Source organism: Nostoc sp. FACHB-110, from assembly GCF_014697425.1.
Taxonomy (GTDB): domain Bacteria; phylum Cyanobacteriota; class Cyanobacteriia; order Cyanobacteriales; family Nostocaceae; genus Nostoc_B.
The window spans coordinates 57,672-115,342 of sequence record NZ_JACJRU010000016.1; the positions used below are offsets into that span (position 1 = coordinate 57,672).

Annotated in this window: 44 protein-coding genes (2 of these 44 cut by a window edge); 25 read left to right on the forward strand and 19 right to left on the reverse strand. The window is 37.8% G+C overall.

Annotation, left to right across the window (positions count from 1 at the left end; translation table 11 throughout):
- The 5 genes from H6G69_RS16495 to H6G69_RS16515 all read left to right on the forward strand — a co-directional run.
- On the forward strand, positions 1–735 hold the 3' portion of the coding sequence (locus H6G69_RS16495; protein WP_190689190.1) for a D-alanyl-D-alanine carboxypeptidase family protein. Its footprint begins 99 nt before the window's first position; the window shows 735 of its 834 coding nt (coding positions 100–834); its start codon lies off the left edge, out of view; the stop codon is at positions 733–735.
- A gap of 63 nt (positions 736–798) precedes the next feature.
- Entirely contained in the window at positions 799–1,992 is a 1,194-nt protein-coding gene (locus H6G69_RS16500; RefSeq protein ID WP_190689193.1) for an NYN domain-containing protein, read from the forward strand.
- 258 nt (positions 1,993–2,250) lie between these two features.
- Entirely contained in the window at positions 2,251–2,832 is a 582-nt protein-coding gene (locus H6G69_RS16505; protein ID WP_190689196.1) for a TIGR04376 family protein, read from the forward strand.
- Positions 2,833–2,934: 102 nt separating this feature from the next.
- The gene (locus tag H6G69_RS16510) at positions 2,935–4,116 is read left to right on the forward strand and encodes a hypothetical protein (protein ID WP_242072083.1); all 1,182 of its coding nucleotides are present in this window, start codon (positions 2,935–2,937) and stop codon (positions 4,114–4,116) included.
- Positions 4,117–4,272: 156 nt separating this feature from the next.
- Positions 4,273–5,709: a DUF3131 domain-containing protein gene (locus H6G69_RS16515; RefSeq protein ID WP_190689199.1), complete on the forward strand. Its 1,437-nt coding sequence runs from the start codon at positions 4,273–4,275 to the stop codon at positions 5,707–5,709.
- 56 nt (positions 5,710–5,765) lie between these two features.
- Here H6G69_RS16515 and H6G69_RS16520 read toward each other — a convergent pair whose 3' ends face one another.
- On the reverse strand, positions 5,766–6,248 hold the full coding sequence (locus H6G69_RS16520; protein ID WP_190689202.1) for a hypothetical protein: 483 nt from the start codon (positions 6,246–6,248) through the stop codon (positions 5,766–5,768).
- A gap of 401 nt (positions 6,249–6,649) precedes the next feature.
- Here H6G69_RS16520 and H6G69_RS16525 point away from each other — a divergent pair, with 401 nt between their 5' ends.
- From H6G69_RS16525 to H6G69_RS16540, 4 genes are all read left to right on the forward strand, one after another.
- Positions 6,650–9,460, forward strand: coding sequence for a DUF3131 domain-containing protein (locus H6G69_RS16525; protein WP_190689205.1), 2,811 nt, complete (start codon positions 6,650–6,652; stop codon positions 9,458–9,460).
- Positions 9,461–9,750: 290 nt separating this feature from the next.
- Positions 9,751–11,739, forward strand: coding sequence for a glycosyltransferase family 2 protein (locus H6G69_RS16530; protein WP_190689206.1), 1,989 nt, complete (start codon positions 9,751–9,753; stop codon positions 11,737–11,739).
- 154 nt (positions 11,740–11,893) lie between these two features.
- Positions 11,894–12,097 (forward strand): hypothetical protein, encoded by a 204-nt coding sequence (locus H6G69_RS16535; protein ID WP_190689209.1) that lies wholly within the window; start codon positions 11,894–11,896, stop codon positions 12,095–12,097.
- Between the two features lie 169 nt (positions 12,098–12,266).
- The gene (locus H6G69_RS16540) at positions 12,267–12,602 is read left to right on the forward strand and encodes an STAS domain-containing protein (RefSeq protein WP_190689212.1); all 336 of its coding nucleotides are present in this window, start codon (positions 12,267–12,269) and stop codon (positions 12,600–12,602) included.
- Between the two features lie 111 nt (positions 12,603–12,713).
- On the opposite strand, the gene H6G69_RS16545 is transcribed toward H6G69_RS16540, so the two are convergent.
- Positions 12,714–13,904, reverse strand: a complete 1,191-nt coding sequence (locus H6G69_RS16545) for a PP2C family protein-serine/threonine phosphatase (protein ID WP_190689215.1) — start codon at positions 13,902–13,904, stop codon at positions 12,714–12,716.
- A 149-nt stretch (positions 13,905–14,053) separates the two neighbouring features.
- Here H6G69_RS16545 and H6G69_RS16550 point away from each other — a divergent pair, with 149 nt between their 5' ends.
- A complete protein-coding gene (locus H6G69_RS16550; RefSeq protein WP_190689217.1) occupies positions 14,054–14,485 on the forward strand; it encodes an ATP-binding protein in 432 nt (143 codons plus the stop codon).
- A 22-nt stretch (positions 14,486–14,507) separates the two neighbouring features.
- On the opposite strand, the gene H6G69_RS16555 is transcribed toward H6G69_RS16550, so the two are convergent.
- Positions 14,508–18,653, reverse strand: a complete 4,146-nt coding sequence (locus H6G69_RS16555; RefSeq protein ID WP_190689220.1) for a response regulator — start codon at positions 18,651–18,653, stop codon at positions 14,508–14,510.
- Between the two features lie 803 nt (positions 18,654–19,456).
- Between H6G69_RS16555 and H6G69_RS16560 the strand changes: the two genes are divergently transcribed.
- Positions 19,457–20,029, forward strand: a complete 573-nt coding sequence (locus H6G69_RS16560) for an ABC transporter permease (protein ID WP_190689223.1) — start codon at positions 19,457–19,459, stop codon at positions 20,027–20,029.
- Positions 20,030–20,039: 10 nt separating this feature from the next.
- Here H6G69_RS16560 and H6G69_RS16565 read toward each other — a convergent pair whose 3' ends face one another.
- Positions 20,040–21,230, reverse strand: a complete 1,191-nt coding sequence (locus tag H6G69_RS16565) for a DUF4336 domain-containing protein (protein WP_190689226.1) — start codon at positions 21,228–21,230, stop codon at positions 20,040–20,042.
- Between the two features lie 460 nt (positions 21,231–21,690).
- On the opposite strand from H6G69_RS16565, the gene H6G69_RS16570 reads away from it, so the two are divergent.
- Positions 21,691–23,460, forward strand: coding sequence for a sensor histidine kinase (locus H6G69_RS16570; protein WP_190689228.1), 1,770 nt, complete (start codon positions 21,691–21,693; stop codon positions 23,458–23,460).
- Here H6G69_RS16570 and H6G69_RS16575 read toward each other — a convergent pair whose 3' ends face one another.
- Both H6G69_RS16575 and H6G69_RS16580 read right to left on the reverse strand, forming a co-directional pair.
- Positions 23,461–25,158, reverse strand: coding sequence for a serine/threonine-protein kinase (locus H6G69_RS16575; protein WP_190689231.1), 1,698 nt, complete (start codon positions 25,156–25,158; stop codon positions 23,461–23,463). It lies immediately after the preceding gene.
- Positions 25,159–25,257: 99 nt separating this feature from the next.
- Entirely contained in the window at positions 25,258–26,094 is an 837-nt protein-coding gene (locus H6G69_RS16580; protein WP_190689354.1) for an alpha/beta fold hydrolase, read from the reverse strand.
- 357 nt (positions 26,095–26,451) lie between these two features.
- On the opposite strand from H6G69_RS16580, the gene H6G69_RS16585 reads away from it, so the two are divergent.
- The 3 genes from H6G69_RS16585 to H6G69_RS16595 all read left to right on the forward strand — a co-directional run bounded on the left by H6G69_RS16585 (position 26,452) and on the right by H6G69_RS16595 (position 27,750).
- Entirely contained in the window at positions 26,452–26,751 is a 300-nt protein-coding gene (locus tag H6G69_RS16585) for an RNA-binding protein (protein ID WP_190689235.1), read from the forward strand.
- A gap of 160 nt (positions 26,752–26,911) precedes the next feature.
- The gene (locus H6G69_RS16590) at positions 26,912–27,217 is read left to right on the forward strand and encodes a P-II family nitrogen regulator (RefSeq protein ID WP_190689238.1); all 306 of its coding nucleotides are present in this window, start codon (positions 26,912–26,914) and stop codon (positions 27,215–27,217) included.
- A gap of 242 nt (positions 27,218–27,459) precedes the next feature.
- A complete protein-coding gene (locus H6G69_RS16595) occupies positions 27,460–27,750 on the forward strand; it encodes a hypothetical protein (protein ID WP_190689357.1) in 291 nt (96 codons plus the stop codon).
- A 167-nt stretch (positions 27,751–27,917) separates the two neighbouring features.
- Here H6G69_RS16595 and trxA read toward each other — a convergent pair whose 3' ends face one another.
- Both trxA and infC read right to left on the reverse strand, forming a co-directional pair.
- Positions 27,918–28,244 carry a thioredoxin gene (gene trxA / locus H6G69_RS16600; protein WP_190689240.1) on the reverse strand — a complete coding sequence of 109 codons (327 nt, stop codon included), beginning with the start codon at positions 28,242–28,244 and terminating at the stop codon, positions 27,918–27,920.
- 194 nt (positions 28,245–28,438) lie between these two features.
- Positions 28,439–28,951, reverse strand: a complete 513-nt coding sequence (infC, locus tag H6G69_RS16605; RefSeq protein WP_190689243.1) for a translation initiation factor IF-3 — start codon at positions 28,949–28,951, stop codon at positions 28,439–28,441.
- A 342-nt stretch (positions 28,952–29,293) separates the two neighbouring features.
- Between infC and H6G69_RS16610 the strand changes: the two genes are divergently transcribed.
- On the forward strand, positions 29,294–29,557 hold the full coding sequence (locus H6G69_RS16610; protein ID WP_190689247.1) for a hypothetical protein: 264 nt from the start codon (positions 29,294–29,296) through the stop codon (positions 29,555–29,557).
- 137 nt (positions 29,558–29,694) lie between these two features.
- On the opposite strand, the gene H6G69_RS16615 is transcribed toward H6G69_RS16610, so the two are convergent.
- The 3 genes from H6G69_RS16615 to H6G69_RS16625 form a co-directional block, all read right to left on the reverse strand.
- Positions 29,695–29,883, reverse strand: coding sequence for a hypothetical protein (locus H6G69_RS16615; protein ID WP_190689250.1), 189 nt, complete (start codon positions 29,881–29,883; stop codon positions 29,695–29,697).
- Positions 29,884–30,014: 131 nt separating this feature from the next.
- The gene (locus H6G69_RS16620; protein WP_190689253.1) at positions 30,015–30,434 is read right to left on the reverse strand and encodes a hypothetical protein; all 420 of its coding nucleotides are present in this window, start codon (positions 30,432–30,434) and stop codon (positions 30,015–30,017) included.
- A 288-nt stretch (positions 30,435–30,722) separates the two neighbouring features.
- The gene (locus H6G69_RS16625; protein WP_190689256.1) at positions 30,723–32,648 is read right to left on the reverse strand and encodes a serine/threonine-protein kinase; all 1,926 of its coding nucleotides are present in this window, start codon (positions 32,646–32,648) and stop codon (positions 30,723–30,725) included.
- Between the two features lie 451 nt (positions 32,649–33,099).
- Here H6G69_RS16625 and H6G69_RS16630 point away from each other — a divergent pair, with 451 nt between their 5' ends.
- A complete protein-coding gene (locus H6G69_RS16630; protein ID WP_190689259.1) occupies positions 33,100–33,387 on the forward strand; it encodes a Mo-dependent nitrogenase C-terminal domain-containing protein in 288 nt (95 codons plus the stop codon).
- A gap of 143 nt (positions 33,388–33,530) precedes the next feature.
- Positions 33,531–33,779 (forward strand): FGGY-family carbohydrate kinase, encoded by a 249-nt coding sequence (locus H6G69_RS16635; RefSeq protein ID WP_199336049.1) that lies wholly within the window; start codon positions 33,531–33,533, stop codon positions 33,777–33,779.
- On the opposite strand, the gene H6G69_RS16640 is transcribed toward H6G69_RS16635, so the two are convergent.
- Positions 33,724–35,325 carry a helix-turn-helix domain-containing protein gene (locus H6G69_RS16640; protein ID WP_190689262.1) on the reverse strand — a complete coding sequence of 534 codons (1,602 nt, stop codon included), beginning with the start codon at positions 35,323–35,325 and terminating at the stop codon, positions 33,724–33,726. The genes H6G69_RS16635 and H6G69_RS16640 overlap by 56 nt on opposite strands.
- A gap of 414 nt (positions 35,326–35,739) precedes the next feature.
- On the opposite strand from H6G69_RS16640, the gene H6G69_RS16645 reads away from it, so the two are divergent.
- Together H6G69_RS16645 and coxB are read left to right on the forward strand one after the other, a co-directional pair.
- Positions 35,740–36,087, forward strand: a complete 348-nt coding sequence (locus H6G69_RS16645) for a hypothetical protein (protein WP_190689265.1) — start codon at positions 35,740–35,742, stop codon at positions 36,085–36,087.
- Positions 36,084–36,929: a cytochrome c oxidase subunit II gene (coxB, locus tag H6G69_RS16650; RefSeq protein ID WP_190689268.1), complete on the forward strand. Its 846-nt coding sequence runs from the start codon at positions 36,084–36,086 to the stop codon at positions 36,927–36,929. Before H6G69_RS16645 ends, coxB begins: the two co-directional genes overlap by 4 nt.
- Positions 36,930–37,065: 136 nt before the next feature.
- On the opposite strand, the gene H6G69_RS16655 is transcribed toward coxB, so the two are convergent.
- The gene (locus H6G69_RS16655) at positions 37,066–37,221 is read right to left on the reverse strand and encodes a hypothetical protein (RefSeq protein ID WP_190689271.1); all 156 of its coding nucleotides are present in this window, start codon (positions 37,219–37,221) and stop codon (positions 37,066–37,068) included.
- Between the two features lie 91 nt (positions 37,222–37,312).
- Between H6G69_RS16655 and ctaD the strand changes: the two genes are divergently transcribed.
- The 4 genes from ctaD to H6G69_RS16675 all read left to right on the forward strand — a co-directional run bounded on the left by ctaD (position 37,313) and on the right by H6G69_RS16675 (position 46,826).
- Complete coding sequence (gene ctaD / locus H6G69_RS16660) at positions 37,313–38,959, forward strand: cytochrome c oxidase subunit I (protein ID WP_190689274.1); 1,647 nt, start codon at positions 37,313–37,315, stop codon at positions 38,957–38,959.
- 197 nt (positions 38,960–39,156) lie between these two features.
- Positions 39,157–39,744, forward strand: a complete 588-nt coding sequence (locus H6G69_RS16665) for a heme-copper oxidase subunit III (RefSeq protein WP_190689277.1) — start codon at positions 39,157–39,159, stop codon at positions 39,742–39,744.
- 401 nt (positions 39,745–40,145) lie between these two features.
- Positions 40,146–46,148, forward strand: coding sequence for an AAA family ATPase (locus H6G69_RS16670; RefSeq protein ID WP_190689280.1), 6,003 nt, complete (start codon positions 40,146–40,148; stop codon positions 46,146–46,148).
- A gap of 60 nt (positions 46,149–46,208) precedes the next feature.
- On the forward strand, positions 46,209–46,826 hold the full coding sequence (locus H6G69_RS16675; protein ID WP_190689284.1) for a Uma2 family endonuclease: 618 nt from the start codon (positions 46,209–46,211) through the stop codon (positions 46,824–46,826).
- An 81-nt stretch (positions 46,827–46,907) separates the two neighbouring features.
- Here H6G69_RS16675 and H6G69_RS16680 read toward each other — a convergent pair whose 3' ends face one another.
- From H6G69_RS16680 to H6G69_RS16690, 3 genes are all read right to left on the reverse strand, one after another.
- Positions 46,908–47,822, reverse strand: a complete 915-nt coding sequence (locus H6G69_RS16680; RefSeq protein ID WP_190689296.1) for a TauD/TfdA family dioxygenase — start codon at positions 47,820–47,822, stop codon at positions 46,908–46,910.
- A gap of 74 nt (positions 47,823–47,896) precedes the next feature.
- Positions 47,897–48,763: a CmcJ/NvfI family oxidoreductase gene (locus H6G69_RS16685; RefSeq protein ID WP_190689299.1), complete on the reverse strand. Its 867-nt coding sequence runs from the start codon at positions 48,761–48,763 to the stop codon at positions 47,897–47,899.
- Between the two features lie 40 nt (positions 48,764–48,803).
- On the reverse strand, positions 48,804–49,475 hold the full coding sequence (locus H6G69_RS16690) for a glutathione S-transferase family protein (RefSeq protein ID WP_190689302.1): 672 nt from the start codon (positions 49,473–49,475) through the stop codon (positions 48,804–48,806).
- 381 nt (positions 49,476–49,856) lie between these two features.
- Between H6G69_RS16690 and H6G69_RS16695 the strand changes: the two genes are divergently transcribed.
- Positions 49,857–52,604, forward strand: coding sequence for a CHAT domain-containing protein (locus H6G69_RS16695; protein ID WP_313951211.1), 2,748 nt, complete (start codon positions 49,857–49,859; stop codon positions 52,602–52,604).
- A 13-nt stretch (positions 52,605–52,617) separates the two neighbouring features.
- Here H6G69_RS16695 and H6G69_RS16700 read toward each other — a convergent pair whose 3' ends face one another.
- The 3 genes from H6G69_RS16700 to H6G69_RS16710 form a co-directional block, all read right to left on the reverse strand.
- Positions 52,618–53,436, reverse strand: a complete 819-nt coding sequence (locus H6G69_RS16700; RefSeq protein ID WP_190689305.1) for a DUF928 domain-containing protein — start codon at positions 53,434–53,436, stop codon at positions 52,618–52,620.
- 17 nt (positions 53,437–53,453) lie between these two features.
- Positions 53,454–55,772 carry a CHASE2 domain-containing protein gene (locus H6G69_RS16705; RefSeq protein WP_190689308.1) on the reverse strand — a complete coding sequence of 773 codons (2,319 nt, stop codon included), beginning with the start codon at positions 55,770–55,772 and terminating at the stop codon, positions 53,454–53,456.
- Positions 55,773–55,879: 107 nt separating this feature from the next.
- Positions 55,880–57,671: the 3' portion of a filamentous hemagglutinin N-terminal domain-containing protein gene (locus H6G69_RS16710; RefSeq protein WP_190689310.1), read on the reverse strand. It continues 1,457 nt past the right edge of the window; the window shows 1,792 of its 3,249 coding nt (coding positions 1,458–3,249); its start codon lies off the right edge, out of view; its stop codon occupies positions 55,880–55,882.

Below are 57,671 nucleotides of genomic sequence, written 5' to 3' on the forward strand. Positions count from 1 at the left end.
ATAGTTACTCATGCTCAACCAATTAATCAATGCTTAACTTCAGACTGTAATGCTCAAGCAGCAACATTACCTACCCCTTTACCCAGCCAACCTTTAACTGAACAAGAACGTTTTGTATCTGCTGTTACACCAAAATTAAAAGTATTTCCACAATTGGGTACTTATGAATATACTTTGCTCCGTTCTTATGGTGCAGCATTTGTCAATCCATCTAATGATGTGAAATTGCCACCAAATGTGCTGTTTAATAGTGAAGAAGAAACCCAAGAATTTCAAAAACAACTAACATTAGAGAAAGTGACACAAACAAATGATTGCTATTTACAAAAAGCCGCAGCAGAGGCATTAAATAAAGCCAGAACACAGCAGCATATTCCCTTAAAATCAGGATATGGCCAGAGTGATTGTACGCGCAATTTTGCTACTAATTTAAGATTTTGGCATAAGTACGCGAATAATAAAACTTTAGAAAATGTCAAACAAGGTAAAGAAACCGCCATTCTCGGTTTAGTTGCACCACCAGGCGCATCACAACATCTGTGGGGTTTAGCAATTGATTTAGGTGTATCAAATCCTCAGCAAAGACAGGTACTTAATCAAAATGGTTGGTTTCAAACTGTAGTTAAAGATGTACCTCACTGGACTTATTTAGGTATACCAGCCGAAGATTTACCCAAGTTTGGGTTTAAAAGTCAGGTTGTGCAAGGAATTAGTTATTGGTTGACACCTTTGTAAAAGTTAGATTTTATACAAATAAGGGAATACTAAAATTAGTATTGCATTTTTGAGTGTGCATTTATGCCAAATGAAGCAAGTAATCCAGGACTACCATTCCTACAAAATTTATTAAAAGCGGCATATCAAAACCAAGACGTAAACTTACTTTTACAGCAGAACTTACATCAATTGAATGATGATTTCGCTTGTTTACTAAGAAAATGGGCAATTGAGCAGTTTAAAAATCAACCTAATACAGCTATTAATCTAGCAAAACTTATTTTTAAATTTAGCAATATCATTCAACAATTTGAACAAGGTGACAAAAATATTAACTTACAAATTGCAATTTTAGGCTACGAGACATCTTTAAAGGTTTGTACTTACGAAACTTGTCCATCTGATTGGGCTAAGATACAGCAAGCATTATCTGAAACTTATCAACAACGTCAGCAAATTTTATCGAATGTCATTATTGACCTCAAATCAGAGGTTGAAAAACATCAAACTAATATAAACTCTATATCTAAAAATTTTTCTCAAGAATTGGAAAAAACACAGCAACAGGTTGAGCAGTTAACGACACAATTAACAGAATTAAAACCAGAATCAGTTAACTTGGAACAAAACGAAGATATAAAAAATTTAATAGCTGATTATAAAGACCTAAAACAGAGCCAAAGCATTATACACCAAATCCTTATTAATAAGGATTATGCTTCATTGACCAAACAAAATTTCAATACAGCAGTTTTTTACGATATTGAAAATTTAACAATGGGCAGAAGCAATTGTAATCTTAATTTTTCCCTTAAACTAATTCACGATAATATAAAAAAAATAGATATAGTTAAGAGAGTATCACTCCAATGTGCATATGCAGATTGGAGTGATACCAGGTTAAGAGTTCTTAGGAATGAAATTCAAAAACTGGGAATTGAAGCAATCCAGATTTTTGATTTTGGTCATAGAAGAAATGCAGCAGACATTCAGTTAGCAATTGATGCTATAGAACTAGTTAATCTTCGTCCTAATCTAGAGGTATTTGTAATTGTATCAGGTGATGGTGCTTTTGCTTCTCTTGCAAAAAAGTTACATGAACATAACAAAACAGTAATTGTCTGTGCATATGAAGGGCATTCCAACCGTTTCCTCATGTCGGTTTGTGATCATTTTATTCCTTTGGTTCCTGTGCAAGAATCCATAACTGATACTAATTCAAATAATGTTTGCGAAAGATCCCCCACCCACCTGACAGCACCCTTACGCCACTGAGGGAGTCTGGCTATTGAACGCAGTAGCTACCCTTGCTAAGAGAAGTAGTACTATGAAAGTTCTTAATCATTCTAATACTATTTTTAGAGATAATCAGAGCCACTAAATAGTAAAGATGTTCAATAGAGCAGATAAGTCTAATTACATATAATACATTGAATTACTAAATACAGTATAGAACTATTCTTTCCTCTTCTTTCCTCTGAAGTTGATTATTACTACAATAAAATTGTCACCCCGACTTCTGGAGTTCTGGCAGTGGGCTTATTTGATGATTTGAGTCGGTTTTTAGAAAACCGTTTAGAGGAATTCTTGCGGAATAATCCACAATTGGAGTTAGAGGCGTTGTTAGAGCAACTGCGCCAGCAAGAAGAAGACACTTTAAAGTTGATAGCAGATTTGCAAGTACAAGAAAAGCGATCGCAAGATGATATTCTCGCCACTGCCCAAGAAATTCAGCGTTGGCATATCCGCGTCCAGAAAGCCAAAGACGCAAGTAGAGAAGATTTAGCCGCAGCCGCCCAACAGCGCGAAGCCGCCCTCCTGCGTGAAGGGAACCAGAAATGGGGACATATGCAAGGCTTAAAAGAGCGCATTAACCAGTCACAAGAACTACTGCGAAAAATTCAAGTGCGCCGACAGGAAGTTCAAGCCAAAGCCGCAGAAGCCCAAACAGCACGCGCTCAAGCTCAAGCCCAACAACAACGTTTAGAAACCAATGGCTGGTGGAATTCTTCTCAGAATTCTTCTAGTAGTTTTGATGATTTAGAAGAAAAATTCCGCCGTTGGGAAACCGAAGACGAATTAGAACAGATGAAGCGTAATCTGGGAAAATCGTAGCTATAAGAATCTGAGCTTTGGGAATTAGGGCTGATTTTAATAACTTATGCCAAACTTCTGTAGTGCATAAACTTATTATTTTCGGCAGGCTATGGCATTGATATGAAACAGATTCAATGGCTGGTGGTTTGGAGTATTGGTATTTTGATATTATCACCAGCTAATTTACAAGCCGCTCAATCACTTTTAAGCGGGAAAATTTCTGCGGAATTAACAAAATCAGTAACTTCTGTTAACAATTTAGAAAATATTGAAATTGATAAACAAAAACCTGTTTTAATTGCTGCACCGGAAAACTTTAATCCTGGGCTGCAAGTACCGCCACCGTTACCAAAGCCAACACCAAAACCTAGTCCCCCAGCAAATCCTCAAGAACGAATTCAGCCATTTGCTGTTTTAGAAAATATCCAAACTGACTTTAGGAATGATACGGATAATTTCGGTCAGCATAATTTATTTATTGAACCAACATTTCAATGGCGATCGCCTAATGGCAATAAATATTTTATCAAAACAGGTTTTGATTTTTTTGAACAACGCGGTTTTGAATCAGTTACTAATATTCCTTGGCAAATTGGTTGGCAAGGAAAAATAGGGGATGTAACTTTGCAAACCGCAGCAGGAGTTGATGTTTTTGACCGTTTACCAACAGCAATTAATTTTAATGCTAAAGTTTCAGCCCCCATTGTGCAGCCACAAGTTTCGTCTTCAGGTAAATTAATTTCGGCTGTAATACTATCTGTTAACTTAGACCAAGCACCTTATAAATTTAATGCCCAAACTTTAGAAAATCAAATTACAGCTTGGCGTTTTGGACCTGATTTATATTGGCAAATTGACCGATATACTAGCTTATTCTCTTCGTTACGCTTGGGTAATTACAACGATGGCAATTCAGAAATTCAATCTTTTAGCAGACTAGAACGCAAGTTTGGTCAATTTTCACTTGCAGCTAACTTATTTAATTGGAGTTACGATCGCAATTTAGAAAGCACTAATGGCTATTTTTCTCCACCAGATTTTTTAGTTTACAACGCTGAAGTCGCTTGGCAAGGAGATATTGTTAATTTTTTACGTTGTCGGCTATCGGCAAATTTAGGACAGCAGCGACTTAAGGGGGAATGGGATAATGCCACTACTTATCAAACTCGCTGTACAGCGAAGATTTCTCCGGAAATTGAGGCTGACCTTGGCTATAACTTTAGTAATGTACGCAATCAAGATACAGGGGGAAGTGCTTACGGTGGTGACTCTTTAACTGGGCAGTTACGGGTCAAGTTTTAAGAGGGAACTGGGCAAAGAAAATTATATGAAAATTAATTGTCAGGAATTATTTATTACTATCTGTTAGTTAATTTTGAAAGTTGGGAAAAATGAAATTGTTGAAACTTGATTAAAACAGTAATTCCCAATTCAAAATTATATAAGGCTTTTTATAGCATGAGTTCTGATTTTCAACCGCCACCAAAAGGTTTATCTGTACTGGCTTCTGTGGGAGGAGTGGTAACTGCAATAATAGCGATCGCAACGTTAAATTTTTGGTCTGGTCGTATTTCTCAATCTGCAACTTCAACATCTGAGCCTATCTCTCCTGACAAAGAAGTAGAAACGCCAGCGCAAAAGATTGCCAAACTTGATGCTAAGTCTGTAGTTTTGCCCGGAACAGCAATTAATTCTGATGAACTAGTTAGCCAAACCCCATACATTGCGCCTGGAGTCGGCAAACTAGACTCAGCAAACATGGCAGCTGCACGTTTAGCTTGGTCATATTTTCAACGCAACTGGAACGAAAAAACAGGCTTGGTTAATTCTGTAGATGGCTTTGCGTCTGTAACAATGTGGGATCAAGCAGCAGCTTGCGCCGCTTTGGTGAGTGCAAAAGAATTGAATATCATCCCAGCCGCCGAGTTTGAAGCCAAAATGAGCAAAATGTTGCAGACTCTAGCATCATTACCTTTATATAAAGGTGAACTGCCGAATAAAGTCTACAACGCCAAAACTCTGATCCCTGTGAATTACGGACAGTTAGATAAACCAGAAGAAATTGGTTGGTCAGCCATTGATTTAGGAAGGATGGCCATTTGGCTGAAGATTGTTGAAGCTAAGTATCCTAAAATGCGATCGCCTGTGCAAGCTGTCTGGAAGCATTGGCGAGTTAAACGTCTGACTCAAAATGGGCAAATGTACGGTACTGCTGTTGTGCAAGGGCAAGAGCAGTATAACCAAGAAGGTCGCTTAGGCTATGAAAATTATGCTGCCTATGGTTTAAAACTCTGGGGTTTAGATGTCAAACAAGCCTTAGACTATAAATCTAATACTGCCTTTGTGAATCTTTACGACCAGGGAATTCCTTACGACCACCGCGATGCTAGCAACTCTGGTGCAAATAACTACGTCCTCAGCGAACCTTACATACTCGATGGCATTGAAACAGGGTTTCAAGCATTACCAAAAGCTTACGCAGATAGAATTTTAGCTGCTCAACAAGCGCGTTATCAAGCTACAAAAGAATTAACTGCCCTAACCGAAGACAACTTAGATTGCCCGCCTTATTTTGTTTATAATACGTTGTTTGTGAATGGCAAACCTTGGGCAACAATTACCGATACTCAAGAACAGCATAATAACCTACGCTTTCTCAGTGCTAAAGCGGCGATCGGCTGGCACGTACTTTATAACACTGATTACACGCGTTCTCTCGCTGATACAGTTTTCGGCAAATTAAAGTCCGATAAAGGTTGGTATAACGGCTTTTATGAATCTCTGCGTCAGCCAAATAAAACCCTGACAGCTAATAATAATGGTGTGATTTTAGAAAGTTTGCTCTATAAACAAGTTGGTAAGCCGTTAATTGTTTGGGCAGGCGTTAACAATTAGATGTCATAGGTACAGTATCTTTTAACCATTCATTTTACAGAAAATTTCTCTAGCGTTCACTCCTTATTAACAGATGCGTTAGGTTGCTTATCTGTAGCGGAATTTGGTGAGAAAGAATCAGGAATAGAATTTAATGGCTCTTGTGTCAATGTTTTAGTTCTTAAAACTTCAAAATCATCAACAATGTTGTCAATAGTATAATCAGTTTTGTATTCAAGAAAAGATTTTATTTTTTGTGCTTCAGCCACACTAGCTCGATAAAACCATACTCTCTTTTCTAACGGGAAAATACCGAATGCAGTTTGAACTGCGGCTGATGCGGCTCCTAATCCAGCAGCTAAATGAGCTTTACCATAAATGCCTGCTAGGGTGACACCCAGACTTAAACCTATAGAAGTCAGACTAAATAAAATCCCTAATAATCTATTGAAATTTACTTGATATTGATATTCCTTAATAAAAGGATCTATCTTATTTTTCATAAATTTTTCTGATGGTGTTTCTGTTATTTCTGGTTGATTGGTTTCTGATGTTTTCATTGTTTAAGTATTATTAATAATTAGTTGGAAAACAATAGAATTAAAATATACAAATCAATAGTCGTGTATATACCCAATTCGTTATAAATTTACATATAGCGTTTCCTAGTCTGCTGAAGTACAAATCTCTGCGTACCTCTGCGCTTAACTCTGCGACCCTCTGCGTTTCAAAATATTACCTGTACCTCACTTAACTGGGAATCGCTATATATAAGATTTACAGACTAAATCTGTATTTAGGTGAGATGCAAATTGATTTTATGTCTAGAGCCAAGATAAAGAAGCAGTAGAGAAATTTCCGTAGAATTCACCCTGATGTTTAAAATTTTTCCGTGTATCATTCACTTGCGATACTCGAATCATCCGTGTGCGCTTTTATGCTCCTAATTCCTTCTTAATCTATGCCGTACAAGCACCATCAGCAAAAGTTGTGGAGATGGATTGCATTGTTCCTTGTCGGGACATTGTTACAATTTTTGTTTTATATCCAAATACCTGCCTTATCTGAAAATGCGAGTAGCTGTAGTAATATTACGGCTCCTCTGACGGCTGAAGAACAAACCTATGCGCGTGGGGCTTGGCAATATTTTGTCAAAAATTATCAGCCAGCAACGGGATTTACTAATTCTACAGGTGGTTATCCTTCTGGGACGCTTTGGGATATGGGGAATTACCTGATGGCGTTGAATGCAGCACGTTGGTTAAATCTGACTGACCAAGCAGATTTTGACTCGCGGTTGAATAAATTTTTAACGAGTCTAGGCAATCTCAAGTTATTTGAGGATGCTTTACCAAATAAAGTTTACAACGCAGCTACCGGAAAGATGGTTGATTATGGTAATAATCCTAACGATCGCGGTATTGGCTGGTCTGCTTTGGATGTAGGACGGATATTAGCGGCGTTTGATGTGATTCGCACTTGTCACCCACAATATAATGATTGGCTCAAGGGGATTGTCGCAAAATGGCAGGTAGCGCGATCGCTTAAAGATGACCAACTTTATGGTGCTACTGTTTTACCAGATGGCAAAACACTACTAGTACAAGAAGGAAGACTCGGTTACGAAGAATATGGAGTTAGAGGTTATCAACTGTGGGGTTTTTCTGCACCAAAAGCTCTGGCCTTAGAACCATATAAAATGGTTGAAGTGAACGGAGTGCAGATTCCTGTTGATACCCGCGATTTTCAAAGCACTAACGCTAATAATTACGTTGTTAGCGAATCTTATATCCTAGATGGCATTGAATTTGGTTTGCAAGGTCAGTTAGCAGATTTTGCGGCTAGAGTTTTAGATGTCCAGAAGCGACGTTACGACTCGACAGGCCAATTAACTGCGGTGACAGAAGATAACATTGACCAAGCACCTTATTTTCTGTACAACACTGTCTACGCTAACGGGCAGAATTGGGCTACTATCACCGATGCGAATCAACCTTACCCGCAGTTTCGCAGTTTGAGTACAAAAGCAGCTTTTGGCTGGCGTTATCTTTTCCCAGATAATGCTTATGCTCAAAAACTGTTTGATGCAGTCAAGGATCTTCGCAGCCCTGATGATAGTGGTTATTATGCTGGTATTTATGAGGAGACGAAACAGCCAAACAAAGCTTTAACGGGTAACACTAACGGGCTAATATTGGAGATTTTATATTATAAAGCTAGAGGAAACCACCCTTTAATTGCGTCTGCGGCTAATAATATATCCACTAAACCGCCTAGTAATCATACTGCACCGACGACCCCGACACCGCCAGCAAATTCTCCAACTCCAACTCCCACTCCTGCTAAAGTTGAGCCAATCAAGACTACACCAACTCCAGCAACCAACACTAATAAAGTTGAAGAAATCACAGTTGCGCCTATTGCACCAGTTGATAGCCCAGAGTCATCATCAAATTTGAAATTAACTCGAGCCTTAACAGTAGTAGAAAGGCGTTATGCAGAAGCCGCATGGAGGTATTTTCAAGCCAATTATCATTCCCAGAGTGGATTAATTGACGATCGCAGCGACTTTAAAGGTGCAACTATTTGGGGATTAGGAGATTATCTGGCCGCACTACACGCCGCGCGATCGCTGAATATTATTTCGGCAAAGGAATTTGACCAACGTACCCGCCATTTGTTAGGAGCTTTAGGCAAACTGCCGTTATTTGCAGGCGAATTACCCAACCGAGGTTATGATACGCGATCGCTCCAACCAATTGATTATGGTGGTAATCCAGTTTTAGAAGGTAATGGTTGGTCAGCCCTCGATTTAGGCAGAATCTTAGCAGCTCTATATAATTTAAAAAGTTATCATCCTGAATATACTCAAGCCGTCGATCAATTAGTCTTAGATTGGTCATACTTACGAGTAGTGCGGGATGGTATTCTTTCTAGTGCGACAGTGACCAAAGATCAACAAGGGCGATATCTCACCCGTGTTAACCCGGAAACGCGCTTGGGTTATGAAGAATATGCCGCGCGAGCTTTTCAGTTATGGGGATTTGACGTAGAGGCTTCGGCGATTGGCGGTGAATATGAAACCACTGTGGTAGAGGGCGTGAAAATACCTACCCAACGCCATCGCACAGATACAAACTCCAAAGTGAATCAATATACAGTGAGCAATCCATTCCTACTTTATGGTTTGGAATTTGGCTTAGATCCGAAAATGCGATCGTTTTTTGAAGCAATTTTTCAAGCACAAACAGCACGTTATCAGCGTACCGGAACTTTAACCGCCTCAGCGACAACCTTAATAGACCGTAAACCTTATACAGTTCATAGTGCTATTACTGCCCAGGGTAAAGCGTGGGAAGCTGTAGGTGACGATGGGCAGATTATCCCCCAAGGAAGGATGGTAAGTACAGCTGTTGCTTTTGCTTATCATGCGTTACTACCAGATAACGAATACACGCAAAAGTTATTTCAAGGAACAACAGACTTATATAATCCACTCACAGGTTTTTATGAAGGCTTTTATGAAACTACAGGCAAAACAGCCGTAGGTTTTACCAGCAGCACGAACAGCATGATTTTACAATCTTTGCTCTACAAGCTGATGAATCATCAACCTTTGATTTCTGCATCTACCGCCATGAAATCACCTTGGTGGGAGGCTGTCAGACAAGGCGATTCTGGTAGAGGTTTGCCGAGAATTGCTCAACCAAAAATCAAATTAATTTCTGATAGTTATGGTAGCTACTGGACAGCAAGTGGCAAAAATAACTAGTACAACCAGGCAAAAGAAACAAGAAAGAATCGTGACCTCACTAGCAGTTATTTATCATTGCTGATTCTTTGATAGTTCCACTTACATAACGTAAATAGACTGTTAGTGATGAATTGAAGTAGGGAATACTTAATTATGAGCCTGAAGCATTGCGATCGCAATGACAAGGTGAAACAGGAGACATCTACTTAATTTCTACTCTATCAATAGTATTGAAATAAGTAACAGGAACAGGAAAGGATACAACTTTTTCCTTATGTTTTCGACTTAACTTTATTTTTGGTACTAAAATGACCTCTGTATCTGTTATTGATAGTTCAGCAAACTTTTCAGGAAATAGTCGCTCATCGCTCAAAAAAAGAACACTTCTATTTCGTTATTTAGCAGAAATAAATTTAATTTTTGGTTTCTGGTATTTACAATGGCGCATTACTCATTCCATCAACTTTGATGCACTGTGGTTATCAATTCCATTGCTTCTAGCAGAAATTTATAGTTACATCGGTGGACTGATGTTTGTCATTGGCTTGTGGCGACCTTTAGCTCGACAAATTAAGTCGCTTGACCAGTTAACGCCACCGTTACTCAAAGCTGACTGGCCCACAGTAGATATATTTATCACCTGCTACAATGAGCCACCAGAAATTGTGGAACAAACCGCTAAAGCAGCTTTAGCGATAAATTATCCACCTACAAAGTTGCGCGTTTACGTACTAGATGATGGTAATTCATCTGCGATGCGAAACATGACAGAAACTTTATGTATTGCAGATTTACAATCACCATTACTACAGCAAGAAGCAAATCGTACTGATGCTGAACTTTCTGTTTTAATAGAACGCCTACAAAAGTTAGAAGCATTTCAAAATAATACTCAAGCTACCGAACAATGGTTACAAGAATCTCAATCAGTAGAACATCAAGATAAAACTACTGCCGAAATATTGTTGCCAAATTTACAACAATTGATTCTTTGGTTACATCCGCAATATCAAAACCTCACAGAAATACTTAATAGTGAAAAAGCCACGTTAGCAACAGCAATTCAGCAAAAAGAACTGGAATTAGCTGAATTAGCAAGATTGCGTTACATTGCGCGTCCTAAACCTGTTGGAGTCCCTCATCACGCTAAAGCCGGAAATCTCAATTATGCAATTTTCTCTGGTGAAACCTCTGGAGAATTCATTCTGACTTTAGATGCTGACCATATTCCGAAACCGCAATTTTTACAGCGAGTTTTACCGTATTTCTACACCTACAATATTTTTAGTGGTAAATATGAGCAAAATCGCATTGCTTTTGTACAAACACCACAAGATTTTTATAATATTCCGCCAGGCGATCCTTTTGGGCATCGAGCTAGTTTGTTTTATGGGCCATTGCAACAAGGCAAAGATGGGATGAATGCCGCTTTTTATACAGGCACTAATGCTATTTTGCGGCGAGATGCACTAATTAATGTTGGGCTGCAATATTTTGCTGATGAGTTTAGCAAAGATGAAAAACGTCTAGATGAATTTCAATTAGTAGGTGGTGTATCTAGTAATAGTATTACAGAAGATATGAATACAGCTATGCGTTTACATAGCGCTGGCTGGCAATCAATTTATCATCATGAACTTTTGGCAGAAGGGTTAGCACCTGATGATCTCAGTTCTACTTTGAAGCAACGCTTACGTTGGGCGCAAGGAACTATCCAAGTGCTGATTAGAGAAAATCCCTTAACTAAACCAGGATTAACATTTTGGCAACGTCTACACTATTTTAAGACGATGTATAGTTACTTTTCGGGATTTGCAACCCTTGTGTTTATTGCTTGCCCAATTATTTATTTTTTTACAGGGACTGTGCCTGTCAAAACCTATGGTTATGATTTTGCTTTACACTTTTTTCCGGTATTTATTATGAACCGTTTGACATTTCTAGCAGCGGTTTGGGGAATTAATGCCGGAGAAATTTGGCGTTCTGAACAATATGCGCTTGCTTTATTTCCTTTACTTATCCAAGCTGTCTGGAGTGTTTTTACCGGACAAAAAATTAATTTTCAAGTTACACCAAAACAACGACAATCAGGGATTTATCTGCGGCTGGTTTGGCCCCAATTATTTATCTTGCTCCTCACGATTTTAGGAATGTTGTGGAGCCTTTACCGTTTTTGCACTGGTCATTTGAATAATCCTGGTGTTCACGTTATTAATAGTGTATGGGCTATTTATAACTTGTTACTATTGTCAGCTATTATCCGTGCTGCTGTTTGGCAACCAGAATCCAAGATTTAAAGGAGTGGCGTTGCATAAATGCGGGATGAATTGAGATGTTTAACAAAAATAAAATATTGATTCTTCGCGCCTTTGCGCCTTTGCGCGAAACAAAAAACATCCCACTAATCAGCAATGCCAAAGGAGTTAGTTGATTTGAGTTTTTAATTTATTTATGACAGCAGTTTTCATCTTATTGCATTCTTCTTTGCGCGCCAGTTGCTACTCTGCGGGAACGCTTTCAACAAATAAGTCTGCGGAGTCGCCCAAAGCACTAGCAAGCCAGTGCGTGATGCAAAAAAGTTGGTTTATTTACTTGAAAATAGGTGTAAGTAAAAAACAGAAAACAGAAAAAGTACTGATTTTTGCTAAAAAATAACGATGAGTAATATAACTTGCAGTTCAGTTTTTTAAATGCCAAAATATAAAAGTAAGTGACATCTATTAACATAATTTAATATGTTAAAGTAAGTTCATATTACTCCTGAATAAAAATTATTTTTTTGCTAAATTGTTGATAAATTTACTCAAACAGTAGGTGAAATTTTATGAGTCCGAAAGTAACAGTAATTGAACTAGACGGTATTTTAGATGGCATTAGAGGTAATTTATTGCGCCGTGAAGTTAGTAATGTTTTAGAGAGTGGCGCAGATATTGTATTGATTGATATGAAACATGTAAAATTTATTGATAGTTCTGGCTTAGGTTCTTTGGTATCAGCTATGCAATTAGCCAGAGGTGCTAATGCACAATTATTTATTTGCTCTATTAGCGAGCAAGTAAAAATGTTGTTTGAATTAACAAAAGTCAATAAAATATTTCAAATTTTTGCTGATATAAATGATTTTAAAAATAATATTATATCAGCCCTAAATGAAACGTAAAAAAAGTAACTTACTCAACTATTTTTACTTGATTAATTTATAAATCAAATAGGATGGCTAAATTAAAAATTTATCAAGTATAAAAGCATGAAGATGATACTTGCAATCATCCTAATTAAAATTGACTTTTAACAAAGATAAGTCATCTTCAAGTGTTGGTTGATTACTCAAATTTGTCACCTGCACTAGTATCTGCTGGAGTTTACAGTTGTGAAATTGATTGCATTTCGTTAATAACTCAATAAAAGCATCTAGCCCTAACATATTAAGATTTGCTTGATTTATTTCATAAGCTCCATCACTAAATAAGTAGAGAGTGCTGTTAACATCAACCTCAACAACAGCAATAGAAAAATTAATATCAGGCAAAAAACCAATAGGTAAATCTAGAGAGTTTAATCTTTGCACCTGGATGTTTTCGGGAGATTTTTCAGATAGTAAGATTGCGGGTGGATGTCCTGCATTAGCATAAACAAGTTGATGTTTAATGCGGTGATAAACTCCATACCAAATTGTGAAGTATTTAGAACTATGATTTTGCATTTGAAAGACATTATTTAACGCTTTCAAAACTTCATTTGGTTGAGCAAAATCAGTGTTTGGTAGAGATTGCGATCGCAAAATATTTAAAACTGACATAGATAACAAAGCAGAGCCTACACCATGTCCGGAAACATCTAACAGATAAATCACTAGATGGTCTTCATCCAGCCAGTAATAATCAAAGCAATCACCTCCTAATTGTGCTGAGGGAATAAATAATGCTTCGGTGGTGACTTTTCCTGTCAGTGGTGCAGGTAAAAGTGATTTCACATAATCAGCAGCTTCTGTCAACTGAGTTTCTAAAATTTGTTTTTGAGTTTGCAAATTTTGGTTGAGGTTTTCTAAAGCTTGCTTTTGGCTTTGTAAATCTTGATTTAATTGATATAGTCGTAGTCCTGCTCTCACCCGCGCTTTTAATTCACTCATTTCTATGGGTTTAGAGACAAACTCATCTGCGCCAGCATCTAGTCCTCTAACTCTGTCTTCTTCTTCTCCCGGAGCCGCACCTTTAGCTGTTAGTAAAATAAAAAAAGTAGTTTCTAATTCTGGATCTGCTTTAACTTGACGACACACTTCCAATCCATCTAATGGAGACATGATCCAATCACAAATAATTAGCGCAGGGCGGATCATTCTCGCTTGGATAATTCCTTCTTCACCATTACTAGCCACAGTTATTTCATAACCTTGGTTTTGTAAATTTCTCTTGAGTACGGCTCGGACTGTTGGGTCATCATCAATAACAAGAATTTTAATCATACAGTGTCAGTTAATAATTAAAATACATCTACATATTTTCTTAATCTCAAAGTACTGAAAATTTAGGGATAAATGTATAGTGAAAATACTCAAATTAAATAAACTCGATTTACTTTATGATTAAACTTAAATCTTTTAGCAAATAAAAAGTGGATAATAGAATTTATATCAAAGTTAATACAGGCATTACTGCCTTGTCTGATGTTTTAATTTGGTGTGAACAAATCAATCAACCACCAATACCAGATAAACAAGTTTGGTGGCAATGTCAAACACTATTAATAGAAGGATTTGCTAACATCGTTGAACACGCTCACAAAAATCTACCGCCCACAACACCTGTTGAGATAGAATTGTTACGCTCACCAGAATATATAGAAATTCGGATTTTATCTCAAGGAGGAGCCTTTGATTTAGAAAGACAACTGCAAATAACAGATGAGCTAGAAAATAATGAGCGAGACCGAGGGCGTGGTTTAAAAATTATGTCAGCCCTGGCAGATAAACTATCTTATGAAAAAATATCGAGTGATAATTACTGTTTATTGATGCGCAAATATTATTCACCAGTAAAAGAGTAGTTGAGAAAAAATTAATTTTTTCTTAATTTTCACTTTTTTGACGTAAAAACATTTGAATTTGATTAATCAAATATTCTAATTCGGCAATTAACTGTGTAGTACCTCGACGTTCATTTTGGCAACCTAATTTTTCTAATTTCTCGGCAACTAATTGCATGGCTTTGCCACCAATATTGGCACTAGCACCTTTAATTTGATGCGCTTCTAAAACCATTTGTTGAAAGTTGTTAGTGGCGATCGCTGCTTTGATTGCTGTTAAGCGAGATTCGGTATCTTTGACATATATTTCTAATAATGTAATTTCAAATTCAGCATCATTTTCAGTTAACTGATGCAAATGATTCCAATCAATTGGTAAACTATTTAAATTAAAATCATATTTTTGGCTTGTACTTCCTTGTTGCTGAGTTAAGATAACTTGGCTCCAATGTTCTAGCATCTTGGCTAATTGCTCTTTGATCACAGGTTTACTCAGATAGTCATCCATCCCTGCGTCTAAACACATTTGTCTATCTTGAATCATGGCATTAGCTGTCATAGCAATTACTATGGGACGACGACAGTTAGGGAAAGAACTTTCTTCCCAGCGATGGATTGCTTTTGTGGTTTCTAAACCGTCAAGAACAGGCATTTGACAATCCATAAAGATGAGATCGTAGGGGATTTTTTCTAATAGTTGTAAAACTTCTTGACCGTTAGCGGCAATATCAGCTTTATAACCAAGACTTTGAAGTTGTTTTAAGGCCACTTTTTGATTAATCACATTATCTTCAGCAATAAGAATTCGCAGTTGAGAAGCGATCGCCACAGGATAAATTTGGCGAGAATCGACATTATTAATAGCTAATTCCGGATTCGCGCCGTTAAATTGTGCTAGTTTTCTTGGCGCATGAGTTTCTAAAACATTGATGATGGTATCGAGGAGCCGGGATGGTTTAATAGGTTTGACTAAATAAGCAGCAAATCCGATTTTTAGCCCTTGTTCTATTTCATCGCGCTGATTAGTAGAAGTCAGCATAATCAAGGGAGTTTTAGTAATCCCAGAGTTAGCCTGAATTGTTTCTGCCAAAGCCATACCATCAGTTTTAGGCATCTGCATATTCACTAAAACAACATCATAGGGTTGTGTCTGTTGAGTGGCTTCTAAAAGCGCGTTCATGGCTGAATCAATACTGTCAGCTTGATTGACACTCATTCCCCAGCGAGTAGCTTGATGGTAAATCACTTGGTAATTAGTGGCGTTGTCATCTACAATCAACAGACGACGATCGCTGAGAATGGAGCGATCGCTCATAATAGCCTTAGGCTGCGGTTGCTTGACAAAAGTGATTTCAAACCAAAACTTAGATCCTGCGGCTAATTGACTTTCTACGCCAATTTCTCCTCCCATCAAAGTGACTAGCTGTTTACAGATGGCTAGTCCTAAACCTGTACCGCCATACTTACGTGTGGTGGAAGCATCTACTTGCGTAAATGGGGTAAATAGTCGGCGTTGGTCTTCTAAAGTAATCCCAAGACCAGTATCGATGACTGCAAAATGAATAGTAGCTGTAGTTGTAGTTTCTGAACACAATTGTACACCGACTAACACTTCTCCGGCACTCGTAAACTTGATGGCATTGCTAATCAAATTCATTAAGATTTGCCGCAAGCGGCTAGCATCTCCTACTAGATGAACAGGCACATTATGATCAACTATTGCTAACATTTCCAATCCTTGTTTATGGGCTTGGGGAGCTAGCAATTCCACAACTTCTTCTATACAGATGGATAAGTCAAAATCTAAGGTTTCGAGAGCCATTTCTCCAGCCTCAAGTTTAGACAAATCCAAAATTTCATTAATTAGGCTTAAAAGCGCATTACCACTAACTTGAATGGTTTCGATATAGTCTAACTGCTCTCGATTTAGGGGAGTTTCTAACATTAAGCTAGTCATGGCCAATACAGCATTCATGGGTGTGCGAATTTCATGGCTCATATTGGCTAAAAAAGCACTTTTAGCTTGAGAAGCTAATTCTGCTTGACGACGCGCTATTTCTAATTCTTGTCGCTGTCGCGTCTCGACTTCTAAAAGTTGTGCTTGCGCGATGGCGATGCCAACTTGATCGGCGATTTGGCGTAAAAGATGAGTTTCAAAACTTGACCATTGGCGAGGATTCGCACACTGATGAACAATTAACAAACCACAAAGTTCATCTTTAATCAAAATCGGGATCACTAAATTAGCTTTAACCTCAAGTTTTTGTAGTAATTCGAGGTGACTTTGCTGCATTTCTAACAAGTCGAGGCTGGTATTGAAATCAATTTGCTTGAGCCGATATTTTTGCAGAAAATGCTGTTGTTGATATTCAGTTTGTAAGTAATCCTCGGCAATTTTTTGACCTTTAATTGCCGGACAGCCAGGAATTACTGCTTCAATGAGAATATTGCCCGAATCATTTGACAATAATTGATAAATCAACACGCGATCGGTTTGCAAAATCTTCTGCACTTCTTGAACAGTGACTTGCAGAATCTCTTCAATTTGCAAAGATTGTCGAATCTTGAGGGTAATTTCCGTGAATAAATGCGATCGCAAATTTTGGCGTTGTAATTCTGACTCTGCTTGTTTGCGTTCTGTAATATCAATTCCGGTACTAATTACATATTCAACTGAGCCTTCATAGTCTCGGAGAATAGTGTTTGTCCAGGAAATTAATCTGTGTCTACCATCTTTAGTTATCCAATAGTTTTCGTAATCGGAATAACTAGCAATAGTTTCACCAGCTTGTAACTTGGTAAAAACTGCTTTTACTGGTTCGATTTCTTCAGGAATTAAAAATAAATTCCAAACATATCTACCTCTGACTTCATCAAACGAGTAACCTGTTATTTGTTCGCAGGCTTGATTAAAGCGCACAATTTTACCTTGAGAATCCAGTACTATAACTAAAGTACTGACTGTATCTAATACAGCAGCAATAAAGTTACGCTCTTCATTTAGAATATCTTCGATGGCATTGCGACCTGTTACTTCACCATAAATTAGGTAGTAAAGAATCGCTAAAATTACACAACTAAAACCAATGGCGATCGCTAAAATTAAAATTGTATTTTTCGCACTGGCTTTGGCTGCTTGTAATTGCTGCTGTAGCTGTTCTTTATCGGCTGCTTGCATTTCATGGATAATTTGGTTAATTTTATCCATGATCATTTGATTTTTATTGGGATTATCTAACTTTAACGCAGCTGCTAAACCTTGATTTTGCCGCAAATCAACAGTTTGCTGGAGTTGCTCAAGTTTAGCTAATAATAAAGGTTTGAGTTGGCTAATTTGTGTTTGTTGTGGTGACTGAGGTAGGACTAAATTTGTCAGCCTATTAAATTTTTTATTGATGTTTTTGACTGCTAATTGATAAGGTTTAAGATAAGTATCTTGTCCGGTTTGGATGTAACTATTTTGTGCTGTTTCTGCATCCTTAATCTGCGATAGTAATGATTCTAAATTATTAATTCTCTGCTGAGTTTTTTTCGCTTGATTATTCGTCTGAATTAAAACTACTATGCTTTGAGAAGAGAGTACACCAATGAGCAGCAAAATTACTGATGCTAATCCAAAACCTCCAGCCAGCATTTTAAAAAATTGTTTACGTACTTTCTGAGTTTTTTGGCGTTCCTTAGTTACTAAAACCAAACTAGTCAAATTTCGCCGCAGTTCCATTTGCTTGATTACTTGGCGACCTAAAATTCGCAACGCCTCAACTTGTTCAGGTAATAAATTGCGTGGGATACGATCAATTACACATAGTGTTCCTAAAGCATATCCTTCCGGGTTGACTAGCGGTACACCAGCGTAAAATCGAATATTGGGATCGGCAGTTACTAGTGGATTTTTAGCAAAGCGATCGTCTAGCCTAGCATCCGGTACGATTAAAACATCAGATTTGAGAATAGCATGGGCGCAAAAGGCCACATTTCTTGGCGTTTCTAGGGCATCTAACCCAAAATTTGACTTAAACCACTGACGGTTTTGATCAACTAGGGTAATTAAAGCAATTGGAGTACCACAAATATACGATGCAAGACGAGTGAGATCGTCAAAGGCATCTTCTGACGGTGTATCAAGAATTTTATATTCTAAAAGTGATTCTATTCTTTGGGTTTCGTTAGCAGGTAATGGTGCGTTCATTTTTAAGCTTTAATTTAATCAGTCAAGTTACGATCGCAAATCAACTTTAGCTAAGTTGCGTTTAAACATAAAAATCATTAGTCAGCGAACCGAAAAATCACGGTTATTCTAAGTATAGGGATGCCATATTGAGTGTAAGTACGTAAAATGCTTACACTCATTGTCCGCAATTAATTTTCGTGCTGAAGCCCTGATAAAATACCTAAAACCACATTGAGCAAACAAAATGATGTGGTTGATTACATATGTGCTAATTATTTTGGCACATGCTTGAAAAACTGCAATGTTCTCAGTCAAAAATAACACTCAAAACTTTGATAACTTTGCTAAAAGTTACTGAGTCAGATTTTCTCGACTGTAAATTGAGAATTACGGTCTTATACCAATTTTTGATAAAGCTGCATAGAATTCGATCCCCCCTAACCCCTCTTTTTTAAGGGGGAACAAGAATCAAAGTCCCCCTTTTGAAGGGGAGCCACTGCGTTGCGGAGGTTGCCTCCGTTGTAGCAAGTGGCGTGGATTTAGGGAGATCAAAATATGTACAACTTCACATTCAATTGGTATGAGTCCGGTGTTCTAGAGTTTGAATTGATGGTAATCATTGTGCCAATGGATGTCAGTTGTGTAAGCTATGGAGGCTCTCGCCACAATTGTTGAGATTTTATTTAGTTTTGAGTTCAGGCTTTTAAATTCTGTTAGCTTAGAATTTCAGGAAACTGTCACATATTGTTTTAGGTTATCTATTGACTGTTTTTTGTTGATTGCCACAGTAAAATTTAGGCGTTCCAAATAAACACTGAGGCATGGAACAGACTATATTTTTAGATTTTTTAGCCAGCTTACAAAAATTGTTTGTAGGTTACATTCCTGCTGCCATATTCGGCAGTTTTATTGGATATTTTGTGGGGATAAATGGCACAATTTACCAAATTTTAAGAAGGATATTTCAGATACCCAATAGTATTCCGCCTGTAGTATTGTTACCGATTGCTTTAATCACGTTTCAAGACAGTGAGCCTGCAACTATTGTTGTGATATTTTTAGCTACCCTATGGACAATGATTATTAATGTGGCAATTGGATTACAACATTTTCGCAGGCAAAATAATAACTTTCGAGCCGCAATTTTTCATATATTTCATGCGCTGAAAGTAGGTCTTTGGGTAGCATGGTTTACAGTGATTGCCATTGAGATGTTGATAGGCCCAAGAGGATTGGGTTTTGTGATTTGGGAAGCTTATAAAGCTGGCAATGTCAATTACATTATCCAGGCGGGAATTTACATTGGTATTATTGGCACTTTGCTCGATCAGTTTTTAGATTTTATGGGAGGGTTACTAGTCCAGATGGTTGCGGAGGGTAAAAAATCAACATGATATGGCAACATCAAACTTTTTCTTTAGGTGGAGTAGCAATCCCGCGCTTAAGTAAATAAGCTTCTAGTTCCTGGATAAATTTACAGTCTGCTTCTAACAAAGTTTGAGTGTTTCTACTAGCAGATGGTTGCTTTTCTAAGAAGCTAAATGCTTGCCGAAATTGATAGGGAGTGACAGAAATCGGTGCATCAAAATGACAGGGAATAATTTGATGAAAATCCCAATGGGCAACTTTATCTGCCCAGTCTAGGGTTTGTGTTGGCCCTTGGGGGAGAATCAAAGTTTGCAGAATTGGGGCAACAAATGGACGACCATAACCACTCAATGTAGCAAATGAATCTTGCCAGTTTTGTTGCCACCGAAATGGGTACAACCCAAAGTAAGCTTTGCGAGAGTGGTCTGGTGCTTTGAAGGCATCGCTGAAACTTTCTTTGAGTCCAGTTACTTGCAGCGTACTAGGACGAAAATAAATCGCAAATAAACAAATACGTTGCCATCCTTGACGGCGGGTTGCTTCGGTATCTGCTATGGGCTGGAGTGCATTTTCCCTGGCGTGGAATAGTAAGGGATAGGGATCTAATTGAAAGATGGGTGGTGGGTCTGGGGTTATAGATAGGATCGTATCAGTTAAGAGTAGGGTGTGCGATCGCTTGTGAAAAAATGCCACTTCCACAAAAGAACCGCGTCCCAAATTAATATCTAACACTTCATACTCAAAATCCTCAGCAAACGGCGCAAGCCGCGAATTTTCCGGCAATTCCTGAGTTCGTGCTTGCGGAAAACCTAGCCAACTCAGAGGTAAGTTAAACGGAAAACTCCATTGGTGTGGGGCGACAAACACCTGTGCTTGGGGAAAACATCTAGCAAAGGGGCCGACAAAAACCTTGTGTTCCAGACCAGAACTCGTGGGTAAGATAATATACTTTACCTCACCGTGCTGGGCGACCAACTCCTTCACCATACGGACGCATTCAGCCGTTGGCGCGACAGGTGCATAAACCAGCAAACCGCCACCTGTCAGCTTAATTACAGTCATCCGAATTGGCACGATAGTGTAGAGAATACCGTGCATTTGGTCGAATGTCCAAATCGTGTTTTTAACTATTTCTTGGCAAAGCGTCCGCCGGCTCTTGTAGGGATAAAGCGGAACAACAGGCCAGAACGGCCATGACCAATCTTGAGGATTTGTACTGGAATACATACATTGAAGGTAGTAAATCAAGTATGACCACCATAAATAATATACAACTTATATTCCAGCAGTAAGCAAAGAAATTGATGGCGTTGTTATTCATCAACACATCAGATATAAACCTCACATATCAATATGTTGATAAATTTGCTTTTTTAGCATAATTGGTAACTTTTATATCTAGCCCAATCAAGAACTGCTATAGAAGAGAAGCACTTAACAAGAGTCTTATTTCAACACAAAAGAAAACAAGATTTTTGTGTCTTGAATATCTTAATTAATTCCTCAGATAAAACAATAAAAATTACATAAGCTTTATATCTAGTATCTGTTTCAATAAGCCTTATTGAAGACCTATCCAACTAATACTTAATTTTTTTATGTCTATATTATAACAAGAATAGCTGTTTTTTCTACGGCAAAACGAGGACTAAAAATATTTACTCAATTATCTTAGGAGATATATTTCATGTACGATTTGCAGCAATTTACTCTCAGAGACATGGCAGAGTGTGGGTTAGCTTTACGTAATTTAGGAACTAAAGCTAACAGCATGGAAGATGCAGGTAATCAAATCATTCAATATCTATATCAGCATTTAATCGATCAAACAACTGGGGAAAATGCTTGCGTACTTATTCGGTTATTTAAAACCCATTCTTACGGAAATTTACCAACAGATTTACAAACATACGTACAGAGTATTTCCCAGGAGAAGATTTTATCAGCTAATCTCAAATGTTTGACCTTACTCGCCACTCTTGGAGAATTACCAGCGTGGAATTCCCGCCACCAATCTGCAAAACATCAGGCAATTCCTTTATTAGATGAAGCAGCAATTTCTCGAATTCCTATGATATCTCAACTAATTAAGCAACTAGGATTAGACATTGGGAACTTAATCAGTCCAGACCCTAATTTAATTACTGACTTAGAACAAAAAATGTATAACGTTTTTTATATTCCCGATGCTTTAAATAGTCCTTATATTCCTGACCAGAAATCATTTGTAATTCCGTTTAATGTTAAATCAGTACTTGGCTTTGGTGGCTTATTACCTTCTGGTAATATGTTTGCCATCATCATGTTTTTAAAAGTCAAAGTTTCCTACAGTATTGTTAATTTGTTGCGTCCACTGGCCTTAAATATTAAGATGTGCATCTTACCTTTTGATGATGAGAAAATCTTTAATAATGAGCAATCATCTGTATCTCATCATAAAAGTATCATCAGAATTAATGATGACAAACTTCAGCGTCTTAATTCAACCATTGCGACACTCACTCAGTTATTAGATGTATCTGAGCAATCTGCGATTATTCAATCAGACCGCCTAGAAAAAACCAATACTAATCTTTTGCAAACATTAGATACACTGCAAAAAACCCAAACTCAGCTAGTAAATACAGAAAAAATGTCTAGCTTAGGACAATTAGTTGCTGGTATTGCTCATGAAATTAATAATCCTGTAAATTTCATTTCGGGCAATTTAACTTATGTGAAAGAATACACCGAAACTTTACTGCAAATCATTCAAACTTATCAAGAAAATATTTTAAATCCGCCCCCAGCAGTGCAGGAGTTACTAGCCGAAAATGAAATAAATTTTTTGATTCAAGATTTAAATAAAATTATTGACTCTATGGCTGTGGGAACAGAACGTATTAGTAAAATTGTCCAGTCATTACGCACTTTTTCTCGCTTACATGAAGCCGAAATTAAAAAAATTGATATTCACGAAAGCCTAAATAGCACTTTACTATTACTGGATTGCTACTTACAAGCTAGACCAGAACAACCCGAAATTAAAATTATTAAAGAATATGGCGAATTACCCTTGGTCGAATGTTATCCCTGTGAATTAAATCAAGTTTTTATGAATATTTTGAATAACGCTATTGATTCTTTAAGTGAAAGTCATGCTTTATGGGCAATGACAAATCAAGGAGAAAAAAACAATTATTCATTACCGACAATTTGTATCCACACAAAATTAATAGATGACCAATGGGTGATGATTAGTATTGCTGATAATGGTGTAGGCATTAATGAACAAGCAAATTCTAAGTTATTTGATCCATTTTTTACAACCAAACCTATCGGTAAAGGCACTGGGATGGGTTTATCAATTAGCTATCAAATTATAGTTGAAAAACATAGAGGAGATATTAGTTTTAAATCTATTCCAGGTCAAGGTGCAGAATTTATGATTAAAATTCCTGTAGAAATGCAAAATTAGTCATTTTTTGATAGGTAAGATAATGGGTTCTGCGATGGTGGCGAATTTATCTGCTGAACCTAAAGAGTAATCTTCTAATCGAAAATCGGCGAATGGTTTATTGACTAACCTATCTCGTAGGGCTTCATCTAAAATTACACCCTTGGATTTTTTTCTCACGCCAATAATGAATACACTTTTTTGATAAGTCGTTAACTCTTGATTGGGTTGGCAATTCTTCCGTTGAAATTGCCCTAAATTTAATAAGCGATAACGTTTAATACTAGATGTAGTACTAAATAATTTTTTCGCTAAAGTTTGTATTTGTTTGGCACGTTCTAAACTCAGACGTTGCGTTACGGCTAGATTGCCTTCACAATTAGCAGTACCTACAGAAATAATTTCTGTAGGATATTCCATGATTTTTTGGATGCTTTGTTGTTCTAAGTTTAACTTTAAAAAATCCAGACTAACAATTTTATCTTGATATTTAATTTGAAAATTACTATTTGCTAGCCATTTATATTCAGTAGATAAGATGGCAATACTAAATTCTGCTGTTTTACCTTGATTATCTTTACCTTCTTGATAATAAAAAAAATCAATTGTTCCTTTGGTGTCGGCGGCTTGTGTATTGGTAATTAGGGAAGTGAAATGAGGCGATCGCATTCCCAATGCTAAAATCCCCAGTACACCCAATGATGCTATTAATGCCGCAAAAAAAGCCATTAACGGGATTTTCTGCCCTAATTCTGTTTTAGCAATTGTTGGTTCTGGTGGTACTATTGGAGAATTTGCTTCTATATTGGATTTAGTTTGTTGCTGTTCAATTTCCCCCAAACGCTGCAATATTTCTTGAGCATTGTTTGGACGTTTGTCTATCTCAGTTGCCATTAACCAGTCAATTAAATCTAACAAAGATGGCGAAACATGAGTGGCAAAATTGCGCCAGTACAGCAAATTATTACGAGCATCATAAACATCTAAAGGATGTCGCCCTGTCAATAAAAATACAAAGGTGCGCCCCAAGGCAAAAAAATCTGATTGCGCTACAGATTTACCTTGCATTTGTTCTAACGCACCATAGCCCGATGAAATAATTGATGTCATACCATCATGATGATTAAATTGGGCAAAATACTGCTTAGAGACTTCTTTAGATGTACCAAAATCAACTAAAACTAATTGTCCATTCGGACGCAGGATAATATTTGATGGCTTAATATCTTGATGCAAATGTTGTTTGTGATGCACCAAATTTAAAATTTCTGCTAATTGCTGCAACCAGGCGATCGCTTGTGTTGGCGAAATGGGAAGATATTGGTGTTGGTTCATCCATTTTTCTAAGTCCACCCCGACGATTTTTTCCATCACAATGCAGTGCAATATCAAACCAGTTCGCGTTTGATACTGGAAATAACCATCAACTTTAGGAATACCCGGATGATGCAGTTTGCCTAACACCGCAGCTTCTCGTCGAAAAATGACCACTGCTTCTACATCATCTGCTAAATCCTCTCGCAGCACCTTGAGGATTTTTGGTGTGTTTTGGGTATATGCTTCGTAAACTTTACCAAAACCAGTTTTGTCACTTAATAAGCGGATGACGCGGTAATGTCCTGGTAATTCTAATGAAGAACCGCAACTTTGACAGAAGCGGCTTTTATCGTTAGCTTGATTATCTGGTTTGGGACAAACTGGATTTATACAAAAGCTCATGGTCAGTTAACAGTTAACAGTTAACAGTCAACAGTCAACAGTCCAGATATTTTTGACTATGGACAAATGACCATTGACCAATGACTATTGACTCTTAACTCATTTACATTCTGCTAAAAAAGCAGCCACAGTCCGGTTAAATGTCTCAGGTTCCGTCAAAAAAGGCCAGTGGTTGCCAGGAACTTGACACAACCGTAAATTTTTCAGATTGGTTTTGTAGGGTTTAAGTTGCCACTCTTGACGGTTCAAACCTTTATCAGACTTGACAAATAAAGCAGGTGTATCGATGGGGATAGTAAACCCAGGGACGCGCATTACATCTTCAAAAATGCCATCACGGGCGGCTATCGTGAACTTGCTACCCCAACTACCATCAGGCTTTTGTTCAATTCCCGTTTTAAACACCTGCTGTTGTAGCTCACTCCATCCTTGATACTGATTTAATTGACGGGCTACTTGTTCGGCTTCTGCGTAACTAGCAAATGGCCCCATCCCTTTGAGAAAAGATAAAAAGCGGTACAAAAAGGGAAATGTCGCTTTCAAAAATTCCGGCATCTTCCAGATGAAGATGGGGTCAACTAACACCATACTCCGCACCCGTTTAGGGTTTTCTCTCGCCCAGATGACAGCTAATTTACCTGTCCACGAATGACTGACAACATGGGCAGAAGACCATCCTAATTTATCCATCAGGGCTTCGAGGTCAGTGATCGCACTTTCAAAGCTATAATCTTGATCTGGCTTGGTACTTTCACCATGACCCCGCATATCTGGCGCAACTATATGATAATCTGTTGCCAAATATTCTCCCAAGCTAGACCAAACAAGCGCATGGTCGCCTAACCCATGTAGTAACAGCAAAGGTTCTTGACCTTGATTCCACTCTAAATAAGACAGTTCAATATCAGATTTCACTAAAGTGTGACGTACAGGCATCATTGCAAATCTACCTTTGCAGCGTTAGCTTGGCGCTTATATGGTACTGCGAAAGCCTGCGCCCACCAAGAGTAAGCCTGAAGAGTTTGATATGTAGTCTGTTTAGCAGTTGTAAAAAAATTTACTCCCTACTTTCTTATGCCCTACCATACACTTAGCTATCAATTGCTCACATAACTTTATATAACGGTTTTTGCCACTTTTCGGTGATCATAGCTGGCTATGTCATACTAGTAAGTGAGAGTTAATTCGGCGACCGCGTTTGTTTTTAGTATTGACGGGCTTTTTCCTTTTGGTATTTACAGACTTTTCTCCGAAACTTAAATCTCTACACCCTTATGTTTTCGGAGACAATCTATGTCAGTTTATGTAGGCAATCTTTCTTATGAAGTTACAGAAGATAGCCTGAATGCCGTGTTTGCAGAATATGGTTCTGTAAAGCGAGTTCAGCTACCTACCGACCGTGAAACAGGCCGTTTACGCGGCTTCGGTTTTGTGGAAATGGGTACAGATGCAGAAGAAACAGCTGCAATTGAAGCACTTGATGGTGCTGAGTGGATGGGACGTGACCTCAAAGTTAATAAGGCTAAACCCAGAGAAGATAGAGGTTCCTTCGGTGGTAGCCGAGGAAACTACGGTGGACGTAACCGCTATTAAGCTTTCTCAATTTAGTTCTTGCAGCTAAATTCATTAATCCTGGACATTAATTGCATTTAGTACGGCTTAGGCAGGAATGCTTAAGCCTTTTTAATCAAAATTGGCATTAGACTGCAAAACCTAAGCTTTACCAGGCCAAATCGCATCTCTGGAGTTCTCCATGTCAGACTCAGGTACTATCCTAGAATCTGCTGTTTTAATCACAATTATTGGTGAAACAGTGCTGAAAGACCGTATCATTAAGCTTCTAAAAAGCCATAATGTTAGCGGTTACACCATTAGTCAAGTGCAGGGTGAAGGCGGTCACGGAAGACGCTTGGCAGACTTAGCCGGCTACAACACTAATATTCAAATCAAGACAATAGTTTCATTAGAAGAATCTGATGTTATCCTGAGTGCGTTAAAACAAGAGCAGGGTAAGCACGCTTTGATTGCTTTTCGACACAAAATAGAAGCTTTTTATTGATTTTGTGCTGTGTAGCAGTGCTACATGAATTACCAACAAATCTACTTCCTACTACCTACCCTGATGAATACTTGAGAAGGTAGTTTTGATAGATATGTTGTCTCAGCAAATTTCCTCATAAAATACCATGTAATTAAAAACTCTGATATGACTAGTTTTAATATTAGGTATCATCAGTGCCATACTTAGTCATATCAAACAAGAATGTTATTTCTAGTAAACCATTCCAAGGTGGATCAAGTATGGAAACTACTTCAAATATAATTCCCGAATTTGAAAAATTATTGAGGCTGAAATTACAACTAAATAATTGTAAGCTAAGAAAAAAAAGGCAAGAGAACAATTATGAAATTACTACTCCTGCTAAAGATATTTTTTTGATGTACTGGGGTGAATTTCCCGAAATTAAGTTGATATATCAGGCTGTAGGAATACGAACACAGCAAACCGCAGTTTACGAGCAAGCTATCCGTTCTCACATCAAATCTTGTGTCAGCAGTATTCAAGACATTATGATACTTACTGCTCCATAAGACTACAAGTAGCAATAATGCTAACTTTTTAGCGATAAACCAACATCAAGAAACTTTTTCTTGACTGTTAACCAACAAATCAGTCTTTAAATTTCTTATCCTGCTTTTAGTTATACATGGAAACTTGATTTTCCATGTATTGCTTTCACACTAGAAGTTATTTACCACTAAAGTAGCTTTTCAACAGCATTACTGAACTGCTCATACGCAGAAACTCCAACAATTTTTTCTGATAACTCACCATCTTTAAAAAACAAAACGGCTGGAATACTGCGAAGTCCAAATTTTTTGAATATTGGCTTGTTGTTGTCCACATCTACTTTCACAACCTTAACGCGGTCTTTGTATTCATTAGCTAATTGTTCCATTAAGGGACTCACTAAACGACAAGGTCCACACCAACTAGCCGTAAAATCTACAACAAAAACTTTTTCTTGCTTTAAAAGAGTATCAAATTCTGTTTCTTCAATGTAAGCAACTATTTCAGTAGACATTATTTTATTTTCCAGTATTAAACTTAAGCAGATAGCTATAAAAACTATACTTTAAATGCTGTGATGTTGAAAAATTAATCTTTTCAGTACAGACAGAACATCACACATTATTGATTTTTTATCTCTAATCAAATAAAAATTTAAAAAAATGAACAGCACTCTCAACGAACCAAAGAGTGCTGCCAATATTTTATTTATGCAGGCATAATTTGAACAATCAGTGCGCGTTTATCAAGCGACTGCACTTTCCCTACCTGTCCTAAATCGGACACAATGCGGTCAAGCATTTCTCCTGCTTGTTGGCGATATTGATTTTCCCGACCTCGTAAACGAATAGCAAATTTTACTGAATCGCCTTTATTCAACCACTGAAGTGCCTGATTAATACGTAAATTATAATCACCAGTGCCAACATTTGGACGAAAGCGAACTTCTTTCACAGTGGGTCTAGCACTCTGTCCCTGGCGTTTTTTCTTTTGGTATTGAAGCTTTCCGTAGTTGAGGATTTTTGCTACTGGAATATTTTCGTTTTGGGAAACTACAACTAGGTCAAGGTCTAAGCTTTCAGCTAATTGTAGAGCTTCATAGGTATCTAATAAACCACGATTATTATTCTCATGGTCAATCAAGAAGACTTGAGGTGACTTGATTTGCGAGTTAATTAGTTGTTTTTGGACTACGATAATTGTTTCCTCTTTATTATTCAACACTTTTTCTTGCAAGTACTACTAAGATAGCACAGTGCTATCTATCCTTCGTCGGTCATCTGGCAGAAAATCTTGACTGTTCCAGAAATAGCACCAGTCTGTTAATTTATTGATGATTGCTCAGGCTAAATTTCCATATAAAACCCGCCTATATCACAGTATTATCTATTGATTAACTCTTATTTTCTAATTAATTGTTTGTTTGCAAATTAAGCAAGAAATTGAGTAAGTGTAATGTCAAACATTTTGCAGTTATTTTAACTCTATCAATTAATGTTTAATTTAAGTATTTTCTGGTTGGGTAATTGTTAAAATATAGAAGACACAGTAAATAATATAATTATGCTTGAGCCAAAATTTGCTAATACATTAGCAGCTATTGAGTTAAATGTAGCCAGGAAGTTAAACTGGGATTATCAGCAATTTAAAACCTGTTTGAATTTTACAGTTAACAAGGAAGCTATTGAGATTGAATCAAATACAAAAACGCTGACAGAATCAGAAGTACAAACTTTGAAAAAAGCTCTATTAGATTATGGTTTCCAATACAAAAAAACAGTAGATGATTGTATCTTGGTTTTTGAACAAGATGTTGAATTAAGATAAATTAGATTAAATGTAGCGATATTTAAGGAGCGATCGCTGCTACATTTGGTAATTATCTTGCTGGCAATACTGTCACAATACTAGTCTGTCTACTTTTGCAGATATTGTCCCGTTACATCCAAGTTTACATAAAAAAGCTACTCATCTTCGTCACCTGGTGGTCGTTCAGTGCGGCTTTGTTGTGCGTTCCACTCCAAAACAATGCGCTCTAACATTTCAATTTGTGTACAGTTGTTAACAGCAGCATACATTTTGATAAGTTGCTTGACCTCCAGACTCATGTGACTTTGACTTAACACTAGTTCTTGTTCTTTATCGTCTGTCATCTTTATTAGCTGTTGTTATGTAATCTCTTGGTTACACATGCAAATTGAGATATTTATTCCCCCTAACTAATTACTAATTTGAAAATAGGCAATATTTAACTGATGCTACAATTTTCTGCTAAAATATCAGCTTATTGCAAGTTATCTGTGTTGCTCGTTCTAATATCCTCTACTGAACCTAAGCCATTGACATCAATCTTGAGGGCTTCTTTCGTAAAATATTTTAAAGTGGAAGCTAAAGCAAGCTGTGACGCTACTTGATAAGCAAGTTCTTTAGAAATGTCCTTTTGCTGATTTAGCAACTCAACAAAGCTTTCAAAATCACGCATGACACAATATCTGTGTAAGGCAGCTTTTTTATCTATCTGATTAAATTTCTCGTCGATTTTATCTTTGGCTTCTTGTTCTGCCTCAGAAATCGAATCAACAAACCCACTATTATGACACAATTCGCCAGAAATCTTATAAAAATAAGCTTTTCGGCTTAATGATTCCTCTTCAATAGTGATTGAATGAAACTTGTATTCAAGTTTGTACTTATTAGATTCCATAAATATATGACATCACATGCTTAACTAAGAAAATTTTTAATTTTTATAGTTGTATTTTATTTGATTATTTTTTATTCTCATCTTCTACCTTAACACGAAATTCAAATAGACTACAAAATATATTTTTTAAATCCGGTTCCTAGATTGTATAAATATCAATATTTATTTTTTGATTACTGAGATATAAACCAAAAAAATTCAATAGGCTTTTGGAGATAAATTTATGGATTGTTTTACAAATAAAAACTATATATACAATTGATTCACTCTTGATTGGCTGTAATTAGATTAACGAGAAATTTGCCAAAGCTTAATAGTTCTGTCAGAACTACCACTAACTAATTTTTGTGAATCAGGACTAAAAACTACAGAATACACAGTATTGGCGTGACCCATAAGAGTTTTTATTAAACTACCATCCTGCAAATTCCAAAGTTTGATAGTTGCATCACCATTACCACTAGCTAAAGTTTTACCATCTTGGCTGATAGCAACGGCAAAAACTTCATTGTTATTATCTGTCAATGTCCGAATTAACTTACCTGTGGCTAAATTCCAGATTTTGATAGTTTTATCATAACTACTACTAGCTAAAGTTTGACTATTGGGGCTAATAGCTAAAGAAACAATGGTATCATCATGACCTGCTAGAGTGCGAATTAATTCTCCGGTTTTGAAATTCCAGATTTTAATAGTTTTATCATTACTGCCACTCACTATTATCTGCCCATCAGGACTAATTGCCACAGCCCAAACAGAAGTTGTATGACCTGTCAAAGTGCGAATTAAATTACCAGTTACTAAATTCCAGATTTTGATAGTTTTATCGCCACTAGCACTGACTAAAGTTTGACCATCAGGACTAATAGCTACCGACCAAACAGCACCTTCATGACCTCGCAAAGTCCGAATTAATGCCCTAGTTTTTAAATTCCAGATTTTGATAGTTTGGTCATTACTACTACTCGCTAAAGTTTGACCATCGGAACTAATAGCAACAGAAATAACTCCACTACTATGACTTAAAAGTGTACCAATTAAACTGCCATTTGCTAAATTCCAAACTTTGATAGTTTGGTCACTGCTGCCACTTACTAAAGTTTGACCATCTGGTGTAATCGCCAAAGACTTAACATTATTGTTATGTCCTGTCAGAGTTTGAGTTAATTGAATTTGCTCTATTGAATTAGAGTTTAGATGTATAAATTTAGATAAATGAGATAACCCATAACCTAAACTTCCACCAACTAATAAAATTATTCCAGCTATAATTCCTAAAGACAATTTCTGCGATTCTGGAGCAGTTTTAGGTGTCAATGCTTGTTCAACTTGCGACAGTTGTTGTAATAGCATTTGAATATTTTGTGGTCTATCTGCTGATTTCCTCGCCATCAAATTATCAATAAAATCGGCAAATTTTGGAGAAATATTTGCTGATTGTCGCCAGTTTAACGCATCATTACGCACATCGTAAAATTTGAGTGGATACTGGCCAGTTAATACATAAACAAAAGTCCTACCTAAAGAAAAGAAATCTGATTGTGGTACAGCTTGACCACTGGCTTGTTCTGGTGCAGTGTAACCTGCTGAAAATACAGCAGTAATTTGGTTGCCTATGCCTAATTTAGCTAAATAAGTATGTGTTGAATCTCTTGCAGTCCCAAAATCAATTAAGACTAATTCTCCGGTGTTTTTCAGCATTATATTTGCTGGTTTAATATCTCGATGAAACCATCCATGAGAGTGTACTATATTTAAGATTTCTGCTAATTGTTTTAGCCAGGCGATCGCCTGTTTTTCTGAAATAGGTTGATTATCTTGTTGTTGTAGCCATTGTTCTAAATTAACACCATCAATTTTTTCCATTACCAAACAATGCAATATCAAACCACTATTAGTTTGATATTGAAAATAGCTATCAACTTTAGGAATTCCAGGATGATTTAATTGACTCAAAACATTTGCTTCTTTTTGAAAAAGTTCCACTGCTTTGCTGTGGTTGTTAAGATGTTCTTTCAGAACTTTGAGAATTTTTGGTGTACTCCCTGAATAGACCTCATAAATTTTGCCAAAGCTGGTTTTGTCACTTAAAAGCCGCATGATGCGGTAGCGGTTGTCTACAAGCAACTGAGAACCACAACTTTGACAAAAGCGATAATTATCATTTTGTGGGTTTTCTGGTCTGGGACAAAAGGGATTGATGCACAAGCTCATATAAAGCTACAGACAGAATGTATCCGTAGTATACGGTGTGTTGAATGAGGAGTCATACGAATTTTAGATTTTGTAGGACTTACGTAAAATTAGGAAAAAACGTAGACGCGATAGCGGCTTCCCGCAGGGTAGAACACGAAGTTATAAGAGTTCGAGAGGGTGCTTGCGTAAGTCCTATAGATTTTGGATTAAAACCTTTAGAGACAATGACTTACCTTTTGCGTGTTTACCGAGGTAAGAAAAGCTTTTGATATTCGACATCGTAGATGTACTCACTGATTTTTCAACAGTTCTTAGTCTTAACTAACTAGCAATTTTTGTCCCTCAGCAATCTTACTGGATTGAAAATTGATTTTTAAAAAGGAAAAAAATAGTTTGGTAATTATACGATGTTTATCTTGATAAATAGTTGGCATTTTATAGAAGTCACAAATTAGCTTAAGGGTATTTTATGCATTTATCAAATCAAGCTCCACTGTATAACAGTCTATTAAATCAGTTAAGAAATCAGCTTGAGTGTGTAGAAATACATGATGATAAAATTGCCAGACTCTTGTGTAAGCTAATCCCCTCTAATTGCCCATTTGAAAGAACTGTGTCAATTTTAGGAAGGAAGCTGTTTCACATCCCACCTTTGTGCAAGCTCAACCCTTTTTATGAACAAATAGTTGGTCTGCGTTTTAAGTGCTTGATGTATTTAGCAGATGAATGTGGTGAAGATGTCACCAAATACTGTTAGATAGATTTTATTGAGATATAAATCTACTTTGATGATTGAAATTAATTGCCTAGGGAGGAAACAGGCAACAGGGAACTGAGTTTTTTCCCCAATCAAATATGAGTTCTACAGAAGAATATTTTTAGGCAAAAGAAAAAGGTGTGATGCTGGCGGCTGGTGGTTCTTTGCGTTGGTATCGAGATACATTTGCACCGCAGATATCATACGCTGATTTGATGGAGATGGCAGAGCGATCGCAACCAGGGGCGCGTGGTATGTTATTTCTGCCCCACCTTGCTGGAGAATGCAGCCCCCACCTAGACCCAGATACACGGGGTGCATTCGTGAATTTGTCATTTAGCCCATACCCAATCCCAGTGCTTTTCGTAATAGGATTTGGTCTTCTAACTTAGCTTGAAAACGCCCATTTTCAATATCACGAATCCAACTTTGACTTTTACCTGTTAACTGTGCCAAGTCTCTTTGGCTCAAACCTAGTCTTTTTCTCGCCTCAAGAATGTATTCAGTAGAGAGAGTTAGTTGTGGTTTTAACTTGGCTTTGCGGTTATTTGTTTGCTGCTTTTTCTTAGACTTTGTAATTTGTTTTTTCCACTCTGGTGGCATATCAAAATATAAAATGCGGGCATTCATTAAGCGATTCCATTTACCACGAGGAGCCGCATCGGTTAAGCGAGTACTATGACTACCGTCATCAATCCAAAATTCTAGTGCTGCTTCTGCATCTTCGGGAATATCCACTAATTTAGTCCATAAAGGTTGAATTTCTAAGGGATAGGTAACTGGATCGAATACAGGCTTAAGTCCATATTGATTGAGTACTTCTAAATCACTTTCAAATATTCTTAATAGGCGTTGGCGATTTTCTGGTTGCAAAATGACTTGGCTAAGTTTTCGCTCGCCATAAGCAACTCTCATTAAGGTAGGGATGGTAATACGCTGTTCTCTACCCATTTTGGTTTTAAATAATAACCACAACATCATCCGGGCTGCGCCTTCGTGTTGCTGCCAAATGCTCATCACTGCACTGAGTAAAGCTTTGGGTAAACTACCATATTGATATAAAGCAGTACGTTCTTGACAACCTTGCTGATTTAAAAAATACTGCGCCCATTCACCTGCTTTAATTTTGAAAGTTAAACCCACCAGATGTTTGCATCCTAATTCATCTGCTTGAAAGTGGTGTTGAGTCTCTAATAAATGCCACAAACGGCTTTTTTCTAAAGATACCCCTTGCATCTTTCTTTGGGCAGGTAAGTTAATAGATACTATAAGTTTGCAAGGTTGTTGAACTAGTTCTTTAATTAAAGCTAGTTTGGCAGATTTGCTTAAGTCTTTGCGTTTTTCTAGCCCTAAATATTCTTCAATTTGTCTGTCATTGATGATAAATTCTTCTTCCCAAGGTTGATTAAGATTTGTGACATGAGCCGCATAGATTAAGTGCATACAAGCTGCTCTAATATCAAAGGTAGCGATCGCAGATAAAGCCTCTTTACTTTTGAGTGGAATTGGTATATTGGACTCTAAGCTGTCTGTTATTTGAAAAGCGATCGCACCTTTACCACCATTAATTTGACGTTGATAATATAATTCTCCGGCTGCATTACTCTCCCAGATGAGAGAATGTCGCTGGGCTAAAACGTTACATAATTCCCAAATAATTATCGATGAGGCAAATGGATGACTTTTCCCATTCAAAAATAGTTTTGGGCTGGGAGTGGTTCTCACATCAGTTTTGCATCTACCTTTTTTTGCTTGATAAGGTATAGGAGAAGCCACAGGGCAATAAACTAGACACTGCGGTGCTGAATAATCTTGACAGTCATTACACAAAATCGGATCAATCCAATACTCTCCTTCCATAACTTTGATCGCACCTTGAGGACATTGAGGAAGGCAATTGTCACACTGAATACAGCGATTAGTAATGGCGTAGGGCATAGGCTTGTAAGCGTGATTTTAACGTAGAGATGCTAAAGTTTTTAGGGGATAATAATGAGCGATCGCCACAAAACTTAGATCAACAGCATTCAACAATTTTATTCACTACCACACTCCTCAAAGCTAATATTAGGATTTTTTAACTAAATAAATACAATATTTAACAGGAGTGGGAGATTCTCTGCTGTCAGTATTGTGTCAACCCTTGATTGAATAGAGAAACACCCGTAATCCTGTATGTAAATCTTCGTAACTAGGATAAAAATACTAGCACCCGACACTAAAAAAAAAATTGAGGACTGAGTTTGTAAGGATTCCAGCATTTGAGTACAAGCTTAATAAGTGCTGCTAGATGATGAGGTAGCTGATATAACACTGTTTATCTCTAAGGTACTAAAGCTAATTAATGCCCAGATGAAACTTCAACTCTTGAATTTCCTTAAAGTCTGTTTATTAACATTAGTAGTGCTTTCTCCAGCTTTGGGAGTCATTAGCGTGGTTTGGCAACAACATCTTGATTTTATGAGTGCCAAACATTTACTTTTGGCTGTAAAAGATAACCAACAATTAATTACAAATGCTAACAATCAAACTATCGATATTGTACTATGGTTGATGTTTTTTTCGCCCGTTAGTTTTTGTTTAGCAATGGCTGTGTATGACAGATACATGACTTATCGGGCGGCTGCGCTGCAAAGACAAGTAGAAATGTTGGAAAGAATTTGGCAGCGTCATATTTATTTAGAAGGAATAATTTTATGAAACAAATTCCGCAGGGAATTATCACTTTAATTGCAGGTATATTAATTACTCTAATTAGTTTGTGGGTAGGACAGAATAATCATCTTTTGCCAGAACAAGCTTCTGCACAAGCTCCTTTAGTAGATAATTTTTTTAATGTGATGGTAGGCATTGGTACTGCTTTATTTTTGGTAGTACAAGGGGCGATCGCATTTTCTGTATTTAAATTTCGCCGTCGTCGTGGCGATAATGGCGATGGCGCATTTATCGAAGGCAGCTTTCCCCTAGAGATTTTGTGGACTATCATTCCTGGAATCATTGTGGTGGGACTAGGAATTTATAGCGTAGATGTTTACACCGAAATGGGGGGAATGGATGAGATTGGCCATCATGGCATGACTCACCAAGCAATGATGGCAGAAGCAAAATCTGACCCGATAGGCATTGGTTCGACCCCTATAAACGAAGGTAAACCACCATCTTTAGTCGTCAACGTCACCGGGATGCAGTATGCTTGGCTATTCAACTATCCTGATAGCAATGTCAACACTGGCGAACTACACGTTCCCATCGGTCAAGATGTATTACTCAACATCTCTGCAAATGATGTGATTCACTCATTTTGGGTTCCTCAGTTCCGCTTGAAACAAGATGCAATCCCTGGACAAGCCACACAATTACGATTCACGGCGACGAAGATAGGAACCTACCCAATAGTTTGCGCCGAACTTTGTGGTGGCTATCACGGTAGTATGCGTACTTCTGTAGTTGTCCACACCCAAGAAGATTACAATCGCTGGCTGGCAGAAAACCAAATTGCCCAACAGCCAGAAATTGATCAAACCGTTGCTGTAAATCCTTAGTTTTGAAGTCAATGGTTAATAGTAGACCTCTTGCATAAATATTTTTTTGTCTCACGCAAAGACGCAAAGAAAAGCTCGCAAATAGCGACTTTTGCAAGAAGTCAAAATAGCCAGAAGGTAAGAGGCGAGAAAAAATTTAGGCATTGCTGATTAGTGGGATGTTTTTTGTTTCGCGCAAAGGCAAGGCAGCGCGTTGGGCGGCTCTGCCGACTTGTTCGCTGAAAGCGTTCCCGCAGGGTAGCGACTGCCGCGCAAAGGCGCGAAGAATCAATATTTTATTTTTGTTAAACATCTCAATTCATCCCGCATTTATGCAACGCCAAAATTTAATTACCTCTATCTTTCCCTAGCCTCTAATCCCTAGTCCCTAGCCCCTAGCCCCTATGACACAACTAGAAACTCCTCAAACCAAAGTAGAAGTGACCCATCACCCAAAAGCTTGGAAATGGTACGACTACTTCACCTTTAATATTGATCACAAAGTCATTGGCATTCAATATATAGTCACAGCCTTTGTGTTTTATCTAATTGGCGGATTGATGGCAATGGCTATCCGCATCGAATTAAATACACCCGATGCAGATTTCCTCGACCCCAATTTATATAACGCCTTTATGACCAACCACGGCACATTGATGATTTTTATGTGGATTGTGCCAGCGGCCATTGGTGGATTTGGAAATTTCTTGATTCCCTTGATGGTTGGCGCGCGAGATATGGCATTTCCTAAGTTAAATGCGATCGCTTTTTGGTTGAATCCACCCGCAGGCGCATTACTTTTAGGTAGTTTCTTTTTTGGTGGTTCCCAAAGTGGTTGGACTGCTTACCCACCCTTGAGTTTAATTACTGCCAATACTGCCCAGACAATGTGGATTTTAGCGATTGTCTTGGTGGGAACTTCCTCAATTTTGGGGGCGTTAAACTTTGTCGTCACCATCTTAAAGATGAAAGTCCCTAGTATGGGATGGACGCAAATGCCGTTATTCTGCTGGGCAATTTTAGCAACTTCTGTTTTAGCTTTGCTGTCTACCCCAGTGTTAGCGGCGGGATTGGTGCTGTTATTATTTGATATTAACTTTGGCACTTCGTTCTTTAAACCCGATGCTGGCGGCAATGTCGTACTTTATCAGCATTTATTTTGGTTTTATTCTCACCCCGCAGTATATTTAATGATTCTGCCCATCTTCGGCATTATGTCCGAAGTGATTCCCGTTCATGCTCGTAAACCGATATTTGGTTATAAAGCAATAGCTTATTCTAGCTTGGCAATCTGCATTATCGGGTTATTTGTTTGGGTACACCATATGTTTACCAGTGGTACACCTCCTTGGATGCGGATGTTTTTCACCATCTCTACCCTAATTGTTGCCGTTCCCACTGGCGTGAAGATTTTTGGTTGGGTGGCGACACTGTGGGGTGGCAAAATTCGCTTTACCAGTGCCATGCTATTTGCCATTGGCTTGCTGTCGATGTTTGTTGTTGGCGGACTGGGCGGCGTAACCTTGGGTACAGCACCTTTTGATATCCACGTCCACGATACATATTATGTTGTGGGTCACTTCCACTACGTTTTATTTGGCGGTTCTGTATTTGGCATCTATGCGGGAATTTATCATTGGTTTCCCAAAATGACAGGCAGGATGATGAATGAAACTTGGGGCAGAGTTCACTTTGCCCTCACCTTTGTCGGTACTCACCTCACCTTTTTACCAATGCACCAACTAGGGTTACAAGGAATGCCGCGCCGAGTCGCCATGTATGACCCTCAGTTTGCCGGAATAAATCATATTTGTACCATTGGCGCGATGATTCTCGGCATATCTGTACTACCATTCTTCTTCAACGCCATTTGGAGTTGGCTGCATGGAACAAAAGCCACCGATAACCCTTGGGATGCGCTGACTTTAGAATGGACAACCACTTCGCCACCAGCCATTGAAAATTGGGAAGTTTTACCTGTAGTGACTCACGGCCCCTATGATTACGGGCGTAGTGAAGAGGTTAACTCCAATCTTGCACCTGTGGCTTGAAATTGCATAACCACTTATAAAAGTCGTCCTTTGTCAATATAAATTAGGGCTTACGCAAAATATCTCTCAAACTCTTATTTCTCTGTGATCTCTGCGCCTCTGTGGTGCGTTATTTCGTAACTCGTGCGTAAGTCTAACAAATAAATAATGACAAAGGACAACGGATAAATAACAACACTGAACACAATTAAAAATTTATGCAAACTGTGAACACACCAGAAATCTCCCATGAAGCACATCCAGACTTGCGAGTGTTTGGACTGCTGACATTTTTAATTTCCGAGTCATTGATGTTTGGTGGTTTTTTTGCCACTTACCTTTATCTACGCGGTGCTAACGCAGTTTGGCCGCCAGAAGGTACAGAAGTTGAATTACTTGTACCAAGCATTAACACTATCATCCTAGTTTCTAGTAGTTTTGTGATTCATTTAGGTGATACAGCCATTAAGAAAAACAACGTTGTCGGAATGCGATTGTGGTATGGTATCACTGCACTAATGGGGGCTATTTTTTTGGGAGGTCAGGTATATGAATATTTGACTTTAGGATATGGCTTAACTACCAACGTGTTTGCTAACTGTTTTTATTTAATGACAGGCTTTCACGGGTTGCACGTATTTATTGGGTTGTTGTTAATTCTAGGTGTAATGTGGCGATCGCGCCGTGCCGGTCATTACTCTGCTACTAAACATACTGGTATTGAAATGGCTGAAATCTATTGGCATTTTGTCGACATTATTTGGATTATTCTCTTTTCACTGTTGTACATTCTGACCGAATTTTAGATTTTAAATTTTGGATTCGCTTAGGGGCGGTTTTATTGATATTTTGGTTAATAAATAATCATATTAGTAAATCCGTCCTGACAAGATTTAAAATATATAGCAATTATCGCACTATTTTAACTTAATAAAATAGTTTTTAAAAGCACGGAGAATTGAAAAAAATATTGATAGAAAATATAGTTTTACTGAGATAATTAGTGTAGATAAAAATTGATAAATTATTTGCCAATTTGTATAAATATATAGTTTGTCACTCATCAAATATTTATATAATCAAGCTAATAGCAGGTTATTTATTATTTATAAAATAGCTATTAGTTACTAAGCGTCAAGAATACGATTGATTGTTAATTGCCATATCTGGGAACACTAATATTTGAACCTAGTCAGAGTTTAGTGGTATGTTGAGCATTCCCGGATATCAATTTGGCGAAGAAGTTTATAACGGCTTGAGAACACTTGTTTATCGTGGGTGTCGAGAACGGGACAGTCAACCCGTAGTGATTAAACTGCTGAAGAACCCTTATCCCAGTTTTAGTGAATTGGTGCAGTTTCGTAATCAATATACCATTGCCAAAAATCTTCATTATCCCGGAATCATCGAAACTTATAGCTTAGAAACTTATCAAAATGGCTATGCAATAGTAATGGAAGATTTTGGGGGAATTTCCCTCAAAGATTATTTCACTGCTGTAGAACCGACATTTTTTTGGTCTTTACAGGAGTTTTTGCAGATAGCGATCGCACTTTGCAATATATTAGATACACTTTACCGCAATGGCATCATTCATAAAGATATTAAGCCTAGCAATATTCTCATTAATCCTAAAACAAAGCAAATCAAGCTTATAGATTTTAGTATTGCATCGTTGTTACCACGGGAAAATCAAACACTCATTAATCCTCAGGTTTTGGAAGGGACACTGGCTTATATTTCCCCAGAACAAACAGGAAGAATGAATCGCTTAATTGATTACCGAAGTGATTTTTATTCTTTGGGTGTGACTTTTTATGAATTACTCACCGGAGAATTACCGTTTAAAGCCAAAGATGCGATGGAATTGCTACATTGTCATATGGCGAAAATACCTACAGCATTACGAAAAAGAGTTGGGAGAACAAGTTTGGGGGAAGAAATTCCCCAAGTAATTTCCGATATTGTGATGAAATTGATGTCCAAAAATGCAGAAGACCGCTATCAAAGTGCGCTGGGACTGAAGCATGATTTGGAAAATTGTTTAACTCAATTCCAACAAAGAGGGAAAATTAAAAATTTCTTAATCGCGCAGCGAGATGTGTGCGATCGTTTTAATATTCCCGAAAAACTCTACGGACGTGAACAGGAAGTTCAAACTCTACTAGAAGCATTTGAGCGCGTTGCTAACAGTGCAACAGAAATCATGTTAGTGGCTGGTTTTTCTGGTATTGGTAAAACAGCAGTTGTGAATGAAGTTCACAAACCAATTGTTAAACAGCGTGGTTATTTTATTAAAGGCAAATTTGACCAATTTAATCGGAATATTCCTTTCTCGGCTTTTGTACAAGCTTTCCGCGATTTAATGGGTCAATTACTAACCGAAAGTGACCAAAAAATCAAACAATTGCAAGCTAAAATTACAGAAGCATTAGGAGATAATGCCCAAGTAATTATTGAAGTCATACCGGAATTAGAACTAATTATTGGTAAACAACTACCAGCACCAGAATTATCAGCAAATGCAGCACAAAATCGCTTCAATTTACTATTACAAAAATTTATCAAATTATTTTGCAGTCAAGAGCATCCATTAGTCATATTCTTAGATGACTTACAATGGATTGATTCTACTTCTTTAAAACTTATCCAATCATTAATCAGTGAGGCAAATTCTGGTTACTTATTACTGATTGGTGCGTATCGAGATAATGAAGTATCTGCGGCCCATAGTTTAATGCTGACGTTAGACGAAATCAAAAAAAATGGCATCAAAATTAATAAAATTACTCTTAAAACGTTAAATGAATTCAAATTAAATCAATTAGTAGCAGATACACTTAACTGCAAAGAAATCTTAGCTAAACCACTATCAAAATTAATTTATCAAAAAACTCAAGGCAATCCATTTTTTGCAACCCAGTTTATTAAAGCTTTACATCAAGATGGTTTAATTAATTTTAATTATGAGCAAGGACATTGGCAATGTGATATATCAAAAATTAGCCAGCGATCGCTCACAAATAATGTCGTTGAATTTATGGCATTACAACTCCAAAAACTGCCAAAATCCACTCAAGAGGTTTTAAAATTAGCTGCTTGTATAGGGAATCAATTTGATTTAGAAACCTTAGCAATTGTTTCGCAACAATCAACAGCCGAAACAGCTGCTTGTTTATGGAGTTCTTTACAAGCAGGTTTAATTTTACCTCAAAGCGAAGTTTATAAGTTTTTTATTGACTTAGATAATCAAGAAATTCCTCAAGCAAATTCTGAAACTTTTGTTTATAAGTTTCTGCACGATCGCATTCAACAAGCCGCCTATTTATTAATCCCTGAATCAGACAAGCAATTAACTCATTTTAATATTGGGCAATTGTTATTAACTAACACGCCAATCTCACAACATGAAGAAAAAATATTTGCCATTGTTAATCAACTCAATTGTGGGATTAGGCTAGTAAATACAGAGGCACAAAAGCAGGAACTAGCAAATTTAAATTTAAATGCAGCCCAAAAAGCGAAAACCTCAACTGCGTATAGTGCAGCTTGGGATTACTGCACAACAGCACTACAACTTTTAAACACAAACAGTTGGCAAAATCAATATGATTTGACTTTAAAAATATATGAAACAGCTACAGAAGCAGCTTATTTAAGTGGCAACTTTGTCGAAATGGAAAGGCTAGCAACATCTGTAATTCAGCAAGCTAAAACCATTCTTGACACCATCAAAATTTACGAAATTCAAAGTCAAGCTTTAGTTGTTCAAAATCAATCATTGGCTGCTATTAAGGCAGGATTAGAAATTCTTAAATTATTGGGGATAGAATTTCCCGAAAACCCAACTCCCAATGATATTGGTGCAGCATTTCAAGAAATGCAATTAACTTATCAAGGTCAAGAAATCCCCGATTTAATCAATCTACCATTGATGACTGACCCCAATCAATTAGCAATTATGCGCCTCATATCGAGTATCTTACCAGCTGCATTTCTTTCATCTCCTATACTATATGTATTGCTAACTTTTAAAGAAGTCAGTTTATCAATTAAATATGGTAATACTGCTATTGCTAGCCATAGTTACGCCTGTTGTGCAGCAATTATTTGTGGCGGGATGGGAGATATTGAAACAGGTTATAAATTTGGTCAACTTGCCTTAAATTTATTACACAAGCTAAATGCTAAAGAACTGCAATGTAAAGTGGATGCTATGGTTTATGGCTTTATTAAACATTGGCAAGAGAATGTGAGCATCACTTTAATTCCTCTCAAAGAAGCCTATTCTATTGGGTTAGAAACTGGCGACTTTCAATTTGCCGGATATTCCGCAGTTATGTATTGTGCATTTGCCTATTTTGCCGGGATAGAAAAAGAATTATCAGAGCTTGAACAAGAAGTCATTGTTTTACATGATTCTCTCTTGCAAGCCAAGCAAATGAGCGCAGTTAACTATTTTCAAATGTTGCGGCAAGCAATACATGATTGTCAAGTAGGTAGAAGCTCATCCCCATACTTAAAAGGTGAATTTTGTGATGAAGCAGCTATGTTGCCTAATTACATTCAATCTAGCGATCGCATGGGCATATTCTACCTTTATTTTCACAAACTCTGCTTAAATTATCTGTTTGCAGATTACCAGCAAGCAATTATTGATGCGGCTTTATGTGAACAATATTTAGATGGTGCTGTGGGTTTTCCTTATATTCCTATTTTTCATTTTTATGACTCTCTAGCAAACATAGCTGCATATCAAGCATCACCACAAAAAGATTTAAACGAGCTACTGCAAAAAATCAGCACAAATCAGCAGAAATTACAAAATTGGGCTGCTCACGCTCCCATGAATTATTTGCATAAATTTGAATTAGTTTCCGCCGAACTTGATCAATTACTTGGCAAAAAATGGGAAGCAATTGAAGGCTACGAGCGTGCTATTACTGGCGCAAAGAAAAATGGCTATATCCGCGAAGAAGCACTTGCAAATGAACTTGCAGCTAAATTTTATTTGAAAATCAATCAAGAAAAAGCCGCTCAAGGATATATGCAAGAAGCCTATTATGGTTATGCTCGCTGGGGTGCAAAAGCTAAAACTGAGGATTTAGAAAAATCCTATCCTCAACTACTTAAACCTATTTTACAACAGCGACAAATCAACTTACATCCTTTAGAAACTATAACCACAATTGCCGAAAAATCCACTACTAATAGCACAAGTATTACTGATATTTTAAATTTTGCTGCTGTGTTCAAAGCAGCCCAAACTATCTCTAGTACTATCGAATTAGATCAACTTGTAGCGAGCTTGACTCAAATTATTGTAGAAAATTCTGGGGCGAAAAAATCTGCATTAATTTTGCCTGATGAATGGGGTAACTGGCAAGTTAAAGCAATTACTTGGATTAATCATCAAGTAAATTCTCAAGGGAATATTCAAACTATTTTGAATTTAGAATCAATGGATACTTGCCCAGATATTCCTAAAACTATCATCAATTATGTCAAACATACTCAAAGAACAATTATCATCGATAATTGCAAAACAGATATTCCGGTACTAATTGGTGAATATATGCAGCACATCCAACCCCAGAGTGTATTATGTACGCCAATTATTCATCAAGGGCATTTAGTAGGAATTCTCTATTTAGAAAATAAACTGACAAGTGGTGTATTTAATCGCGATCGCCTGGAAATTATTCAAATTTTATCAACCCAAGCGGCGATTTCTTTAGAAAATGCTCGCCTTTATCGAGAATCTCAAGATCAAGCGCGACAGTTACAACAATCTCTCCAGCAACAAAAAACTTTATTTAAAGTCGTCTCTCAGATTCGAGAATCTTTAGAGTTAGATAGCATTTTTCGAGCCGTTACCCAAAATATTCGCCAAATTCTTAATGCCGATCGCGTCGGTATTTATCAATTTCATCTCAATGAAAATTATGAATATGGCGAATTTATTGCAGAAGATGTTTTACCACAATTTACCTCAGCTTTAGCCGTGAAAGTGCAAGATAATTGCTTTGGTGAAAAATTTGCCAATTTATATAAAAAAGGACGCTTCTGCTCTATACCTGATGTTAATACAGACACAATTTTAGATTGTCATCGACAAATTTTAGCGCAATTCCAAATCCAAGCCTCTTTAGTAGTCCCAATTATGCAGGATGATGAACTGTGGGGATTACTCTGCATTCATCAATGCGATCGCCCACGTTATTGGCAACCTTTTGAAATTCAATTTGCTCAACAAGTTGGCGCACAATTAGGAGTAGCCCTCAAGCAAACAGATTTATTAATTAAAACTAAACAACAAGCTACCCAATTAGAACAAGCACTGCAACATCTTCAGCAAACGCAACTGCAATTAGTTCAAAATGAAAAAATGTCTGCCTTGGGTAATCTTGTTGCAGGTGTAGCTCACGAAATGAATAATCCCCTCGGCTTTATTTCTGCTAGTTTAGAACAAGCTAAACCTACTTTGACAGATATTATTGAACATTTGCAACTGTATCAAACAGGCTCAAGTCATAATGAAGAAACTATTATCAACCATGCCAAACAAATCGATTTAGATTACAGCTTAGAAGACTTGCCTAAGATGCTTGATTCAATGATATTAGCTAGCGAAAGATTAAAAAATATCAGTACTAGTTTACGAACTTTCTCCCGTGCGGATAAAGATTACAAAGTACCTTTTGATATTCATGAAGGCATTGATAGTACAATCTTAATTCTCAAGCATCGTCTCAAAGCCAACGATAAACGTCCAGCAATTGAAGTGGTAACTAATTATGATAATTTACCCAAAATTGAATGCTTTCCCGGACAATTAAATCAGGTATTTATGAATATTTTAGCCAATGCTATTGATGCTTTAGAAGAAGCCAATACAGAACGTAGCTTTAAAGATATTGAGGCAAATCCTAACCGCATTACTGTCACAACTTCTCTGCATAATCACCAAATCACTATCAAAATTGCTGATAATGGTAAGGGTATGGATGAAGCCGTACAACAAAAGATTTTTGACCACTTATTTACTACCAAAGAAGTGGGTAAAGGTACAGGTTTAGGATTACCAATCGCTCGTCAAATAGTTGTAGAAAAACATGGTGGTAGCATCGATGTGAATTCTACCCTAGGGCAAGGCACGGAATTTGTCATTGAATTGCCTGTAACATCAATTCTCTATGAGCCTGCATAGAATCAAGCTTGGTGAAACAGTCCTGATAAAATAAAAGCAAACTCACAGCTATCAATTGCCATGACGCAAGCTTTACAAAATGTAGTTACGTTTGAGGAATTTATAGCATGGTATCCCGAAAACTCTGGGATACGTTACGAATTGCATCATGGAGAAATTGTAGAAATGGCACAGCCGACAGGAAAACATGAAAGGATCAAAGGGTTTGCGGCGGCTGAATTGACTATAGAATTTAGAAGATTAAGATTGCCTTACTTTATTCCCAATCAGGCAATAGTCAGACCACCCCAAAGAGAATCAGGCTATTTTCCCGATGTATTAATCCTCAATGACGTTGCTTTAGTTGATGAACCACTGTGGGAAAAATATTCTACTGTTACTAAAGGAAGTTCCATACCATTAGTTATTGAGGTGGTCAGTACTAATTGGCGTGATGATTACTATTTGAAGTTGGCAGATTATGAAGAAATGGAAATTCTTGAATATTGGATTATTGACTATGCAGCATTAGGAGCAAAGAAATTCATTGGCAATCCTAAACAACCTACTTTCTCAGTTTATCAACTTATTGATGGGGAGTACCAAGTAAGTCAGTTTCGCGGAAACGATAAAATTATATCGCCTACCTTCCCTGAGTTGAATTTGACAGCAGAACAAGTTTTTAATTTTGGTCAATGAGTCTGGGATTTTCTCAAAAATAAAAGCAGATTAGATAAAAATCATCAGTAGGGGGATCGATATCACCCCTACTACTTTGCTCTATACTAAAGCAGGTTCACGTCGGTTATATGCCGATGAATCTCCTTTAATTGCTTCACTTTGTTTACCATCAATACCAACAGGAACATCGCCAACTATGGTGACTCGCTGAACGTGACGCGGTTGATTGCCGTAATCAGCGATCGCATAATGTTGTGTAGCGCGATTATCCCAAAAAGCTACATCACCAACTTTCCAACGCCAGCGGACGGTATTTTCGGGACGGGTGACATAAGCTTGCAACAATTTAATAATTTCATCAGATTCATTTTGTGACAAGCCACGCAGACGACGCACAAAACCACCGATAAATAAGCCCCGTTCGCCAGATTCTGGATGCACACGCACAACTGGATGCAAAGTTTCGTACACCGTAGAGGTGAACACAGCCCGATGTTCTAAAATTTCTTGTGGTAAATCAATTGTGGCGGCAGCATAATCATAGGCGTTGCTGTGAACTGCCCAAAGTTGATCAGCAAGATGACGCAGCGGATCTGGCAAATCTTCGTAAGCAGTTACAGAGTTTGCCCAAATTGTATCGCCTCCTGAAGGTGGGATGACCAACGCCCGCAAAATTGAACCGAGAGGAGGACGGTCTACAAATGTTACATCGGTGTGCCAGTTGTTAGCGCGGCTCACTGTCTTGCCGTAATTCAAGTCCAGGACTTCGGGGTTTTCTGGGAGTGATGGAACGGTGGGATGGGCTGTAGTGACTTCGCCAAAGCGACGAGCAAAGGCTACTTGTCCTTGTGCGTCGAGGTTCTGCTCGTGGAAAAAGATAACTTTGTATTTAACTAGAGCTTTGCGGATATCGCTGATAATTTCATCGCTGAGATTATTACTCAGGTCAACACCGATGATTTTGGCTCCAATACGTCCAGCAACTGGTTTGATGTCAAAGTGTTGAGAAGTCATGAGATTTATCTTTCTAAGGGTTAATTCATTTGTTTCCCAAACGCCGAGGCGCAGATATTTTCAGAAGAAGGTATCTATGCGTCGTAAAAAATAAATGTCCGTAATTCAATGCTTTCTCTAGGAGGTGCATTACTGGGACTAGTTGGATCTTCAAAAGCTGTATGGGCGGCAAAACGGGCGCGTCCATCTTCTGCAGAGTCGAAGCATTTAATAAATAGTGCTTCGTTTGGGTGCATTTGTGGGAAGTAATACCACTTGTGTTCGGGATTATATGTAACTGCGTAAGTCTCACCGATGCGATCGCGGTACACTAAATCACCTGCTACTAAGTCGTTTTTGGCAATACTTTGCGCGTCACACAGTGCTAATGGCGACTCTTGAATTGGTTGAGCGATGGCGCGCCAAACATTTACAATAGCGAATCTCTTTTGCAATACTGCATCAATATTCTCTATGCCGCGCGCGGCTAGTTCTAAATGAGCGCGAGTATAGCCAGATTTAGCTGTGAAATCGTTATGTACGCGCTTGGCAGGTTCTTTAATATTGTTCTCACCAGGCTTTGATTTGCCAGCATTGCGCAGGGTGTGATCGAATATCACTACCTGTGTTGCACCTGTGACTTCTTTTAATAATTGCTCTGCTTCTGGATAGTAAACGCGGCGTATTTCGTCTTCGTCGTAAAAGTCGCGCACACTGGTGTGATGTGCTGTAAAAGCAAAACCTTCTTGATCTAACGAAATGTTTTCAGAGATAGAACGAGCATTATAGATAGGGAGTTTGTACGTTTGAAAATTACCATTAGTGCGCGGGATTCCTGGCGGTGGTTCGTAGGTGTAGTTCACAGGTTTTTGTGCCATTGGAATCAGATAACTCAGATTCGCCTCTACGTATGGCAATTCTTGGGAAATCGGTCTGTCTAGAACTTGATTATTTAAGCTCATAGGTCATCCCATTTTGGATTTTGTGATTGGTTATGGATAGCTATTTTTGTGCTGCACCAACGGGAACTGGTTCACCGAGAATTTTGGCGAATCTTTGGATATAAAACTCCGTAGGATTGGCGACTTGCTGAATGGAAGAGCGATCGCGTACTATACTCCACCATCTCTGCAAGCGTGGAGTTTCTGCGGGAAGGGTGAATTGGCGGAAGTGTTCTAACAGTGGTAAACGTTCAAACCAAGGATAAAAACTAATATCAACCAGGCTAAATTGATCCCCTAATAAATAATCACCTTGGGCGAATGCTTCTTTCTCTATATAAAGGAGTGCTTCGATAAACTCTGTTTTTCCTTGTTCATGTTCTTGGCTATCTTTACCACGCAGAAACTTGTTAAAAGCCGGGACTAAGCGAGTGTTGGCGTAGTCTATCCAGATCCGTGCGATCGCTTTTTGTGCCGGATCTTGAGGTAATAAAGCTGGTTCTGGAAAAACTTCTTCTAGATATTCGTTGATAATCGCAGATTCGTAAATTTCCACATCCCCATGTTGAATCGCCGGAACCTTGCCATAGCGGGAAATCTGGGTGTAACCTTCTGGTTTGTTTTGGAGATCAATTTCTACTGGGGTGAAGTCAATGCCTTTTTCTAATAAAACTACACGGGTACGCTGAGAGAAGGTAGATGCTTTAGCAAAGTAAAGTTTTAAGTTACTCATGAAGTTTTTTCCTTGGAGTTATCAGGTAGATTGCACAACTCAAACTAAAAGAGTTAACTGACAGGTAGGGCGTTAATCTTTTAGTTTAATACACTTTATCGGTCGATTTAACGTAGTATAGACATTATACAGCCTTTATAAAATATGTATACCTAATTATTAGTCAAACTAAATATATTCATCTGTGCAGAAAGATAAAACTCTTTCTCCCCTGCTCCCTTGATGACAAGTCTTTTACCGAACGAGGTATTATTGGTAGTGGTTCTACTGGAACACCTCAAGCGTTGAAGGAGTTTTCATCAGGATGTCAGGCTCCACAATCACCCTTCATTGCCGGAAAAGACTTGAAGCATCAGTTATGTTTGATTTAGGAGTGTCGTGGTGAAAAATAATTTTGGCAACATAACTAAGAATCATTCTTCATTTTTAATTTTTGGGCAACGCAGATTTAAGATTCTTGTTTTAGCTTGTTTGGGGTTAGTTTTCAGCTTTGGGGTTCACCTATTTCCGGCTAAATCCATACTTACGCCTATTGCCAACCAAACCCCGACAAAACAATCTCCCGCACCTCTTAATGCCCCAGAACTAGTACAGCAAGGTAAAACTTTTTACCAAGCAGGACAATTTACACAAGCGGCGCAAAGTTTTCAGCAGGCTGCACAGATATACGATTCCCAAAAAGATATTTTAAATCAAGCTTTGGTGTTAAATTATTTATCTTTAACTGAGCAAAAGCTTGGACAGTTACAACAAGCAACTAAAACAATTACTACTAGTCTGGAGTTATTAAATAATGCGGCACTGCATACAAATCAGTCAAAACATATTCTGGCTTTAGTGCATAATACCCAAGGTAGTTTACAACTTGCTTTAGGTGAGACGGAATCTGCTTTAGCATCGTGGCAAATAGCAACCAAAATATATGCTCAAATTGGTGAACAAGCTGGTTACACAGGTAGTTTAATTAACCAAGCTACAGCTTTACAATCTTTGGGTCGTTACCGCAGCACAATGAAAATATTCGAGCAGATTAAACAAAGTTGGCAAGCACAACCAGACTCACTCATCAAAGCTATTGGGTTGAGAAGTTTTGGTAATGCTTTACGTGCTAGTGGTGATTTAAAAGACTCGCAGCAAACCTTAGAGGAAAGTTTAGCAGTTGCTCAAAGATTGCGATCGCCTCAAGAAGAAAGTTCTACTTTGCTGAGTTTAGGTAATACATTTTTCTCTTTTGCCAATCGCAGTTTATTACAAGAAACTAATACACAAAAAGAAGACATTACACCTTTCACTTGTGGTTACGAAACTATTACCGATAAAGCCAAAAATTATTACACCAATGCTATTAATTTTTATCAACAAAGCATAGATAAATCTATGTCTCCGATGGCAAAGGTGCAAGCACAAATAAATCGTTTAAAAGTCTCGCTATATCTGCATCAACAGCCCACATCTGAAGAACTAAACTCTATTAAATCTACACTAAATACTCTGACACCTAGCCAAGCAACGGTTTATGCCAAAGTTAACTTTGTCAATAGTTTACAATGCTTGCATCAGGTAAATAAGGCAGAAGTGAAAATTGATGAAAGTGTCCAACTGCTGAATACAGCTATTCAACAAGCTCAAAATATCAAAGACCCAAGAGCCGAATCTTATGCCCTAGGTCATCTAGGCCAAGTATATGAACAAACTAAACAATTATCAATAGCTCGTAAATACACAGAATCAGCCTTAAATCTGTCTAAAATACTGAATGCCTCCGATATTGCTTATCAATGGCAATGGCAATTAGGAAGAATACTTTTTGCTCAGGGAAATTCCCAAGCTGCCATAGCTGCATATACAGAGGCTGTAACTAGTCTCAAATCTTTACGTGCTGACTTAGTAGCTCTTAATCCTGATATTCAATTTGATTTTCGAGATCAAGTAGAACCAGTATATCGACAATTAGTAGCTTTATTGTTGGAACCAGAAAAACCTAGTCTGGAAAATTTAAAACAAGCGCGGAGTGTAATTGAAACTTTACAGTTAGCGGAATTAGATAACTTTTTCCGTGATGCTTGCATTAAAGCTCAACCAACGCAAATTGATCAAATTGTCGATAGTGCTAATCCCGCCACAGCAGTAGTTTACCCAATTATTTTGCCAGATAGATTAGAAGTAATTGTTAAATTACCCCACCAAGAACAACTGAGTCATTATAGAGTTAATCAAACAAACACTGAAGTAGAAAGTATTTTAGACCAACTAAGAGTCAAACTAGAAACTAGATATACTTTTAGCGATCGCCAAGCTCTTTCTCAACAAGTATACAACTGGTTAATTCAACCTGCGGAAAAACTCTTAGAACAAAACCAGATAAAAACCTTAGTTTTTGTTCTGGATGGCTCTTTACGCAATATTCCAATGGCAGCCCTCTATGATGGCAAACACTATCTCATCGAAAAGTACAGTGTGAGTTTATCTCCTGGATTACAACTAATAGAAGCAAAATCACAAAAACAAAGATTTGAGGCCTTAGCAGGCGGATTAACAGAATCCCGTCTGGGTTACAGTCCTTTACCTAATGTCGCCACAGAATTGCAAGAAATTAAATCTGTAATTCCCACCAAACAATTCCTCAACCAAACTTTTACTAACACAATCATTGAAAAACAAGTCAGTTCTGATGCCTATCCTGTCGTACATTTAGCAACTCACGGTAAATTTAGTTCTCAATTAGAAGATACATTTATTCTGGCCTGGGATGGCAAGATTAATGCCAATCAACTGCGTGAGGTACTGCAAACTAGAGAAGATGCAGGAGGAAAGCCAACAATTGCATCACATCCCATCGAATTACTCGTTCTTAGTGCTTGTGAAACAGCTACTGGCGATAAACGCGCCGCTTTGGGATTAGCGGGAATTGCAGTCCGTTCAGGCGCTCGTAGTACTCTGGCTTCTTTATGGAAAGTAGACGATAAAACTACATCAATTTTGATGGGTGAATTCTATCGCCAGATAAAAAATCATCCCAATATCACTAAAGCAGAAGCTTTACGCCACGCTCAAGAGTTAATCTTGAAGCAGTATGAAGAACATCCATTTTATTGGGCCCCTTATGTTTTAGTCGGTAATTGGCTTTAAAAATGAACGGCAATTAAGGATGGCAACATGGTGTAATTCGTTGGGTTGCAATATGAGATAAATCAACAGATTTGAGTAAGTCTTGCCAGTCAGCAGCCAACCGGGGATCTTGAGGGTGCTTCCGGCGCAGTTCACCTAAAATAGAAATCGCATCTTGCCAAATGCCTGCTTGAGCGTACATAACTACAAGTTCTTCTGGCTTGCTAGTTTTCAAGCGACTCATGATTGCAGAATTTGGCTCGACTCTTTTGACTAAACCCTCAACAGAAAGATCATCAGTACGGCTTTGAGGTTTGCAATCAACTAAAAAATACCAATGATAATACTTGCCAATTTCTAAAGGTTTGGTAGTTGAAGGAAGCCGAACACTAATAATCCCTGGGGTTTCAGATATAGTAATAGGAATTGGTTCTTGAGTTACAGAGTTATTTTCTTCATCTAGTAAGACAAATTTGACAGAGTTAATTTCTTGAGGTTGATAAGGAAAATAAAACCAAAAAGTAGGAGATTCATTAACTGTTAATCCCAAGGAAATTTGGTTTGGAGAGGCATTTATGGGTTTTTCTTGTTTCTGATTGAGATTTTGTTGTCTCAAAGGGATTAATGCTGTTAGAGGGATATTCACATTCGGACAATCTCCACGCGTACCCGCACCTTGTCTGTCGTTGGGTGCGCCGCGATTTTCTGGTTCTTTTTCTAAAGTAGGCTGGATAAAACGTACTCTTGTATTATAAGATTGCTGAGATTGTGCAGGAAATGGGATAAAACTCACCCCTGCAAAAATAATTGCTAAGACTAGATTTATTGCTGGTAAATAACAATCGATTTTCATATTCAAATTTTTTTCTGCTATTTTTTCTGCTCAATTAATGATGTGTATGACATCACTATAAAAATAGTAATTACCAATGCCAACAAAGGAGATAAGAAGGGTATCCAACCTCCAGACATTAACAGACCAAAACAGCATCCAGATAAAATAATCACTGCGGCACTAGCTATGAGTGCTAGTTGCAATTTTAAGCCACGATATAAAGCTATCACACCACCAATCAAAGACCAACCCCAAATCCAAAAAGTCTCGACCCATAAAGGCCAAACCCACAATAAAGGACGATGATCTAAAACTGCACTGAGGATTTGGCTGATCATTTGTGCATGAAGTAATACTCCGGGAATTTCTTGATAAGGCATATTTCCCATACTGTAAGGGGTCAGAAATGTATCTCTGACACTTTCAGCACTCACGCCGATTAAGACAATGCGATCGCTGACTAAGTTAGGATCGAGTTTATGATTTAAAATCTCTGTGAGAGTTACTGTTTGGGCGATTTGCTTGGTAGAGCGATAGTTGAGTAGAATTTGATGACCGCGAGCGTCAAATTTTTGGTAACTCCCTGTAGGCTCGTCTATAGGTCGAAAAACTACCTTACCAGCTTGTAAATATCCTTCATGATTAATATCCAGGGAAATACCTTGTTTTGCTAAATATTGTTTGGCTAGCTGTACTCCTAAGGAGTAATTAGTTTTACAAGGGGATTGCAAATCTGGAGTTAATATTAGCAAATGACGACGGACAATAAAATCGCGATCGCGGACTACATCACTAAAACCTATACGTTGATTCGGAAGTTCTGGAGGCGGCGAGATACCATTTGTGCCACTTTCACTGACTTTACAAATGGCAAAAAAGTCTTGATTTTGTCGTAAACTCTTGGCTAACTCCTGATATTTAGCTTCTACGGGAAAATCACGATAGATATCTAAACCTATAGCTCTTGGCTTTGATTTTGCCAATATCTGCAATAATTGTGCTAACGCACGATCTGATAAAGACGATTTTTGCCTTTGTTGTTGAGCTTGGATGTCGGCTTCGGTAACTGTTACTACTAATATGCGCGGGTCTTTTCCTTCCTCAGGTCTTAGGCGCATCATCATATCAAAAGTTTTCAATTCCCATTCTTGGATGATGCCTTGCGCTCTCATTCCCCCAACGCAGCCAGTAGCTACTAAACTGGCTATAATCGCTGTTTTCAGACTTTGTTTGTTCAACCACGAAAAAGCAAATTTGCGCGTTTTACCAGATAATTGATTCCAAGTAGGTGGTTCTGCTGCGGGATTTTGATAAATAGTGGGTAGCCAAGAAGCACCAGGAAATTCATCTTCGAGACCTTGCAATCTTTCTCGTGCATATCTAACTGCTAAATAGAAAGATTGATTATCAGCAAACGCTGTTAGGAAATATTTTAAAAACGATTGGGCTATGACATCTGGCACATCTTCTCGCATCACAATAACTTGCGGAATATGCCATTTTACTAACTGATTTGCTAGACCTAAACCATCACAAGAATTGAAAATTGCTAGTTTTAATCCCCGGGTAATTGCATATTTCAACCCATTTTTTAATTCCGATATTTTTAAACTAGTAATTTGATTAATCTGAATATGACCTGTATCTCCATCACTTTGACTATGCCCAGCAAAAAAAAGAATATCCCAGCCATCTTTATGCCAAAGCCAACGGTCAAATTCTTGGCGTGAAGGTTCTACTAAAAATATGGTTTGTGCATTCGGTAACTGCTGAAGTAAGGCTCGGTCTTGCTCAATATCAATGCCTTCACTATTGCCTAAAATAGCTAATATTCTAACTTGATTTGAGTTATTTTTGATTAATGTTTTGATTTTTTCATATCTTGGCGTGCCGATAGATACTTCGGCTTTTTGGTAATCATCCAAAAAATTCCATAGATGCCAAGGAAGTTTTTGCAGTAGGCGATCGCTTGTTTCTATAATTATTTGGATTTCTTCAGTTAAAACTAATCTTGCGCGTAACTGTTGGTCTATTGGTCGAAATGAGTCACAGTTTAGCCAAGTATTGATTTGTTTATGTAATTGTTGGCAAACTTCTGTAAAATCAACTTCACTGACATTAGTTAGACCGCATTCTTCAATTTCTAATCCAGAACGTCTATTAATGCGATGATATAAAGATTGATAGATTAATTGAAATCGTTGATAAGTTTCTATAATTTGTGGTGCTGGTGGTAAACTAGCTGTAAATTGTACTGGGCGAGATTGATTAACTTCCCAAATCTGAGCAGTGACAGGAGAAAAACCGTCAGTTAAATTACCTTTTTCTAGGTTAATAATGACTAACTTAGACATGGCGGATTTCTCGATTTTGTGTGGCTTTTAGCATTATTAACTGTTTGCTAATCGTAAATCAACCAATTGGCTATGTAGGTAATTTAATAATTATGACATTGAGCCAATTATGGAGCGATCGCCGCCTGACAACCTGAAGGCAAATTCCGCAAATTATCAAGCGTTGCAGTCGGTACAGCAGCTATTAATGTCACCTCACCTTGCCGATTTATTACCCATCCCTGAGCTGGTACAATCTGCGTCGGCTCACTTAAACTTTGCACCACCGGTGGATGATGATTGTTTCTATTGTCTGTAGCTACAGCAGTTAATTCCCAATCTTCCCACACAGCATTAGCATTGAGAACTTCGTTCGGAGACGGCGGTAAACCCCCTCGTCCTGTGATAGTAAAACTACTCCCACCTCTGACTGCACAGAAGTTTTGACTAATCAGACTCGAAGCATCTACTCCCTCAATTGGTAATTCCACTAAGCCATTGTTGGGGTCAACATCAGGTGTATTGATTTGCACATTACCATTTAACTGCGAATTTGCACCTGTGGCTGTGATGTCACTTTCTGGTGTGAGTGCATTGCGAAATTGAATGCCAAATATACCTTGGGTGGTGATGTTCACATTACCACCACGAAAGTCTGTGGAATTAGCACTAATATCGCTATTTTCAGCTGCGGCTAAAACATCAGTGTTAATGTTGATGTTGCCCCCAATGACGTTTTCTCCGCGTGCGTTAGTTGTGATGTTACTGCCGCGAACTAATATCAAGTCTTTGGAGTTAATATTGATTGTTGCCTGTGGTCTATTAGGGTTGCTATTGACGCTGCGAGTATTGGCGTTGAAGGTGGCATGATTATCTAGACTGATAGAATGAGCGTCGATAGTTAAATTACCTGCATTGCCTGGACTCTGACTGTTCACAAATATGCCAGCACCATTATGAACCTGTAATTGACGAGTTTTAATTGTTAAATCTCCCGCATTTCCTGATGAATCTATATCAGATGAAGTAACTAGGCTACTGGGCAGCAGACCATCAGCCGAAGCACCAATCACTTGTATATTTTTAGAGGTAATAGACAAATTGCCCCCCTGCCCTTGACCCAATGTTGCTGCACTTATTTGTGCCCCATTCTGTACAAGCAAATTACGGGTATTAATGGTCAAGTCTCCTGCATCCCCCCTTGAATTTGGAAGAGATGAAGTAGATATGATGGTTCTAGAGAGATTATTAACAGAAGTACCAATGACTTGTAAATTTTCAGAAGTAATATAAACATTGCCTCCCTTACCCTGACCAAATGTCACTGCTCCTATTCGTGCGCCATTTTGGAGTAGCAAATCGTGGGTAATAATAGTCAAGTTTCCTGCATCTCCACTAAATTGTTCGTTAGACGAAGTAGATAATTCGCTGACATAGCGATTATTAGCCGACGTACCAATTACTTGCACACTCTCCGCAGAGATAGTCAAATTACCTCCCTTACCCTGACTACGTGTATCTGCATTTACCTTTGCTCCATTTTGTACTAGTAAATTACGAGTATTAATAATTAATTCTCCTGAATCTCCCGTTGCTATTCCTTCAGATGAAGTAAACAAGCCACTGGGAAACAGATTATTAGCGGTACCAAGAATTTGTACATTGTCAGCATTGACAGTCAAATTGCCTCCTTTGCCCTGACTAAATGTACCTGCACTTACTTGCGCTCCATCTTTTACCAGTAAATTACGGGTGTTAATGGTCAAGTTTCCTGCATCTCCCATTGAGTTGAGTTGAGTTGACACAAACAAGCCACTAGTAAACCGATAATCAAAAGTACTACCAAGAAGTTGCACATTGTCAGCATTGACAGTTAAATTGCCTCCCTTGCCCTGACCACGTGTACCTGCACTTACCTGT

Coding starts and splice junctions, on each gene's coding strand:
- H6G69_RS16530 (WP_190689206.1), top strand. CDS start 9,751: ATGACCTCTGTATCTGTTATTGATAGTTCAGCAAACTTTTCAGGAAAT.
- H6G69_RS16665 (WP_190689277.1), top strand. CDS start 39,157: ATGCAAACTGTGAACACACCAGAAATCTCCCATGAAGCACATCCAGAC.
- H6G69_RS16595 (WP_190689357.1), top strand. CDS start 27,460: ATGGAAACTACTTCAAATATAATTCCCGAATTTGAAAAATTATTGAGG.
- H6G69_RS16610 (WP_190689247.1), top strand. CDS start 29,294: ATGCTTGAGCCAAAATTTGCTAATACATTAGCAGCTATTGAGTTAAAT.
- H6G69_RS16625 (WP_190689256.1), bottom strand. CDS start 32,648: ATGAGCTTGTGCATCAATCCCTTTTGTCCCAGACCAGAAAACCCACAA.
- H6G69_RS16520 (WP_190689202.1), bottom strand. CDS start 6,248: ATGAAAACATCAGAAACCAATCAACCAGAAATAACAGAAACACCATCA.
- H6G69_RS16580 (WP_190689354.1), bottom strand. CDS start 26,094: ATGCCTGTACGTCACACTTTAGTGAAATCTGATATTGAACTGTCTTAT.
- H6G69_RS16700 (WP_190689305.1), bottom strand. CDS start 53,436: ATGAAAATCGATTGTTATTTACCAGCAATAAATCTAGTCTTAGCAATT.
- H6G69_RS16575 (WP_190689231.1), bottom strand. CDS start 25,158: ATGAGCTTTTGTATAAATCCAGTTTGTCCCAAACCAGATAATCAAGCT.
- H6G69_RS16535 (WP_190689209.1), top strand. CDS start 11,894: ATGACAGCAGTTTTCATCTTATTGCATTCTTCTTTGCGCGCCAGTTGC.
- H6G69_RS16630 (WP_190689259.1), top strand. CDS start 33,100: ATGCATTTATCAAATCAAGCTCCACTGTATAACAGTCTATTAAATCAG.
- H6G69_RS16655 (WP_190689271.1), bottom strand. CDS start 37,221: ATGTTTAACAAAAATAAAATATTGATTCTTCGCGCCTTTGCGCGGCAG.
- H6G69_RS16645 (WP_190689265.1), top strand. CDS start 35,740: ATGAAACTTCAACTCTTGAATTTCCTTAAAGTCTGTTTATTAACATTA.
- H6G69_RS16570 (WP_190689228.1), top strand. CDS start 21,691: ATGTACGATTTGCAGCAATTTACTCTCAGAGACATGGCAGAGTGTGGG.
- H6G69_RS16525 (WP_190689205.1), top strand. CDS start 6,650: ATGCCGTACAAGCACCATCAGCAAAAGTTGTGGAGATGGATTGCATTG.
- H6G69_RS16515 (WP_190689199.1), top strand. CDS start 4,273: ATGAGTTCTGATTTTCAACCGCCACCAAAAGGTTTATCTGTACTGGCT.
- H6G69_RS16540 (WP_190689212.1), top strand. CDS start 12,267: ATGAGTCCGAAAGTAACAGTAATTGAACTAGACGGTATTTTAGATGGC.
- H6G69_RS16620 (WP_190689253.1), bottom strand. CDS start 30,434: ATGGAATCTAATAAGTACAAACTTGAATACAAGTTTCATTCAATCACT.
- H6G69_RS16705 (WP_190689308.1), bottom strand. CDS start 55,772: ATGTCTAAGTTAGTCATTATTAACCTAGAAAAAGGTAATTTAACTGAC.
- H6G69_RS16510 (WP_242072083.1), top strand. CDS start 2,935: ATGAAACAGATTCAATGGCTGGTGGTTTGGAGTATTGGTATTTTGATA.
- H6G69_RS16585 (WP_190689235.1), top strand. CDS start 26,452: ATGTCAGTTTATGTAGGCAATCTTTCTTATGAAGTTACAGAAGATAGC.
- H6G69_RS16565 (WP_190689226.1), bottom strand. CDS start 21,230: ATGTATTCCAGTACAAATCCTCAAGATTGGTCATGGCCGTTCTGGCCT.
- H6G69_RS16670 (WP_190689280.1), top strand. CDS start 40,146: ATGTTGAGCATTCCCGGATATCAATTTGGCGAAGAAGTTTATAACGGC.
- H6G69_RS16640 (WP_190689262.1), bottom strand. CDS start 35,325: ATGCCCTACGCCATTACTAATCGCTGTATTCAGTGTGACAATTGCCTT.
- H6G69_RS16635 (WP_199336049.1), top strand. CDS start 33,531: ATGCTGGCGGCTGGTGGTTCTTTGCGTTGGTATCGAGATACATTTGCA.
- H6G69_RS16675 (WP_190689284.1), top strand. CDS start 46,209: ATGACGCAAGCTTTACAAAATGTAGTTACGTTTGAGGAATTTATAGCA.
- H6G69_RS16560 (WP_190689223.1), top strand. CDS start 19,457: ATGGAACAGACTATATTTTTAGATTTTTTAGCCAGCTTACAAAAATTG.
- H6G69_RS16615 (WP_190689250.1), bottom strand. CDS start 29,883: ATGACAGACGATAAAGAACAAGAACTAGTGTTAAGTCAAAGTCACATG.
- H6G69_RS16500 (WP_190689193.1), top strand. CDS start 799: ATGCCAAATGAAGCAAGTAATCCAGGACTACCATTCCTACAAAATTTA.
- ctaD (WP_190689274.1), top strand. CDS start 37,313: ATGACACAACTAGAAACTCCTCAAACCAAAGTAGAAGTGACCCATCAC.
- H6G69_RS16545 (WP_190689215.1), bottom strand. CDS start 13,904: ATGATTAAAATTCTTGTTATTGATGATGACCCAACAGTCCGAGCCGTA.
- H6G69_RS16690 (WP_190689302.1), bottom strand. CDS start 49,475: ATGAGTAACTTAAAACTTTACTTTGCTAAAGCATCTACCTTCTCTCAG.
- H6G69_RS16685 (WP_190689299.1), bottom strand. CDS start 48,763: ATGAGCTTAAATAATCAAGTTCTAGACAGACCGATTTCCCAAGAATTG.
- H6G69_RS16555 (WP_190689220.1), bottom strand. CDS start 18,653: ATGAACGCACCATTACCTGCTAACGAAACCCAAAGAATAGAATCACTT.
- coxB (WP_190689268.1), top strand. CDS start 36,084: ATGAAACAAATTCCGCAGGGAATTATCACTTTAATTGCAGGTATATTA.
- H6G69_RS16590 (WP_190689238.1), top strand. CDS start 26,912: ATGTCAGACTCAGGTACTATCCTAGAATCTGCTGTTTTAATCACAATT.
- trxA (WP_190689240.1), bottom strand. CDS start 28,244: ATGTCTACTGAAATAGTTGCTTACATTGAAGAAACAGAATTTGATACT.
- H6G69_RS16680 (WP_190689296.1), bottom strand. CDS start 47,822: ATGACTTCTCAACACTTTGACATCAAACCAGTTGCTGGACGTATTGGA.